The organism is Flagellimonas sp. L-11, assembly GCF_056857735.1.
In genome coordinates this window covers 1-57,671 of record NZ_JBSXNR010000053.1, presented here as the reverse complement: position 1 = coordinate 57,671, position 57,671 = coordinate 1, and the positions used below count along the sequence as shown (strand labels likewise).

Here is a 57,671-nt window from a genome sequence, read left to right as displayed (position 1 = left end):
ATGATATTGTTGTTACCGGAAAACTCCATGGTTCCCGCAAAACGGGTAAAACCATCCATAGGGGTTATGGCCATTCTGGCATCTACCAAAATGGTGGGCAACGTAATATCCGTAGGCCTATGCACATCCGTGCTATATCCCTTTCCACCTTGAATGGGAATATCCAAACCAATGGATGAAACCAGTTTTGAAGTCCAGCTTCCACTGGCCAAAACAAATTCATCGGCCTCAAAAATGGAGTCTTGCGTTTTCAAGGAGACTATTTTTTCCCCCTTAACGGTAAAACCCCCAACCTTTTGGTTGAACTTAAACTCCACACCTTGGGACAGTAGCCAAACCTTTAGCTGTTGCATAAAATGGTTGGGGGTCATGTGGGCATCACATTGGTAATGTACGGCTCCCTTTACCTTATCGGAAAAAACGGGCTGGATTTCTTGCAGCTTTTCCTTGGAAAGTATGGACGCCTCCAGCCCTTCCCTTATGGCCTGTTCGGCTACCTTACGTTCTTCATGTTCGGCTTTGTCAGAGCAATAGGCCATCAGCACACCTTTCCTTTCATAATGAAAATCAAAATCGTGGGAAGCCAATAGCTCTTCGTACAAACCCCTGCTCTTCAGGTTGAGTTCCTTGAGTACCGGAATGGCTTTTTTGACCTTGGAGGTGGTCGCCGATTTTTTAAAAAGCAGGGCCCATTTAAAGAATTCCATATCCCATCTGGGCTTTATATACAAAGGACTGGAACTGTTGAGCATCCATTTAAGGCCTTGGGTAATGATTCCCGGTGCGGCCAATGGAATAAAATGGCTTGGGGTGATGTATCCTGCATTGATAAATGAGGCGCCATTGGTCATATCGGTTTGGTCCAATAGTGTCACTCCATATCCTTCCTTTACCAAATAATAGGCACTACAAAGGCCGGAGATTCCTCCCCCTACAACAATCACTTTCTTCATTTTGGAAAATCGTTTATAAAACCTGGAACCCGTGTGCATAAGGGTCGTCATCATCTATAATGATGTTGTTGTAGCCCGTTATCTGGGCCCACCCTTGAATGCTGGGCACTATGGCTTGTTTGTCCGCCAGTGTGGTTTCCTTTTCCACCCTGCCAATGAATTTGCTGCCAATAAAGCTCTCATGGATGAAAGGTTCACCTATCTTCAGTTTGCCCTTGGCATACAATTGCGCCATTCTTGCAGAGGTTCCCGTACCGCATGGGGAACGGTCTATGGCCTTGTCTCCATAAAAAACGGCGTTCCTCCCTGACGAGTTCGGGTCGATGGGATCTCCTGTCCAGAGCATGTGGCTGACATCCCTGATGGTGCTGTTTTCGGGGTGGATAAACATATCTGGGTATTTTTCATTGATCCTCCTCCTCACCACTTGGGAATAATGGATGATCTGCCCTGCTGAAAAATTATGCACGCCCTTAAAGTTTTCCTGCGGATCTACAATGGCATAATAGTTTCCTCCGTAGGCAACATCAAAAGTGATTTCACCCAGTTCCGGGCATTCCACCGTCAAATTTTCGGCGGCCAAATAGGATTTTACATTGACCAAACGGACCCAATCCACTTTCTTTCCGGTTTGTTTGTATTCAATTTCCACCAACCCTGCTGGAGCTTCCATCCTAATTTTTCCCGGTGTTTTGGGTACAATCAAGCCTTCTTCCATGGCCACGGTAATGGTTCCGATAGTCCCGTGTCCGCACATGGGCAAACAACCAGAGGTCTCGATAAAGAGAATGGCAAAATCATTTTCGGGTTCATGAGGTGGGAGCAAAATGCTCCCACTCATCATATCATGTCCCCGAGGCTCAAACATTAACCCTTTTCTAATCCAGTCAAATTCCTTTAGGAAATGCTGTCTCTTTTCACTCATGTTGGCCCCTATCAAATTGGGGCCGCCCCCTGCCACAACCCTTACCGGATTCCCGCAGGTATGGGCATCAACACAAAAAAAAGTTTTTCTTGCCACTCGTTGTCTTTAAAACTGACTCATTTATTTTAATAGATCATTGCCTGTTCACCTTATCCCTTTAAATGGTCGGGCAACAGATTTTTGGGAAAAGACTGATAGCTTACAGGCCTTACCCATCTTTTAATGGCGTGTGTACCCACGGCAGTAAAACGGGAATCCGTAGATGCCGGATATGGACCGCCGTGCTGCATGGACGGACAAACTTCCACTCCTGTGGGAACTCCATTGTAGATGATTCTACCCACTCGATTCTCAAGGGCGTCCACGATTTCCACTAAATCAAGGGAATCATTTTCTTCCGCAATGAGGGTCCCGGTGAGCTGTCCTTCCAGTCCTTCTATAATCTGCAAAAGCGCTGCTTCGTCCTTGCATTGGACCACCATGGAAAAGGGTCCAAAAACTTCTTGGTGCAATTTGGGGTTGGCCAAAAATTCTGTTCCAGAAACCGTTGCCACTACTGAGGCTGCATAATTGGGCTCCAAGTCTCCTTCAACTTTGCCTACGACCTCAACTCCCAATTGCGAAGTTACATCGCCACCCTTTTTCTCATACCCGCTTTTAATATTGGGGTGCAACATACACTGTGGATCCAAAGCAATGGTCTCTTTTGCCAATTCATTGACAAAATCTTGGGTGTTTTCATCCTTTATCGTCAATAAAAGTCCAGGATTGGTACAGAATTGACCTGTTCCCAAGGTAATGGATCCTGCATAGGTCTTTGCTATTTCACTCCCCCTTTTGGCTATGGCACTTGGAGTTATGATAACCGGGTTGATGCTTCCCATTTCCGCAAATACGGGAATAGGTTCTTCCCTTTTTGCCGCTAGGTCAAACAGTGCTCTTCCTCCTGTGATGCTTCCCGTAAAACCGACCGCTTTTATCTTGGGATGGTTCACCAAATCAACCCCTGCCTGAATACCTCCATTGATACTGGAGAACACTCCTTTTGGCATTCCGGTTTTCCCTGCAGCCCTTACAATGGCAGAGGCCACCAATTCGGATGTACCTGCATGCATGGGGTGCGATTTGACAATTACCGGACAACCTGCGGCCAAAGCACTTGCTGTGTCACCTCCTGCCGTGGAATAGGCCAATGGAAAGTTACTGGCTCCGAATACGGCCACTGGCCCCAAGGGAATCATTGTTTTTCTCAAATCGTCCTTTGGCAATGGTTTTCGGTCCGGCTGGGCTGCATCAAAGGTGTTTTCCCTCCAATGATCGTTGGAGACCAATTCGGCAAAGGACCTCAATTGGCCCATGGTACGTCCCCTTTCTCCCTTTGCCCTTCCTTCGGGAAGGCCTGACTCTGTAACGTACATATCCACCAACTCTTGGTCCAAGGCCAAAATCTCATCGGCTATGGCATTCAAAAATGCGGCCCTTTGTTTGCCGGGCACATTTCGAAAAATTTTAAAGGCACTCCATGCCGAGGAAACGGCTTCCTCGATTTCTTCTTTTGTGGCTTCCACAAAAGCTGTTGGGTTTTCAATGTTCAATTTGGGATTGGTCGTTTTGAAAACAACATTTCCCTTTGCGCTAAAATCTCCTGCTATACAGTTTTTTCCTGTAATCATACTTCACTTTTTAGGTTTTTATATTCCGGGAGTACCGGTCTGTTTTTCATGGCATCGTCGATAACCTTGATCACCCGCTCCCTTTCTTTACCCTGCAAGGGCAATCTTGGTGCCCTGACATGTTCGGTCCCGATTTCTGTGGCCACTTCGGCCAATTTGATGTTCTGCACCAACTGCGGGCTTATGTCCAACTCCAGCAGGGGCATAAACCAACGGTATATATCCAGGGCTTCGTTGATTTTGCCCGCTTTTACCAATTCATAGATGGCGACGGTCTCCGCTGGATAGGCACAGACCAACCCGGCTACCCAGCCATCCGCTCCTATCACCAAACTCTCTAGACCCAGTGTGTCCACGCCCGTAAAGACCTTCAAACGGTCACCGAAGCGGTTCTTTAATCGGATGACATTGGTGATGTCTCTTGTGGATTCCTTAATGGCCTGAATATTGTCACATTCCAACAACTCCTCCATCATGTCCAAAGTTACCTCAATTTTATAATCCACCGGGTTGTTATAGATCATTATGGGAAGCGAAGTGCTGTTTGCTATGGCCTTAAAATACACTACTGTTTCATGATCGGTTGCCTTATACCTCATGGGAGGCAACACCATAAGTCCTTTAGCACCCAATTTTTCTGCATTTTGTGCCACGGCTATGGCTTCTTTGGTACTCTGCTCTGCAATATTGATAATTACTGGAACCTTATGGCCAACAATTTCCAAAGCAGCCTTGATCAAGGTTTCTTTTTCCTCATTGGCCAGCGTACTTGCTTCACCCAGAGTGCCGCCCAAAATAATTCCGTGTACCCCAGCATCCACTTGAGCCCTAATATTTTTTTCAAACATGGCAAGGTCCAATTCGTCCTCACTTGTAAATTTCGTTGTTACAGCAGGCATAACGCCTTCCCAATGTATCATAATGCTTAGTATTTTGATTACAAAAATAAAATACAACAAGCCAAGAATCGGTCTATTTATTAGCTTGTTATGATACTATATTGACCCAAATTATTGACTGAGGACGATTTTTTAATGATATTTGTATAAAAATGAAAGTTCTCCCGTTCAAAATACCCAAACCTAAAGATGAAGCCTTGGTCTACCAGGTAGACCGGGAACGGGTTTTTTATGACCAGCTTCATCAACATGCGGAAATTCAGATAAGCTATATAGCCAAAGGTGCGGGGTCCTTGATTGTGGGCGACTCTATCAGTGATTACAGGGAAGGGGATATCTTGGTTATTGGAGGGTATGTGCCCCATGCCTTTAAAAGTGATGTCTCCGCATCACCAAAATCCCTTATGTACACCTTGTTTTTTGACATCAATTCTTTTGGCAAGGAATTCTTTCGTATTACAGACCTTTCGTCAACCAAAGAGTTTTTTAAAAAATCGGAGCTTGGAATGCGAGTGATTTCCAATACAGAAATCATCATTGAAGAGTTCAACAAATTAAAGACGCAGAACAAAGTGGAGCAGATAGCCACGCTTTTGATCATTATCAGCCATATAATGCAATCGGAAACTGAGCCTTTGTCTTCCTTTGTATACAGAAAGTCGTTCTCTGATGATGAAGGGAAACGGATGAACGATGTGTTCAAATATGCCATGGACAGGTTTCACGAGCCCATTAACCTTGATGAGGTGGCGGATGTAGCGAATATGAGCAAAAATGCTTTTTGCCGGTATTTTAAAAAGCGAACGAACAAGACTTTTTTCCAATTTTTGATCGAGATACGGATAGAGAATGCCTGTAAGCTTATTTTAAGCAACCCAGAACTTGCCATTTCCATGATTTCCGATCAATGTGGCTTCAACAATATTGCAAATTTTAATAGAAAATTTAAAGAATTGAAGGGCTGTTCCCCCACACAATTTAGGGCCCAGTTTTAATTTGACCCTTATCCCATAAGGAAAAGTTCTTTCAACTTGAAATTCACACAACCCATAAAAATATAAAAGCGGATGGAGACCCATCCGCTTTTTCACTAAACAACAAACTCAAATAATCACTAAATAAGAATATGCTTGAATCGTATTTTTAATTTAATACCCGGGATTCTGACTTAGATTGGTATTGGTATTCAATTCTTCCAAACCTATTGGAAACAATGTGGTATGTTCTCCTTGCGGTGTGTGGTTATACCAATTTTTTGTCTGGTACACACCAAATCGGATCATATCGGATCTTCTTCTTGCCTCTGCGGCAAATTCCCATCCCAACTCATCCAAAAAGCGTCCATAAGGCACTGCTGACTGGTCTCCTGGATCATCAATGGTTCCATCTTCGGCCAAAGTACCGTACTCTACTGTGGTGTCACCTTCCAATTCAGCTCCGGTAACTGTTGCTTGGGCAGGGTCCTCAAAGGAACGCATACGCACTTCGGTTACAATGGCTGCCGCTTCATCGCCCTTATTGGTTCTTAGGAGTGCCTCGGCCTTCATCATCAGGACATCGGTATATCGCAAGAAGGGAAAATCAACACTGAGTCCTCCTGTTGCTCCCGGTTCTATCTCATATTTTCCACATCGGAAACCATCGGTAAAATCACAATCATAAATACTTGGCATTTCCTTTCTCAAGGTCATTACCACACTACCGTCCGATGCATTCAATTGGTCTCCCATTAACCAAGTATCCTCCAAACGGTTGTCGTTTGGATCATAACTATCTATAAACTGTGGGTTACAGCTAGATCCACCCCATGGCTGGGCCTGCATATCAAAAACCAATCGGTGGTCGGGCAAAAGCATTTTCATGTGTGCGTTCCATTGTCCTGCAAAAATTTGATCGTAGGGTATGGCAAACACCATTTCTGGATTGGTTTCATTCTCTGTTTTGAAAATGTCCGAATAACTAGGCGACAATTCAAATGCATTGCTGTTGATGATTTCGTTACAAGCTTCTATGACCTTGCTCCATTGTGGGGTTCCGGTGTACACCTCGGCATTGAGATATACTCTGGCCAATACGTGATAAGCCGCCCACTTGGTCATACGTCCATAGGTAGATTGGTCAACGGTTTCTGTTAAGCTAGGTATAACCTCGGTCAATTCAGATACTATAAAGTTGTATACCTCTGTACGACTGCTCTGTACCGGGAGCTCATCGCTATAACTTGCAATAATTGGCACATTTCCGTGGGTGTCCACCAACATGGAATAGTATAGGGCCCTCAACGCTCTCATTTCGGCAACGATAGAGGCTGCTTGCTCTTCACTTACGGGAAGTTCCCCCGATTCTATCTGCAGTATTACCCTGTTGGCACTATTGATTCCGTTGAAACAGCTAATCCATGTGTTTCTTGGCTGCCATTGGGTCTCTGTCCATTCGTGGAAATGCATCCTTTTGTAGGTACCTCCATCATCCCATCCGTTGGGTCTTGTTGGGGTTACAAACATATCGCCGGGCTCTTCCTGTAGATCAAAGTATCCCTGCCATCCCATTACAAAACGCATGGGTGTGTAGGCCGAGGCCATTACCGAAATTATATCCGACTCGGATGGCGTGAAGGAGGACTCGGTCACTTCCGAGTACACTTCCTCTTCCAGGTCGGTACACCCTATCGGTAGCAGTACTAAGCCGACAAGGAATGTCAATAACTTTATTTTAAGTGAAATCACTTTGTTTATTATATTTTTCATAATCTTATTTTTTTAGAATGTGAAGTTGATACCCAATGTAAATGTCCTGATGGAAGGATATTTATCCCTCTCATCATTACCAGGGGACAATCCATTTCTGTTCACTTCAGGGTCTATCCCCTTATACCCTGTTATGGTAGCAAGGTTTAGACCTGATGCGTAAATGCGGAAGCTCTGGGCAAACTTAATGGCATCTTTTGGCAAGGTGTAGCCCAAGGTAACATTGTCTATCTTCAAGAAGTCCCCATCTTCTACATAATAACTCACAAATCGCTGCACATCTTGCAATACGGCTTTGTCGTAAACCATATCGTAAGCAGAATCCAAGGTATTGTAGCTTATTGTTGGGTTTTCATAGAACATACGGGAGAAATTCAATATCTGGTAGTCCAATGCACCTCTTAAATTGACCATTAAATCCCAGTTCTTGTACCTTACCGTATTGTTCCAACTGTAGTATGCCTTTGGCAGTCCGTTACCCAATACCTGTCTGTCATCATTAGTGGCCTCGGTGGCCGGAACCAAAGATCCATCAGGTCTTTCTATGACCCAAATACCGTCATCGGTAATGTCAACACTTTTAAGTCCATAAAAATTACCGATCGGTTGGCCTTCTTGCACACGGTGTGTACTTATTTGGATAGGTTCTCCGGTGTAGCCTTCATCAAAGAAATCATTGGTCAACTGGAATTCATCATTGGAAAGCGACATGATTTCGTTGGTGTTTGTAGAATATGTCAAGTTAGCGGTCCACTGAAAATTATCTGTTTGGAAAGGAGTTACATTCAATAAAAACTCTAGACCGGTATTCTTGATTTGCGCAACGTTGGCGGCAATGGTACCGAAAAAGTATGGAGGTGTTGGCACACTATAATTGAACAATGCATCCTTTGTGGTTCTGTTATAATAATCAACAGATCCATTGATTCGTCCATCAAGAACACCAAAGTCCAATCCTAGGTTAAACTCTTCCTTTTTCTCCCAACGTAAATTTGGATTGGCATTACGTGAAGGTATCAGTTGCCTTACCCATTGTCCGTTATTCAAGAAATAATCCCCGTAGGTAAGTCCGCTCAATGATTGATAATTGGAACCTGCATTGATTCCTGTAACCCCAAAGCCAGTCCTTAACTTTAGGTTGGAAAGCCAATCCCAATTTTCCGCAAAGGATTCTTGGTTTACACGCCATCCCACTGACACACCTGGGAAATTACCCCATTTATAATCCTCACCAAATCGAGAGGAACCTTCACGGCGCAAACTGGCCATTAACAAATAGCGATCATCATAATTATAAGTGACCCTAGAGAAGAACGCAATCAATTTATCGGAATTCTTGTAGCTGCCCATTCCGGCCTCACCCAATTGAAGTCCTTGTCCGCTACCAAGGTTGTTATAAGTAAAGCCATCTGTTGGAAAACGTCGGTTTGTGGCCCAAAAGCCTTCGTTGGTATTATCTTCATAATTGTAACCTACCAAACCTGTTACCTTGTGTTTTCCGAAACTATTGTCGTAATCCACGGTAAACTGGCCATAATTGCCCACATAATCATCCGTCCCCCTAGAGGCAAATCCCTCTTGTCCGTTTTTTGTGGTCGAAACATGATCCTTGGTTTGGTAAAACCCTCTAATATTTGAATTTCCTTTACGGGTATATAATCCCTTAACGGTAACATGATCTCCAAAATCATAACTCAAGGAAAAGTCAAACCTTGTGTTTCTGTACCTGTTCTGACCTATGGTCTCTTCAATATACGCAACTGGGTTATCGTAAAAATATACATCCCTTTCGTACCATCTCCCATCTTCATTGTATACCGGCTCAGTAGGGTTCCTAATAATGGCCTGTCTGTATATGTATGGATTAAAACTTTCACCGTTACCAAGGGCATTATATGTTTGTTCGCTTAAAATCACCCCAACATTGGCCTTTAATCGGTTATCGAACATCGCGTGGTTTACACTTACTCTGGCCGTGTGTTTTTTATTGTCCGATTTCTGAAAAATACCCTCTATATCTCGATAGTTCAATGAAGCTGTCATATTGGAAGTTGAGTTCCCTCCCCTGAAAATAAGGTTGTGTACTTGGCTAAAGGCATCTCGGGTAATCTCATCAACCCAATCTGTATTTGCACCAAAATCTTGAAGATTGGCCCCATTAAAGGTGTATCCCTCTTCAAATTTTTGTCTTAGTTCACCTGCATCCAAAAAGTTCATTCGGTTGGCTATGGTAGAAAGTGAAGCGTACCCATTATACTCAATGGTCGATTTCATGTCATTTGTCCCTTTCTTTGTCGTGATGATGATCACACCATTGGTGCCCCGGGTACCATATATTGCCGTAGCGGAACCATCTTTCAACACATCAATGGATTCGATATCCTCGGGTGCCACGGTATTTAAACTCCCCGGAACCCCATCGACCAAAACCAAGGGGTTGGTTCCACCCAAAATTGAAGATGTACCCCTTAAATTGATCTGTGTGCCTTCGGTCGGGTCGCCAGAGGGAGCCGACACCGACAGACCCGCAACTTTACCTTGAATAAGCTGTGCGGCATCCTTTACGTTACCCTGCACAAAGTCTTCACTCTTTACAGTTGCCACAGAACTGGTTACATCCGCACGTTTTTGCGTACCATAACCGATTACCACCACTTCGGAAAGTTGCTCCAAATCCTCCTTAAGCACCACATTTATGGTAGATTGTCCTTGTGCCGGTATTTCTTGGCTCACAAAACCTAAATAAGAAAACACCAATACCGCATTGGATTGCGAGGTGGTAATTTCATAATTTCCATCAAAATCGCTGGCAGTACCATTGGTGGTATTCTTTTCCAATACCGATACACCTGCAATAGGTATCCCCTGCTCATCTGTGATGCTACCCGTAACCGTCTGTTGGGAAAACCCAGCTTGCGCCATGAAAACGCAGAGCAAGGACAAAACAATCTGTTTTTTTAAACGATTGGTTCCCAGACATTCTTTAAATAAAAAGCTAGCCAATTTCATAATACATTTTAATTTGTTTAGTTAATTCTCCAAGTAAAAAACCATTGCTCAACATCGTTAATGTTTTATTAAAGATTAATAAGCGTTAATTACACACTTGTAAATGTAAACTTATGTATCAGAAGATTTCTGGAAATATTATCCGGTTTTGATATTATATTGACCAATCAAGGCTATTTTCCTTGTCATAATCGACTTAATCCTATCAATACACCTATATTAAGTATAATTTACACACTTGTTTTTAAGGGATTGTTATTATTAAAAATTGGAAAGCCACCCTTTTTACCTTCCATATAATCCTATCCCAAAAAAGAAACACATCATTCCCCCAACCCAAATTAAGTGCAGATAAAACCCTAACTTTAAAAGCCAATTTTTTAGACTTTGTACACCATAATTGACATAGAAACCACAGGTAACGGAATCAAGGGAAATAAGATCACCGAAATCTCTATTTTTAAATATGATGGTAACCAAGTCGTGGATGAATTCACTTCACTGGTAAACCCTCAATGTCCCATTCCCTATTTTATAACCGGACTCACGGGAATTGACGACCAAATGGTGCAAAATGCACCTACCTTCCCAGAAATTGCAGATACCGTGAAATTCATTACGGAGGGTTGTATTTTTGTGGCCCACTCCGTTAATTTTGATTATGGTGTGATCAAAGAGGAGTTTCGACAAATCGGCATTGATTTTACTCGTAAAAAGCTCTGTACGGTACGTTTATCCCGCAAGTTGATTCCCGGTCTACGTTCTTACAGTCTGGGAAAGTTGTGTTCTGCGGTCCAAATTCCCCTGATGGATCGCCACCGTGCCCGGGGAGATGCACATGCCACAGTGCTTTTGTTTGAAAAGCTTTTGAGAAAACCTGAATCGGAAGTGGTTTTTAAAAAGTTTTTGAATGCCCGAAGTCAAGAAGCCACCCTTCCGCCCCATCTGCCCAAATCCGTTTTTGACAAGATTCCCCAAAAACCCGGTATCTATTATTTTATGGACCAAAAAGGGGAGATTATCTATGTGGGGAAGGCAATCAACCTAAAAAAAAGGGTATTGGGACATTTTTACGACAAGAGCCGCAAAGAAATCCAAATGTGCAGCGAAACGGCCAATATTGACTTTAAGTTGGCCGGCAGCGAATTGGTGGCCCTTTTGATGGAATCCGCAGAAATAAAAAGATTGTTCCCGCCATACAACCGTGCCCAAAAAAGAACGGGACGGCAATACGCTATTTTTGCCTACGAAGACCGAAATGGAATTATGCACCTTGCCTACAATACCATTAAAGGGGTTCCCAACCCATTAAAAGTGATTCATAACCAAACAGAGTGCCGAGCATATTTGGAAGAAGTCTGCAAAAGTTTTTCGCTCTGCCCAAGGTATTGCCATTTACAACAGACCAACGCGGCTTGTTCCCATCATGAGATAAATTCCTGCGGAGGTATTTGTACGGGCGATGAAAATCCTGAAGAGTACAACCAAAAGGTTGAAGAAGCGATTGCGAACATGAAACTATTGACTTCGGAGGTTCGAATCATCAAGGAAAAAGGCAGGGATGAAAACGAAAGTGCCGTGGTTTTGATTGCGGACGGCATTTACAAAGGTTTTGGCTTTATTGACACGGACTTGGAAATATCTACCCTAGAAGACGTGGAAGCTTTTATTACCCCGCAGAAACATACGGTGGAAACCGAAAGTATTCTCACCCAATATTTTCTGAAGCACGACAAGAGTCAAATACTTGTCCATTAAAGCAATCTTAGCCTTAAGCTATGCTTCTGGTTTGAGAATCACTTTAAATTCAGCCGTCTCTTCCAATTTTTGAAATCCCTTATGCAATCGCGTTTGATTTACGGCAGAGGGATAAAATGATATGGGTTCAATGCATACCATATTCCGCACCTCTGTCCAGCACATAAAATTTCCAAAACCCTCGGTTTCAATAGTGATTTGTTTCTCATCCTTTAGTGTTATCGAAGTACAATCCTCCACTTGAAACGCCCGACTCCCTGCTTCCAAAACCTCATCCAACGCAATCGCTTTGTCCTCGGTCACAATCATTGGCGATTTTGAATGTAATTTAAAAGCAGGATGATACCCTAACATAAAAGGCATTCCCTTTTCTCCATAAATTTTAAAATGAATTTCCAATCCATCATCGGTCAACAAAAAGGATTTCTCGAACCTAAAATCGTAAGGCCATGATAAAAGCGCTTCGGTGGATTTTTCCGGAAATTTTGAATTGGGAACTTCGGTTCCCGATCGGTATTGCTTTACAAAAACGGCAGAAGTATCGGTTTGGTGCCCCAACTCGTATGCCATTTGGCGCAAAAGTCCATGTTGGTCTTGAATTGCTTCCCCTTTTGGTGTTTTCACACGAAAATCAGACTCGTTTACCGGGCCGATTATAGGGAACATTTCAGTATCGGCGCTGCCCCACCCCGGGCTTCCCTTTTGGTGAATAAATTCGTGTCCCTTTACTTCATAGCCCACAAGTTCCCCCGCATCAATCTTTACTACGGAGGTGTTTGTTTTTAGTGTTACCATTATTTGGCGTTTATCAATCGGTAAATCAAAATGGCAGTACGTTTTGTCAACGCTTCAATGGTATTCAAGTTAACGGTTTCCTGAGGGGTATGTGCGCCGGAGCCCATAGTGCCCAATCCGTCCAAGCCATCCACATAATTGGCAACAAAAGAGATATCGGCAGCACCTCTTTTGCCAGGGTCATAGGCCAATACCTCACCTTGTTTTAAATCCAAACTTACCTCGTTAAGTGTGCTCAACAATGCACGATTTCCTTCTGTAGGCCCCATGGCAGGGTAGCTATCCGTAAAACTAATACTTGCTGAGGTCTGTGGAAGGTTATTGGCTGCGATTTCCCTCATTTTGGCCCTAGCTCGTTCTTTTTGCTCTTCGGATATAAATCGAAGTCCACCTTTAACCACAGCTTTTTGAGCAACCACATTGGTTTTACCAAAGGCATCACCCTTGCTGGTCAGTTCATCATAATTCACAAAAGTTCCACCAAGCAGTACACCTGGATTAAAGGTTAACAGATCCTCCCCCTTTACATCAGTGTAGAATTGATGTAGAATCCGAGACATTTCAAAAATGGCACCTGCTCCTGTATTTTCACTAAAAACACCAGAGGAATGTGCACGTTTGCCCTCGACCTCAACGGCCCATCCCGAGGACCCTCTTCTGGCAACAGTGGCATAGTTGAAGCCAGTGGAGGTTTCAAATCCCAAGGCTACATCGCTTCGCTTTGCGGCATCAATCAAATCTTTTCTACTGATGGACAAAGGCTTACCCGTACTCTCTTCGTCCCCAGTAAAGGCTACAATAATCTGTGCATCATCCAACAGACCATTGTCCGATAATGCTTTTAGGGCATACAGTACAATTACATCGCCGCCCTTCATATCGTTGCCACCCGGGGCATGGGCAATACTGTCGTTAACCATTTCAAAAGTTTGAAACGGACTGTCTTCCTCAAAAACGGTATCCAAATGACCAATAAGCAGCAGCTTTTTTCCTTTTGAGCCAGAGGTTTCGGCAAATAAGTGACCTGAGCGGTTCATTTCGGCCGGCATTTCTATCCACTTGGTCTCAAATCCGATATTGTCAAAGGCATCTTTAAAAACCATACCCACCTTTTTAACGCCTTCGGCATTAAGGGTACCGCTATTTATGTTCACTACCCTTTCCAAAAAACCAATCGCATCGGAATTATTTTTTTCAATGGTCGAAACAATCTTTTTTTCGGTTCTGGAAAGTTTTTGTGCAGTTATGGATGCAGTTAAAAGCAAAGCAAATAATGTGGAATAATATTTAAATGTCATGGTGGGTTATTTTTTTGACAAGTTATCAATTTAGATTGAAAAGCCCACACGGGAAAACGGCTTCTATTCGAATTGAATGGCTTTTACCGGTGTTATTTTAGTGATGATGTACGATGGCACCAAAAGCATCAATAAACAAAGCAACATCACCCCGATGTTCAAAAGCAAGATGGTCGGCATATCCATGTGCACGGGAATGTAGTCGATGTAATATTCCTCGGGGTTCGGAAATTTGAACATACGGTACTTATTCTGAAGAAAAATGAGTCCCAGACCTATGAGGTTGCCCCAAAAAAGCCCGATGGCGATCAAATAGGCAGCGTTGTACAAAAAGACTTTCCGGATGCTCCAATTGGTGGACCCCAGTGCTTTTAAAATTCCTATCATTTGGGTACGTTCTAGAATCAAGACCAGCAAAGCTGTGATCATGTTGATACCGCCAACAATGATCATAATGCCAATGATCAGGGCAATATTAAAATCAAAAAGGCCTATCCATTCAAAAATTCGGTAATATTTACTTTTGATGTTTTGGGTATCCAAAACGGATACCGTTTTACCGTAGATCTCGTTGCTTTTTTCTTCCAATTGGTCAAAATCATCGAGAAAAACCTCAAAATTGCCAATCTGGTCTTCTTTCCATTTGTTCATCCGTTGGATGTGACGGATATCCACAAAAACATAAGTCTCATCAAACTCCTCAAAACCACTATCATAAATACCGACAATCTTAAACCTCCTATTGTTGGGCATTTTGGAGGCATCGCCATCCCGAAGAAAAAAGGAAAAGAAGGTATCGCCAACTTTTAACCGTAATCTATTGGCCATTAAACTGGATATGAGCACCTCCTCGTTCAGTTTACCGCCATAATCGGGCAATCTGCCCTCGACCAGATATTCTTTAAAGGTGCTCCAATCGTAATCGGTACCCACGCCCTTGGCCAACATGCCCTCAAAAGTATCGGCCGTTCGGATAATTCCACCTTTGGTGGCCACCGCCTGTACGTGCTTTACGCCTTCTACATTCTTAAACTCAGGATAAAAATCTTGATTTATGGAAACCGGTATCAGGGAGACTTCGGAATTGTTGTTGTCGAAATTGGAAATTTGGATATGGCCATTGAATGCGGCGACCTTTTCACGAATTTTATTTTTTAGGCCGACACCCGTTGCAATGGCAATAAGCATCATTACCACACCGATTGCGATTGCAGCGATTGCAATTTTTATTATCGGGGCGGAAATACTAATTTTATGTTCCTTCCCTGTAACAAGGCGTTTGGCAATAAATAACTCTAAATTCAACGAATGCCCATTTTATCTAAAATCAAAAGTACAGTTTTATTGTTGTTTTTGGTCTTTTCATCATGCAAGGGACAACAAAAAGAGAACATTTCAACTTCAGAACCAAAAACCGATTCCCCTGTACCCATCAAAGTGGCAGCTAATCGTACCGAAGTTTATCTCCCGCTTTTAAAGGGTAAGGCAGTAGGTATAGTTGCCAACCCAACAAGTGTTGTTTTCAACGAAAAAGGGCATACGCATTTGGTGGATTCCCTACTTTCCTCTGGTGTTGATGTGAAGCAGGTTTTTGCCCCCGAACACGGTTTTAGGGGTACAGCAGATGCTGGGGAACATGTTAAAGATGGTGTGGACACCCGAACCGGCCTGCCCATAATCTCCCTTTACGGCAAAAACCGTAAACCTTCCAAAGAGCAATTGAGCAATTTGGATGTCGTTGTTTTTGATATTCAGGATGTGGGGGTCCGATTCTACACCTATATTGCCTCGTTGCAACTGGTGATGGAAGCCTGTGCCGAAAATGACATACCCATTATTGTTTTGGACAGACCCAATCCCAACGGGCACTATGTAGATGGCCCTACCATGATGAAAGAGCATACCAGCTATTTGGGGATGAACACGATTCCGTTGGTCTACGGGATGACGATGGGCGAATACGCAAAAATGCTCAACGGCGAAGGATGGTTGAAAAATGGCAACAAAGCTGATTTAACCGTTGTGGAATTGGAAAACTATACGCACGAATCCGAATATCATTTGCCTATTAGACCTTCACCTAACTTGCCCAACGACACATCAATTACGCTTTACCCTAGCTTGGGCTTGTTTGAAGGCACCAATGTGAATGCGGGACGTGGCACCGAGTTCCAATTTCAACGTTATGGGGCTTCTTTTATGGACAGCACCGCCTATGATTTCAGTTATGTGCCCGAACCCAATTTTGGCTCTAAATATCCAAAAGAGGAGGGCAAGACCTGTTATGGTCGAGACCTGTCCAAAACCCCAAGAATGAACAATGTGACGATGGAATGGATCATTGATGCCTACAACAACACCTTGGACAAGTCCAAATTCTTTTTAACGAGCGGTTTCACCAAACACGCGGGCACTCCCCTACTTCAAAAACAGATTGAGCAAGGTATGACCAACGAAGAAATCAAGGCCACTTGGCAAGCGGATCTGGAAAACTTCAAAAAAATACGAGCGAAGTACTTGATTTATGATTGATTTAGAGTCTGACAAAACTTGCACGAATTAGCACAAATACGGCATCTGTCACATCGAGCGCCCGCCCGCCGGAAGGGCAGGCAGTCGAGATGTCTTAAAAAGCAAAGTTTTCTCAATCGATGCAAAAGCACCTCATTTCGAAATGACCTTTTGATTTTCCGTGGTCGGTCTACGGTATTTGTGAAATGGTTGTTTTAGCAAACCTTTAATGCTGCTGTTTTCCTTTTCATCGGGAAAGGTATCCACTCCGTAAACAATATCTTTTACGTCCATCGACATGTACGTACCAAATAGTCTGTCCCAAATGGAGAAAATGTTTCCGTAGTTGGAATCGGTATAAGGTAACTGATAATGATGGTGCACTTTGTGCATATCAGGGCTTACGATTATCCAGCTGATCGCATTGTCCACCCTTTTTGGCAAACGAATATTAGCGTGATTGAACTGTGAGAACACCACGGATAAACTTTGATACAACATAATGACACCAATGGGCGCGCCTACAAGTATAACACCCGCCAAAGTAAATGCATACCGGATCAAACTTTCCAATGGATGGTGCCTGTTGGCGGTCGTGGTGTCCACATTATGATCGGAATGGTGCACTAAATGAACCATCCACAAAGCTTTTACTTTGTGTTCCACCCAATGGGCCGCATAAGCACCTATCAAATCCAAAAGCATCACCCCGAGCAAAACATAAAGCCACAAAGGCATCTCTGGAAACCAATTAATAATGCCAAATTGGTTTTCCACCGCCCAATCCGACGATTTTAACAATAAAAAGGCCAATGGAAAATTGACCAAGATTGTAGTAAGCGTAAAGAAAAAATTTGGAACGGAATGTTTCCATTTTTTATAGGGGGCATTGAACAAGGGCAAAATCCCCTCCAAAATCCAGAAAAAAGTAATACCACCCACCAAAATAAGGCTGCGGTGCCACGAGGGAATGGTCTCAAAATAAGAAATCAATTGCTCCACTCCTTCAAATATAGCAAATCATTAAAATTTTATGGATTTTTTCATCTCCTCCACAATATTATATGCAGCAGGACAAATGGCCACATTTTTTAAGGTAAGGTTGGTTATCTGTTGGAACCTTTTCCTATCCGTATGCGGAAATTCGCGGCAGGCTTTGGGTCGAACGTCATATATAGAACAGTAATTATCGGCCCCTAAAAAACTACAGGGCACACTTTGCAGTACATAGTCGTTTTCTTCATCCACCCTTAAATATTCATCTATAAACTGGGAGGGTTTCATTCTAAAATGCTTAGAAATCCTGTTAATATCAGCATTGGTGAAAAGTGGGCCCGTAGTTTTACAGCAATTGGCACATGTTAGGCAATCCGTGCGCTCAAATTCCGCATCGTGCAGTTCTTGCATGGTATAATCCAGGTCTTTGGGAGGACGCTTTTTTAACTTGGCAAAAAACTTCTTGTTCCCTGAATGCTTCTCCTTGGCCCTTTGTGGCAAATCCCTAAGTATTTCATCCATAACACAAACTTATCCATTTTAAGGCTTTCCAAACAATTAAAATCCCACCTTTGCAAACTAAACCACTGTTGACTTGAGGTCCAGAGATTGGAAACGACAATGAAGTTGCCGGAATTATTGGGTTATTCGGTTATTTAGCCAATAACTTAATAAGCTATTGAAAGTCTATAGAAACTAAATTAAATGTAGTAAAATTACCAGCCGGCTAAGGCAGGGTTTTAACCTTCAACTTGTTAATAAATGCGAAATATATCCGATGTTTTTGGAAGGGCCCTATTGGATTACCAAAAAGGGGAATATACGGAGGACATTAAAACGTATTCATCTTTGGATGAAGCCGACGTAATTCCTGTTCCCTATTTGTTCCGAGAGTTTGATGAAATGCCCAAAATTGAGCAAAAGGCACTTCAATTAGCTCGTGGAAAAGTATTGGACATTGGTGCCGGTGCGGGAAGTCATGCCCTTTATCTACAAAACAAAGGATTTGATGTCACCGCCTTGGACAATTCCGAAGGATGTATTGCTGTTTGTAAAGAAAGAGGCATCCATTCGACAGTGGTAAGTGATGTTTTGGATTATGCCAATGAACGTTACGATACCTTGCTTCTACTTATGAACGGCATTGGATTGGCAGGCAAACTGAACAATTTAAGCGATTTTCTACAGCATTTGGCCTCATTATTGCAGCCTAATGGACGGATTTTATTGGATTCCAGCGATATTATTTACATGTTTGAACAGGATGAAGATGGCGGATACTGGATTCCCAATAATGGAACCTATTATGGCGAAATAGTTTTTGAAATGGAATACAAAGGTCAAAAAGGCAAACCGTTTGATTGGGTTTATGTAGATTTCGATACCTTGCAAAACGCTTGCGAATCCAATGGATTGGATTGCGAACTTGTAATTTCTGGTGAGCATTTCGACTATTTGGCTAAGCTCACATTAAAGAAATAATAGATTCCGATGCGGAACGTTTTAGTATATATTAGCTAATTATGAAAAAAATTGCGCTTTACGCTTTATGTAGTTTTGGATTACTGATAAGCTGTTCCAAGGATTCGGATATCTCTTCATCGGATTCTACCGTTAACATTGACAAATCTGGAAATCGTCTCTCCACAGGGGCTTCTGCCAGAAACTTGTTGTCCAATGATACTTTTGACAAACTTTTGATTGAGATTGATTATGCCACCGGTTTTGCCCCCACCGCTGGGGCCATTGCCAATTTTGAGGAGTTTTTAATAACGCACACCCACAAAGAAAATATTGAGCTTAAATATACCGCACTGTCCTCTCCGAATGAAGAAACATTGACCCTTGAAGAAGTTGTTGACCTTGAAAATGAGAACAGGGACGAATACAACAATGGCTCTACATTGGCCATTTATATTTACTTTGCCGATGCCCCTGCCGACAGTGATGATGATAGTGAGGGGCTAGTAACCTTGGGAGCTGTGTATCGCAATACCTCCATGGTCATTTATACACCCTCCGTAAAAAAAATAGCCAACAACAGTACATCCGTAAGTACTGAAGAGGTTGAGACGGCCACGCTATTGCACGAGTTCGGACATTTGTTTGGACTTGTCAACCTATCAACCGAATCGGTGAACGATCACGAAGACACCGAATCCGACAACCATTGCAATGTGGATGGTTGTTTAATGCGTTCGGAACTGGAATTTGGGTCTTCCTTGCTTAAACAAATGGAAAAAAATACCTCAAAGGGCTTGGCAACCGTTCCAGATTTGGGCCCCGAATGTATTTTGGACCTTCAAAAATATGGAGGTCGTTAAGCTTTTCGCTTAAGGAATATTCAAATACTTATGGGTCTGTAGGGAAACCTTCCATTTCGGATGCTTCATCACATAATCCACAATTTGGGGAACCATTTTGTCACGAACACTCCATTCGGGTTGTAGGTAGAGTATGCAATCATCACTTACTTGGGCGGCTTGTTCCTCGGCAAAAATAAAATCGTGCTTGTTGTAAATAATTACCTTAAGCTCGTGGGCTTTTTTATAAATATCGCCCACGGGAAGTTTGTTTTTTTTGGGGGATAGACAAATCCAATCCCAAACACCCGTCAATGGATAAGCTCCAGAGGTTTCGATATGAATCTTCATGTTTTTGGCCTTGAGACCTTGGGTCAATGGCCCCATATCCCAAGTAAGCGGCTCACCACCTGTGATAACAATGGTATCCGAATATTTTTCAGCATTGGCCATAATACTATCAATAGGTGTTGGGGGATGGGTTTCGGCATTCCAACTTTCCTTAACATCGCACCAATGGCAACCCACATCGCAGCCACCAATCCTTATAAAATAAGCGGCTGTTCCTTTGTGGTACCCCTCCCCTTGAATGGTATAAAATTCTTCCATCAAAGGGAGTGTTAAGCCCTTTTCCACCAAATCCATCACGTTTTCTTCCATCATGCTGCAAAGATAATCCACTTCTATGGTTTGGCCCTATTTTACGGCAATAACATCAATTTCTATGCTGCCGTTGGCTGCAATGCCCTTCGCTGCAAAGGTGGTTCGAGCTGGTTTTTTGATGAAATATTGGGTATAAATTTCATTAAAGGCCGAAAAATCATCAATATCGGCCAAAATCACGGTGCATTTTACCACATGGTCCAAGGTCATATCATGCTGTGCCAAAACGGCCTCGATGTTTTTAATGGCCTGTTCAGTTTCAGCTTTGACCCCGCCTTGAACCAGTGTGCGAGTCGTATGGTCCATCCCTATCTGGCCAGCCAAAAAGTACATATTGCCAGCCTGTACCACATCACTAAAAGGAGCGCTTTGTTTTTTGGGTTCATGCGACTTATGGAAAATAATCTCGGTGGTTTCTTGTGCATAGGAAGTGGCCATTGCCCCACTGATCAAAATAGACAATATTGCATAGTGGAAAGGTTTCATAATCTCATTTTTAGTTTTGCTTAAAATTACCCTATTTTTATCGGAAATTGAACAGGATGGGCAGCAAAGAAGAATTCTTTGAACACATTGAACAAGGTTACAGCATGAAGGGCGATTACATCACCTTGGGTGCCGGAATGTTGGATGGCGAAACCATGACCAACGCTTACATAAAGGTTCCCTTAAAAATGATGAATCGCCACGGCCTGATTGCAGGGGCAACGGGAACCGGAAAGACAAAATCGCTGCAAGTTCTGGCCGAAAACCTATCCGATAAAGGGATTCCCGTGTTGCTCATGGATCTTAAAGGCGACCTTAGCGGCATTGCACAACCCAGCCCCGGACATCCAAAAATTGATGAGCGCCAAGAAAAAATAGGCCTTCCATTCGAAGCCAAGGGGTTTCCCGTGGAAATCATGTCGCTTTCCGAACAGCACGGTGTCCGCCTGCGGGCCACGGTATCGGAGTTTGGGCCTGTGCTGCTTTCCAGAATCTTGGACCTGAGCGTTACCCAAGAAGGAATTGTTGCCGTAATATTCAAATATTGTGATGACAACAAGCTGCCACTCCTTGACCTCAAGGATTTTAAAAAAGTACTGCAATATGCCACTGGCGAAGGAAAAGAGGAGTTCCAAAAAGAGTACGGTCGTATTTCAACCAGTTCCACAGGAACCATTTTGAGGAAAATCATTGAACTGGAACAGCAAGGTGCCGACCTCTTTTTTGGGGAAAAATCCTTTGATGTGGAAGATTTGGTCAGAATTGACGAAAACGGTCGTGGCTATGTGAACATTATCCGTTTGACAGATATCCAAGACCGTCCAAAACTCTTCTCGACCTTTATGTTGAGTCTTTTGGCTGAAATCTACTCCACTTTTCCGGAACAAGGGGACAGCGACAGACCTGAATTGGTGCTGTTCATAGATGAGGCCCACCTGATTTTTGACAATGCCAGCAAAGCACTTTTGGACCAGATTGAAAGTATTGTGAAACTAATTCGTTCCAAGGGAATCGGACTTTATTTTGTGACCCAAAACCCTACCGATGTACCGGACGACGTTTTGGCGCAGTTGGGCTTGAAAGTTCAGCATGCGCTCCGCGCCTTTACCGCCAAAGACCGAAAGGCGATAAAGCTTACGGCACAGAATTACCCGATTTCCGAATTTTATGATACCGCCCAAGTGCTTACTTCATTGGGGACAGGGGAGGCCTTGGTATCGGCATTGGACGAAAAGGGACGACCAATGCCATTGGCAGCAACAATGATGCGAGCGCCGATGAGCCGCATGGATATTTTGAACGATGATGAGATAAAAGATGTACTGGGCCAGTCCAAATTAATTAAAAAATACAATGAGGAGATGGACCGCGAGAGCGCCTACGAAATCCTCTCCGAAAAGATTGAAAGAGCCGAAATAGAAGCCGAAAAACAGGAGAAACCAACATCCCAAAGGTCTTCCAGCAGAAGAAGCACCCGAATGAATCCCGTGGTTAAAGTTTTAACCAGTGCTACATTCATCAGAGGTGTTTTAGGAGTATTAAAAAAAGTGATTCGATAATATATGAAAAAGACAAGCCGAGCAATTGCCCTGTTTTTCGGGGTTGCATTAATTCATTCTTGCCAAAAGGATACCACATTCTTGATTACGGAAACCAGTGTTGGTCCATTGACCCAGACCACCCAGGTCGGTGAATTGGAAAGCACCTTTGTAAAAGATTCCGTTGTTGGAGACACAGCCCGAATCAACTTGGGTACATCCGCCAAAAAAATCGAAGTGTTTGAAAAAGGGGGCAAACACCTCCTGACCCTGACCCCAAATTCTGATAGCATCCCTACTGTTCAGAATGTTAGAATATTGGATCCCAGATATGTATCAGAAAAAGGGATTGGGCTTCAAAGCACTTTTAAGGATATCCAGAACAGATACGATATCAAAAAAATTGTGACGACCTTAAACAGTATTGTGGTCTTTCCAAAAGGTAGCAATCTTTATTTTACCATTGACAAGGAAGAGTTGCCCGAGAGTTTACGCTACTCAACTTCGGATATTGAAGCGGTACAAGTACCGGACAATGCCAAAATTAAATATTTGATGTTGGGATGGAAATAGTTTGATCGGGTTAAAGCAAGCCGAATTTTTCGCGATTGGCCAAAACCTTTGGGCTGTTATCGTGCATCCATTCGGCCAACTCCAGAAGTTTTTCCACATAAGACTGGCCAAAATCCGTGAGACTGTACTCTACACGGATAGGTACTTCCGCATACGCTTTACGAGCAATGTAACCGTCTGCTTCAAGAACTTTCAAACGCTGGCTCAATACCTTATTGGATATTCCGTAGACGTATTTCTTGAGTTTGTTGAACCGGAGTAAAGGAAAATATCCCAGCCAAAGAAGAATCAATATACTCCATTGGTCAGAAGCTACGGACATTACATCGCGAACCGGGCATAATTCGGGCGGGTTCTTGTAATCTATATGCCCAAACATTTTTTCTAATTTTTTTACCGTCCTAATTTTCTGATTATCAGCGATAGTTTCCATTTACACACTTAGTTTTCAATCCGTCACTTCTTTTGTTTTCTAAAATGAATATGTACTTTTAGTATCAAATTAAGAGTAAGTTACAAAAAGTAACCTTATGAAAAAACTGCTCAATAAAATACTTCCATTGGCTTACGGGCAATACTATAATGCTTATACACTTATTGCACCCAAAAAAGCAGCCGATAGTGCTTTTCATTTGTTCTGCACAGTCAGAAAAGGTAGGGTTAGACCGGAACAAGCAGCCTATTTGGACGGAGCCAAACTGGCCATTGAAGAGGTTGCCGAGCATAAGATACAATCGTATCATTGGCCTGGGAACAAAGAAACCGTTTTGTTGGTCCATGGTTGGGAGAGCAACACCTTTAGATGGCGCAACCTTATCAAAAAACTTAGGGAGGCCGACTTCAATATAATTGCTTTTGATGCGCCTTCGCATGGCTATTCTTCTGGAAAACACTTGTATGTGCCCTTGTATGAGGAAGCCGTAAACTATATGGTGACAAAGTACAGTCCAAAACACCTGATTGGACATTCGGTGGGCGGAATGACCATTATTTACAACCAATATAAAAACCCAAGCACCAATGTTGAAAAAATGGTCACTATTGGCTCTCCGTCGGAATTCCACGAGATTATGGAGCACTTTCAAGATTTGTTAAAGTTCAATAATAGGGTAATGAAACAGTTGGATAAGTACGTATACAACCGCTTTGGATTCCATATCAATGAGTTTTCCACTTCCAAATTTGCACAATCCATCAGCCAAAAAGGGTTGTTGTTTCATGATAGGCACGACAACATTACACCTTACCATGCATCGGTTGCAGTAAATAAAAATTGGAAAGACAGTACGTTGGTAAGTACCGAGGGCTTGGGACATTCCATGCACCAAGACGATGTGAACGACCAAATCATATCTTTTTTGGAAGCTTGATAAAGTTGTCCTAATTTTCAGAAAAAATAAACCATGCAAAAAATAACCCCTTTTCATGTTGCCGTTCCGGTACACAATTTGGATGAATGTAGAATCTTTTACCGCGATGTGCTCGGGTGTGAAGAAGGTAGAAGTGCCGAACAATGGGTAGACTTTGACTTTTTTGGGCATCAATTCGTGATTCATTATAAGCCAAAGTCCGACGAAGACACGCACACCAACCCCGTTGATGGTAAAAATGTACCCGTGCCCCATTATGGTGTGGTTTTGCCATGGGACACCTTTCAAACATTTTCCAAAACGCTAATAGAAAAGGGTATCGATTTTGTAATTGAACCTTACATTCGGTTTAAAGGGGAGCCCGGGGAACAGGCGACCATGTTCTTTTTAGACCCTGCCGGAAATGCTTTGGAATTCAAGGCTTTTAAGGATATGGGGCAATTGTTTGCCAAGTAGTTTAAACTAGGTTAAGACCTTTTTTGCGTACCCAAAGTCGGGCAAAAACCATATTGGGCACCCAACAAAGCCAGGCAACTATTTTGTAGGCCAGTAAAAACTCCCCGAATATGATGGTTAGGAGCGGTAGCCAAATACGCAGTGTAACCGCTGCAAAACAAGCCGCGTAGCTGTAGATCATCAAACCTTGGTGCAGGGAAAGATCCTTGTTTTTAACCGCTATATAGGCTCTTAAGGTAGTAAAGAGCCAAATCACCCCAAGACTTATAAACCCCAAGGATGAAACAATGCCGCCCGTGGCGAAAAAACCAAGGTAAACACCGCACAGCCCACTGACCATGGCAGATAAAATATAAATCCTACCCAAATTCCTATGTAGGCCCAAATGTTTGGCCCGGAGCTTTTTTATAAACTGGGGCCATCCCGATAAAAGAGCAATCCCCCCAAAACCAATATGTCCGTAAAAAGCAATTCTCCAGATTATGCTGGACAACACTTCCTTGGATTTGCCCAACAACAGGCCAAACTCCTCGGCAGCAAATAGGTAAATCAAAGGATAAAGACCAATGCCTATGGCTAAAAGCACAAAAACCACCCAAGCTACTTTGTTCCTAACTGTTTGAGCCATATCGACTTATTTACCAAGAAGTAAGTTATCGATATTTTGGATATAAAAACAAGAATATTGATGGCAATTCGTTATAAGTGTACTGATCAGCCTCTTGAGGCAAACCCAAATTGTACTATTATGAAGACAATTTTACTCCTGATTACCCTTATTTTTTCTGCCCTGGCCGTATCCAGTTGTACCAATGACGAAGGTGAGACCGAATTTGAATTTTTGACCCCCGAAGAAGAGCAAAAAGCTGAGCAAGAAACAAACTAAGGTTTTTAAACCTTGTGACGCTCACGGGCCAACAAAGTGTTCTTGAGCAACATGGCAATGGTCATGGGACCTACCCCTCCAGGAACTGGTGTAATGTACGATGCTTTCTTACTTACATTTTCAAAATCCACATCGCCAGTGATGTAATATCCTTTTTCACGCGATTCATCGGGAACCCGGGTAATACCTACATCGATTATGGTTACGCCATCCTTGACCATATCGGCCTTCAAAAATTTTGGCACTCCCAAAGCAGATATCACAATATCCGCCTGAAGTGTCAATTCCTTTAGATTTTTTGTTCTACTATGTGCTAGGGTCACCGTAGCATTTCCGGGATACCCCTTTTGGCTCATTAAAATACTGATGGGCCTGCCCACAATATGGCTCCTGCCAATTACCACGGTATGCTTACCTTCGGTTTCCACCTTATAACGCTTCAACAGTTCCATGATCCCAAATGGAGTGGCAGAGATGAAAGTCTCCATATCCAAGGCCATTTTACCAAAATTTGTGGGGTGGAATCCATCCACATCCTTATCGGGGTCAACGGCCATGAGCACTTTTTCCTCATCAATATGTTTTGGCAAGGGCAATTGAACAATATAGCCGTCGATATCGGGATCGTTGTTCAATTGGTGCACTTGCTTTAGCAGATCTTCCTCGGTGGTTTCTTCTGGAAGATGGATAAGGGTGGACTCGAAGCCTATTTTTTTACAGGAACGCACTTTGCTGCCCACATAGGTTAGACTGGCCCCATCGTTACCAACCAAAACGGCTGCCAAATGAGGGACTTTTTCGCCCCGCTCTTTCATTTGGGCCACCTCAACGGTTATTTCTTCTTTGATTTGGTTCGATACTTTCTTTCCGTCAAGGATTTCCATAGTGATTCTTTAGGTTTTGGCAATTATTCAAGGGGTTTCCGGCTTCCGGCTTCTGGCTTCTGACTTCTGACTTCTGGCTAAATTTATTTCATATTCTGCATCATCTGCATCATCTTTTTGCCTCCGCCGCCTTGCATCATCTTCATCATCTTGCTCATTTGATTGAACTGCTTTAGCAATTGGTTTACTTCTTGAATGGATGTTCCACTACCGGCAGCTATGCGCTTTTTGCGGCTTGCATTCAATTTGGCAGGTGTAGACCTTTCCTCGGGGGTCATGGAGTGGATAATGGCCTCAATGTGTTTAAAGGCATCATCATCAATATCCAATCCTTTCAAGGCCTTTCCCGCACCAGGGATCATTCCCATGAGGTCCTTCATACTCCCCATTTTCTTGATTTGCTGAATTTGGCTCAAGAAATCATCAAACCCAAACTTATTTTTGGCAATTTTCTTCTGAATCTTACGTGCTTGCTCTTCATCAAACTGCTCTTGGGCACGCTCCACCAAGGATACCACGTCTCCCATACCAAGGATACGGTCGGCCATTCGGGATGGGTGGAACACATCAATGGCCTCCATTTTTTCGCCCGTACCAATGAATTTGATAGGCTTATCGACCACGGATTTAATGGAAATGGCGGCACCACCTCGGGTATCACCATCGAGTTTGGTCAGGATTACCCCGTCAAAGTTCAAGACATCGTTAAACGCTTTTGCGGTATTAACGGCATCCTGACCTGTCATGGAATCCACCACAAATAAGGTTTCCTGCGGCTTTATGGCCTTATGGATGTCGGAAATCTCATTCATCATCTGTTCATCCACGGCCAAACGACCTGCGGTATCGATGATCACTACATTGCACCCAACACTTTTGGCATGGGCAATACCTGCCTTGGCAATGGCAACGGGATCGTTGTTCCCGCGGTCCGAATATACCTCTACCCCTATTTGGTCACCTACTATATGTAACTGGTCTATCGCTGCTGGACGGTAGACATCGCAGGCTACCAAAAGTGGCTTTTTGGTTCTTTTGTTTTTGAGGAAATTGGCAAGTTTACCGGAAAAGGTGGTTTTACCAGAACCTTGCAGACCGGACATCAAGATTACGGAAGGGTTACCTGAGAGATCTATTCCTTCTGCTTCGCCCCCCATAAGTTCGGTAAGCTCATCTTTAACCAATTTTACCATGAGCTGGCCAGGTTGAAGGGAGGACAGTACATTTTGGCCTAGTGCCTTCTCTTTGACCGTATTGGTAAATTCCTTGGCAATCTTAAAGTTGACGTCGGCATCCAACAAGGCCCTTCGAACTTCCTTAAGGGTCTCTGCTACATTGATTTCCGTAATTTGTCCATGCCCTTTGAGGACGTGAAGTGCCTTATCTAATTTTTCACTTAAATTATCGAACATGTGTTCTTTGTTTTAAAGGAGGGACAAATTTAAGAATAATATAAAAGAAAAAGGACGGCTTTGGGGCGAGCCGTCCTTCTTTTGGAAAAAAAAGATTGGGGAAAAATTCTATGGTTTCTCGAACACCAAGGTATCCAAGGAATCATCATCGCTTTCATCAGTAAGTTCAATTCGTGTGGAAGTGATAGAAACCACCTTCCAATCATTGGTCAACCCTGCAAGATCATCTCCTGTATCAAAATTGATATAGAGCTTCAACCCTTCTTCCGAATCTCTCAGTACCCTCCAAAGACCATTGGCAACAGGGTCTGCATTGATCAATACTTCCATCTGGTGCATCGTCGAGAAGTTAAACTCCATTCCTGTGTAGGAAGTTGTCAGTTGTGCTGCTCCTTCTTGGTACAGGGCGATATTCCAAGATCCGTCCATGATCATACTCCTAATTTCGGCAACATCGCCATCATCCGCACTATCATCACATACTTGCAGAAGTACCATTTCATTGTCTGACTCATCAATATTAAACTTAAATCGACTATCCGTAAGCTCACTGATGGGCCACTCATAACTCACCTCTGGCTCACCTTCCATAGTAATCATAAGGGATAATTCCAATTGACTATTGAGTCCGATGTCCCAACTACCTTGCGAGACATTTACACCATTGCCAAGGGTAACCGTTCCTCCTGCCTTAAACTGGAATTCATATCCAAGAAGCCTTTTGACCTCATTCCCTTGGTTTATTATCTTTTTTACGATCCATTCACATTCTTGCAACATTGAAATCAAGGTTTCCCTATCTACTTCGGACGGCTCCGCATCACAACGTTCTTTGAGTATTATTTTGTTGCCATTATCCTTATGGAGTTTTATAAAACCATCCTCCAATTCATATACATACCAATCCAAAGTAAAGTCGGCAACAGCTTGAAAATCAACACTCAAGAGCACCCCATTTTCCGCCATGGCAGTAGTCCATGTACCAGTCATACTGGTAGTTGCACTGGCAAGTACCACTGTCCCATCTTGGGAAAAGGTCATCAATTGTTCAAAATATTGTTCTGTGTTATCGACTTCATCACGGATTACTTGTCTAACTTCCAAAGGACAGGCCAGCAAAAGGTCATCAAGCTCCTCTAAAGTGAAATCATCATCGTTATAATTATCATCATCGTCTTCGTCACACTCGTTTTTGGACGTTTCCAAGGCAGCGGCAAGTTCCGTATTGCTCCCGACCGTAATTTGGGTGCCATCATGTTTTTTTAGGGTAACGGGAAACTGTATGCTTATAAGTTCATTGTCGTCATCAAGTTCATCAAAAAACCTTCTCATGCCCAGGTCACTCTTTATCTCTACCTGACCGGATTGTTGGTTATCCACACCAAAGGTGAACAAGGTAACTGGGTAAACAAAGTCGATACACTCTATATCGTCATCGTCGCCCCCTTCAATGCACTCACGAGCCATTGTTTCAAGCTCACCATGGTTTTTAATGCTTATCTCGGTAAAATCGGAAAGGGTAACTGTAATGGGGAAAGCAATGTCCAAAACGTCATTGTCGTCATCCAGCTCATCAAAAATTTCTTCAACAATTTCAAGGTCGTTTTTAGAATCGATTGTCACATCGACCCCATTTACATTCACTGTATATGGAAATTGGATGGCAAAACAACTGGCACCATCGACAATATTGTCAAAAGAACCATCATACGAAGACGTATTTTTAATTAATATAGCCGTTGTGGAATTGGCTGCAATGGCCTGTCCTTCGCCACCTTGGTCAATCTCTTGGTATTCTTCCTGACAAGAGGACAAACTTAAAACAAGTACAACCAGTACTGTGCGCAACAAGTTGTCAATCAACTTTTTCATAACTTTTGAATTTTGGGGTTATAATTCAATCTTAAAACAACCCTTCTTAAAAAAACCCTACTTTTTCTTAAAAATTTTCAAATATATTTGAACCGATAAACAAACCCCCATCCATGAGCAACGTATGCGAAGACCATGTTTTCAGCAAAGTTTTCAAGACCCACTCCAAAACGGTCTTTAATTATATCTTTTACAAATTCGGGAATGAGGAAAAGGCTCATGACGCCGTTCAGGAAGCATTTGTAAAACTTTGGCAAAACTGTGCAAAGGTAAGTCCGGAAAAAGCAAAATCCTACGTTTACACAATTGCCAATAATCTATATTTGAATGTGATCAAGGCAGAAAAGATTAGATTAAAACATGCCGATAGCCTTATCAAGGATAGAACAAACGAGTCCCCGGAATTTTTGATGGAGGAAAAAGAATACAAGGAAAAATTGGACAATGCCCTAAATGCTTTGCCCGAAAACCAGAGAACTACTTTTTTGCTCAACCGGATCGATGGAAAAAAATATGCGGAAATAGCAGAAATGGAGGGTGTGGGCATAAAAGCCATTGAAAAAAGGATGCATTTGGCACTGAAGAGTTTACGGGAACAAATTGATGGCATTTAAAGTAGAAAAGAGATAGGGGATAGGTGAAGACAGGAGATATTGATCCTGATCTTGGAAGCACGAAGTCAGATGTCAGTTCGCGGTAAGCAGTTGGCAGTAGCCCCAGCCTTTGCCGTTTGGTCTTGATCCATGCATCTATGCTCTTGAACTTGGAATTTGGAAAAGTAGGGTATTTTAAAAGGTAGTTGTTATTATAACGTAAAGCATAAAACCCATGCAAGAAAATTATTTGGCAAAATGGCTCAGTGGAGAGCTTTCGGAAGAGGAACTTAGGGAGTTCGAAAATTCCCGAGAGTTTGCCTCGTATCAAAAGCTCAAGGATGCTTCAAGCAACTTAAAGGCACCCGATTTCGACACGGAAAAAGCCCTACAGCGCTTGAAAGAAGAGTATCTTGACAATGCACCAAAGGTTATTTCCCTCAACCCTTTCAAGAAATTCCTGAGAGTCGCCGCCCTTATTGCCATACTCCTTGCCGGTTCTTATTTTTATATGAACACCTTGACCGAAAAAGTTACCACGGATTACGCTGAGCGTTCCGAGCTTATGCTGCCCGATAATTCCGAAATCTTTTTGAACGCAGATTCACAGGTGTCCTTCAATAAAAAGAATTGGGACAACAAAAGAAATGTTGATTTAAAGGGAGAGGCTTTCTTTAAGGTCGCAAAAGGAAAAAAATTCACGGTTTCCACCAAACACGGAACGGTTGCCGTTTTGGGCACACAATTTAATGTGGAAAATAGAAAAGGTTTTTTTGAGGTGACTTGCTACGAAGGTTTGGTAAGGGTCAACTACAACAACAAAGAAACCAAGTTGCCCGCTGGAACTTCTTTCTTGATGATCAACGGCAAAATTGTCAACATTGGGACGCCCAATGGCACACTCCCATCATGGATGAACAACGAAAGTAGTTTTGAGAGCATTCCCTTAAAATATGTTTTTTCCGAGCTTGAAAGACAGTTCAATGTAACGGTATCCTCAAAAAATATTGATACAAATCTATTATTTACAGGTTCTTTCAACAACACAGACCTAAATATGGCGTTAAAAAGTATAAGTACCCCCTCCAAAACACGTTACAAAATAGACGGAGACAACGTACTTTTTTATGCTGGGAACACACAACAATAAGCATTTAGGCCTTGTCCTTGTTTTATTGCTTTTCATACTCTGCGCCGCCAATGCGCAGGAAAGGCAACAATCCCCCATTGGCCTTATTTCCTATATAAAAACGTTGGAAAACCGTTTTAACATCAAGTTTTCCTATCTCAATGAAGATTTGGAAGGACTCACCATTTCTATTCCCGAAAACCTCGACTCATTGGAGGGAATTCTACAATACATTGAAGGTAAGTTTCGTGTAGAGACGAAAAAGCTCAATGAACGCTACTATACCCTTACCAAAGAAAACCGTGTAAACCTCTGTGGTGTGGTACTGGATAATTTTGAAGAAAACACGGTTGTAGGTGCAACGGTGGAGGTATTGGGAACCGACATTGCCAAAATCACCGACAGCAATGGCTACTTTACCATGGAAAACATCCCCCGTGATGCCTCACTCAAAATTCGCTACTTGGGCTACATTACCAAATATGTAAAGGTCGAAACCCTATTGCAGCAAGGTGGATGCCCTAAAATACTATTGGCACAGCATTACGAACAATTGGATGAAGTGTTCGTCTACAAATACCTTACCTCTGGAATCATAAAGGAAAAAGATGCCAGTATTACTCTGAAAACTGACGAATTTGGCATCCTTCCAGGATTGATAGAACCGGACATCCTGCAAACCGTACAAGCCCTTCCCGGCATTAAAAGCATTGATGAAACGGTATCGGATATTAATGTACGGGGAGGAACCAACGACCAAAACCTAGTGCTTTGGAACGGCATCAAAATGTATCAATCCGGACATTTTTTTGGTTTGATATCCGCTTTTAATCCCTACCAAACAGATAAGGTAACCATATACAAAAATGGAACCCCGGCAAATTTCGGGGATGGCGTAAGCAGCGTCATTCAAATGGAAACCGGGAATACCATCTCCGAGAGGTGGAAGGGAGGCGGAGGATTCAACTTGATAAGCGGAGACGTTTATGGAGAAATTCCAGTGACCAACAAACTCGGCATTCAATTTTCGGCCAGGCGTTCAACAACCGATTTCCTGAGCACGCCCACCTATAAACAGTTTTTCAATAGGGCCTTTCAAGATAGTGAGATAACGGTTCAAAACAACAATACCATAGACGACGAATTTATCAGGGATGAAGACTTTTTCTTTTACGACTTTTCCGGAAAAATCCTGTACAACCTCAACCCGGACCATAACATCAGGCTGAGTGCCATACGTATCAAAAACAATCTAAATTATGAAGAAACCAATGTCTCCGCAGATGAGACCAACAGCAGTTTATTAAGACAGGATAATATTTCCGTAGGCGGTCAATTACAGAGTACTTGGACCGACCGCTTTTCTTCCCATCTCAACATGTATTACTCCAGATATAATCTGGACGCACAGAATATTTTCGCCAATGAGGTACAGCAATTGTTCCAAAACAACCAAGTGACGGAAAATGCCATAAAACTGGACACAGATTATATCTTGAACGATGCATTCAGTTGGAGCAATGGGTATCAATACATTGAAACGGGGATCATCAATGCCACATTTATCAACGAGCCCGATTTCAACAGTAAAATCAAAGGGGTAATTCGCACACATGCCCCGTACTCACAGGTCAACTACAATTCCCCTGAAAACAAATTCATTGGAAAAATCGGTGCCCGCTTTAACTTTATTGAGAACCTGGACACCTTCAAAAAGCTTTTGATCGAACCAAGAATCAACCTAAATTTTAAATTGGCCAACTATTTAAGAGCGGAGCTTTTGGGTGAGTTTAAAAGCCAGACCACCAACCAGATCATAGATCTGGAACAAAACTTTTTAGGTATTGAAAAGCGACGGTGGATTCTGTCCAACGATAGCACACTTCCTGTTACCAAAAGCAAACAAGGTTCCGTTGGCATCAATTACGAAAAAAACAATTTATACATTGGGGTTGAAGGCTTTTACAAAAATGTGGACGGGATAAGCACCAGTACACAAGGATTCCAGAACCCGCATCAATTCTCGGGTGAAATAGGGAGCTACGATGTTAAAGGGGCTGAACTGCTCATCAATAAAAAAGGAGATAACTACAGTACATGGTTGAGCTATGCTTACAATAAAAATGATTACACTTTTGATTCGATTGTACCACAGTCGTTTCCCAACAATTTGGACATAAGGCACACGGTTACCTTTGCAAGTACCTACACCTACAAAGACTTGAAATTAAGCATTGGACTAAACTATAGAACGGGAAAACCATTTACAGAGCCTGTTGAAGGCGAAGAAGGTTTGGACCAAGGTTTTTTTCCGCCCAGAATCAATTACCAAGCCCCGAACAATAGCCGGTTGCCAGAATATTTTAGGGCGGATGCCTCGGCCATCTATAATTTTCAGTTAAGTAGAAGCATTCGTGCCAATGCGGGACTCTCCATCCTAAATTTTACGAATAGAAAAAATACGCTCAACAAATATTACCGCGTAAACGAGGATGATGAAATTGAGACCGTGGAAAGCGTTTCGTTGGGCATTACGCCCAATGTAAGTTTTAGGGTGAGTTTTTAAAGATTTTCCCGACTGTGCCCGAAATTGCACAGCAGTAACATTTGTGAAAATTCCAGTAATCCGTGTCAAAGTACAAAAGATTTCCCGCTTACTCCTTCGACTCCACCCAGGACACCAACTAGAAATGACAAAACCCGTCATTCCTGCACAAGCAGGAATCCAAGAAATTAATGCTTTTTTGGCAACAAAAGAACTGAAGAAAATACTTGTCAAGACACAGAGGGATTAATTTACATCCGCTCTGGAACATCTATACCCAACAAGCGGAAAGCGGATTTGATCACCTCTCCCACTTTTTTCGACAACTGCACCCTAAAGTTTCTCTTCTGCTCATCTGTTTCGCCCAAAATGGAGACCTGTTGGTAGAACGAGTTGAACTCCTTAACCAAGTCATAAGTATAATTGGCAATCAAGGCCGGACTAAAGTTTTCCGCCGCCAACTGCACCGTTTCGGGAAACAACTGGATTTGCTTCAACAATTCTTTCTCCTTTTCGTGCAATTCCATGGTCATGTCGAGCGTAGTCGAGACATTGAAATCCGCCTTTCGCAAAATAGATTGAATCCTTGCGTAGGTATACTGGATAAACGGTCCTGTGTTTCCTTGAAAATCTACCGACTCCTCTGGATTAAAAAGGATACGCTTCTTGGGGTCTACCTTTAAAATATAGTATTTAAGAGCGCCCAAACCTATGGTTCGGTACAATTGCGTTTTCTCTTTTTCGGAATAGCCGTCCAATTTGCCCAATTCTTGCGAAATGGACGCTGCGGTATCTTCCATATTTTTAATCAGGTCGTCCGCATCCACTACGGTACCTTCCCTACTCTTCATTTTTCCGCTGGGCAGGTCTACCATACCATAGCTTAAATGGTACAATTGCCCTGCCCAAGAATAACCTAATTTTTTCAGGATAAGAAACAACACCTTAAAATGGTAATCCTGCTCGTTCCCTACGGTATACACCATTCCGTTGATATCCGGAAAATCGGTTACCCGCTGTATGGCCGTACCAATATCTTGCGTCATATACACCGCAGTTCCATCGGAACGCAGTACGATTTTCTCATCCAGTCCTTCCTCGGTAAGGTCGATCCAAACACTTCCATCTTCTTTTTTGAAGAAAACGCCTCGTTCCAGGCCATCTTTTACCACATCACGACCCAACAAATAGGTATCGCTCTCGTAGTACAACGTATCAAAATCAACGCCTAGATTTTTGTAGGTGGTATCAAAACCATCGTACACCCAACCGTTCATCTTTTTCCATAGCGCCACTACTTCTTCATCACCAGCTTCCCACCTTCGGAGCATTTCTTGGGCCTCCAACAAAATCGGGGCTTCTTTTTCCGCCTTATCCTTTGGAGTTCCAGACGCTATCAACCCGGAAATCTGCTCTTTGTACGCTTTATCAAATGCGACATAGTATTTCCCTACCAAGTGGTCGCCCTTCAAACCAGAAGATCCGGGGGTTTCCCCATTACCAAACCTCTGCCAGGCCAACATGCTCTTGCAGATATGGATGCCTCGATCATTTATAATCTGCGTTTTGTACACTTTTTTGCCCGAAGCCTTCAAAATTTCGGCCACGGAATAGCCCAAAAGGTTGTTTCGGATATGCCCCAAGTGCAAAGGCTTGTTGGTATTGGGTGAGGAATACTCCACCATGATCGCATCCTCGGACCGTGATTTCACATAACCAAAATCGGTCTCATCCTTAATGCTGTTGAAGAAATCGAGGTAATGGCTATCCTCAATAACAATATTCAAAAAGCCTTGTACCACATTGCATTTGGATACCTCATCAACATGCTCCTCTAAATATTCCCCAATCTGCCCTCCAATCGCGGCAGGATTTCCCTTTACATAGCGTAACATGGGAAACACCACAACGGTAATGTCACCTTCAAAATCCTTTCGGGTAGGTTGAAATTCCACCGTGGGCAGGTCAACTTGGTACAGTTGTTTTACCGCCTCGATCACTTTTTGGGTCAAATCGTTCTGCAAACTCATCTAAAAGGCTTTTCAGGGCGCAAAACTACGTATTTTTTGGGCTTTTCCCACACCTTTACCCGAACGGTCCGCTTTAATTTGATTAATTTTAAGTATGCTATTGAACGTCTCCTACTCCAACAAAGACATAACCAAAAAAATTGACGAAGCCGTAGGCAAACCCATGCCCATAAAAGAACGTTTTGCCATGGGTGGCATCGGTTCACCCAAATTGCACATTACCGAAGCCAGTATCGACATTTATAACCTGCTCGTTTTGGACAGCAGCACCAATACCTGCAATATTGAAATTCGCCCCAATGGCATCATTGTTCGGTTCCGTTCCCGCTTGGAAACCTATGGTCTTGTTATACCCTATTACAAATTGAATGTTTACAAAGGAGACATTGGCATTTACTCCATTTATATGGATCACTATTTTATTAAAGTACGTTCGGATACCAAGGCCATCCAGCGGTTTTTTCAGAAATTATTGGACCATCGAGCGGACAATCTGCCCACCAATCTTGAAGATTTATGAAAATATTGTTGACAGGGGCCAATGGCTACATTGGGATGCGCTTATTACCCAAACTTTTGGATATGGGCCACCAGATCGTCTGTGCTGTTCGTGATGAAAAAAGATTATCGGTCGATACCAAGACACGTTCCAAAATCGACATTGTGGAAATTGACTTTTTGGACGAGCCCGAAAAACAAAAAGTACCCGCAGATATTGATGCTGCCTACTACTTGATCCATTCCATGACCTCTTCGGTCACAGATTTTGACGAAAAGGAGGCGCAAGCAGCCAAAAACTTCAATGCCATTTTGGAGAACACCCAATGTAAACAGGTAATTTATCTCAGCGGTATTGTCAACGATAAAAAACTATCCAAGCACCTGAGTTCACGAAAAAATGTGGAAGAAATCCTCTATAAAGGTCCTTTTGACCTTACCGTGCTGCGCGCCGGCATTATTGTAGGTTCTGGCAGTTCCTCTTTTGAAATCATCCGTGATCTCTGCGAAAAACTGCCCGTAATGATCACGCCAAAATGGGTGCTTACCAAAACACAGCCCATCGCCATTCGTGATGTGATCCAGTTCTTAACCGAAGTTTTGGGCAACAAAGATACTTACGACCAATCTTTTGATATTGGCGGACCGGACATTCTTACCTACAAGGATATGTTGCACGGCTACGCCAAGGTACGCGGTTTTAAAAACTGGATTTTCACCGTTCCTGTTATGACACCCAAACTATCCTCCTATTGGCTCTATTTTGTCACTTCCACTTCTTATAAGTTGGCCATGAACCTCGTGGACAGCATGAAAATGGAGGTCGTGGCCCAAGACAATCGCCTACAAGAAATGTTGGGGATTGAAACCCATACTTATGAAGAGGCCATTGATTTGGCTTTCAAAAAAATTGAGCAAAACCTCGTAATAAGCAGTTGGAAGGACAGTATTGCCAGCGGACAGATAAAAGAAGACCTTGAAAATTACATTCAAGTACCAAAATACGGCGTGCTTCAGGACAAAAAATCCATCCGTATTAAAGATGAAGATGTTGTTTTGGAAAACATTTGGCGCATTGGTGGCGATAATGGTTGGTACTATGGCAATTGGTTATGGAAAATCCGTGGGTTTATGGATAAATTGGTCGGTGGTCCAGGACTGCGCCGTGGACGTACCCATCCCGATAAAATTTTTCCAGGCGACGCATTGGACTTTTGGCGGGTATTGTTGGCCGACAAAAAATCCAAACGCCTGCTTCTTTTTGCCGAAATGCGGACCCCAGGTGAAGCTTGGTTGGAGTTTAAGATAGAGGACGGAGTGCTATACCAAACCGCAACCTTCCGACCTAAAGGCTTATTGGGGCGATTGTACTGGTATTCCGTCCTGCCCTTCCATCTTTTTATTTTTGGGAACATGATCCGGAATATTGCTAAAGGCTAAGGTTTCCTGTTATTTTTAAACAAATGACACCTGTCACATCGAGCGCAGTCGAGATGTCTTGATTTGTTGGTCATCGTTTCCTGACAAAAGATTTCTCGCTTACCCCTTCAGCTCCACTCAGGACACCAGCTCGAAATGACAATCATACTGACCACAAGGCTGTTAAAATACTATTAAGCCTCGTGTGCGATTCCATTTTTCTTCGCACTTTGTCACAAATTCCCTTGTGGTTCGTCTAAACAACAGGCAAACTTACCTCCCCAAAAGGAGTCTTACTAATGTAACCATACATAAAACCATGTCCGTTAAAAAAACTCTTCTCCTTACCGTATTCACCGCTTTGGTGGGTTTTCCCCTAGTTGCGCAGACCGTGAGTTCCCGCTTGGTCGATGCCAAGACCCAAAAAGGGATTCCATACGCCACCATCCAGTATGGGGAACGCCAAGGTGTAATCACTAACGAGGAAGGTCGCTTTAGTTTTGTGCTGAAAGAGGGCACTACCCTGCCCGACTCCATCTACGTAACCTCTATGGGATACGAGAAAAAAGGCTTCACTCTGGGGCAAATGCAAGACAGCTTGGTGGCTTTAAATGCAAAAGCTATTGAACTGAGCGGAGTTTATGTTTTTGACAAGGAACTGGAAGTGGACGACATCATTGAAAAAATGATAGAAAACATTCCCCAGAATGTAAACAAAAGCCCTGTAAAACAACGGTTTTTCCTTCGGAAATCAGAACTGGCCAATATGCACAAGGTGGATTTTGGCTTTGAAAAATCATCTATAAAAGAACTGAACAAGGAATTGATGGACAGCATTGCTAGCTCCGTTCCAAAAAATGCATCCCATTATACCGAGAGTTTCGGCGACCTCTACAAAACAAACACGGATTACAAAATCAACATCATTAAAGCGGCCGACCTATACGACAAAAGGGAGGTAGGTTCTTTTGAGGACTTGGCCGAGCACATGGAGGAAATCTTCAAACAGAATGTAAAACCTGGCTCCTACCTAAAAATCAAATCCGGTATTTTTAGCGAAAAAATACAAGTAGACTCTATTTTGGACACTATGGATGATGAACGGATAGATCAAGTAAAAAAAGTAAAGGCACAAGTGAAAAAAGATAGCGTTTCGGGCTTGGTGGACAGCCAGCGTTGGCAGTTCAAGGAACTATTGAGCCAACTGTACTATAAAGAAGACACCAAACTGGACTTCGTGGACAAAACCCGTAGATACGAGTTTAAATTAGCGGGTTATGCCGATATTGGCAACGATGGGGTTTACGTAGTGGACTTTTGGCCCAAACGAAGTAGTGCTGATTTTAAAGGGCGCCTTTATATAAATATAGAGGACTTTGCCGTAATGCGACTGGATTTTGCGAACACTCAGCGTTTGCGAAACTTTAGACTATTGGGCATTACCTACCGCGAAACGGTATACAAAGGCATCATGCGTTTTGCCAAATTGCCCAATGGCAAGTACGACCTTCAGTTTATGGATTTGTCCGATGGCAAATATTTTGGGGTGGACCGCCCCCTAAAAGTGGTGGAAAAAAATAAATATGTAAAGGGTCGCCGCAAGCAAAACGAACTGAAGCTGAACATTGATTTTCGTATGAACATGACCAACAAATGGGAACTGGTGGTGTTTAACCAAGACGACATTTCCGAAAACGAGTTTAAAACCTTTACCGAAGACAAAACGGTTCGGGCCACTTATATGCCCCGATACAACCCCGAATTTTGGAAAGGATATACCATTATGGAACCCAACCAAGCCATCCGCGGGTTTACGGTTGAGGAGGAGGACTAGTTATAAGTTTCTGGTTTCTAGTTCACATCACAAATTTGTGATAAAGGGACTTCCAAGGCTTGACTGATTCGATTTTCTTTTCTACTTGTCATTTATGACATGTACCAGACGCAGCAAAACGCTTTTCTTGTTCTTGATATGGAAAAAGACAAGTTATTTAGCGAATGGATCATAGACCATTACGGCTCTCCTGAAAAACTGGCCCAAATTTTAGAGTCAGGGATTTTTATGTTGTTCTTTTTAGAACAAGACACCTTCTCCCACAGGGAGGTGCAGGATATGGCAGAAGCAATCAGGGGGATTATGGCTGGGTTGAGGGAGTGAGATGCAAAGCATCGATGGAGAAATCTCAGCTAACCACAGATTTCTCACATCCGTTCGAAATGACAAAAGAAAATTAGTGCAATTCCTGCCCCGGCAGGCGGGCGTGTCAAACTACTACTAAAAAAAATGTCTCAACTGCGCTCGACATGACAACCAATAAAGAGAGAGAGGTTTTTCGCTATGCTGAAAATGACAAATTAGGGTGCTTTATTGTCTGTTAAGAGTTCCAAGATTTTGTCTTCCACTTCCTTGGAATCCCATTTCTCTTCAACATTGGGAAGTTGCATTACTTGCCGCATAATTTTCTCTTGCATATCGCCTATGGCGAGCGCTTCGGCATAGGGCCTATCAGAAAAAGTGACCCGGCTATATACCGGCACCCACTTCTCCGGATGCTTGGCAGCAAAATGTTTTTCAATCTTTTTTTGCAGCAAGAACTTTGCATCGGCTGTTTTGCTGCTCATTTCCACAAAGTTTCTGTAACTCAGTTCGGCAATTGCATCGGCATTGGGCTTACGCTCTTGTTCATATTCGGAAAAGATGGCCTCCCAATCATCCCCATGTTTCTCCATTAAGTGATTGAGCACGTAGATATCCTCAAAACCGGCATTCATGCCCTGTCCGTAAAATGGCACAATGGCATGGGCGGAATCGCCTACCAAGGCCACTTTGTTCCAATACGTCCAAGGGTAGCATTTCATGGTGACCATGGCACTGGTCGGGTTATTGAAAAAATCCTTGGTCAAATCCTCAATTTCTTTGCGAACATTGGGAAAGTATTTCTTGAAAAATTCACGGGCCTGATCTTCGGTCTCGATACTTTTAAAAGAGACTTCTCCCTCAAAAGGTAAAAACAGGGTACAGGTAAAACTACCGTCAATATTGGGCATGGCGATGAGCATAAACTCACCTCTTGGCCAAATATGGAACGAGCTATTGTCCAACTTATGGGTGCCATCCTCATTGGCAGGTATGGTAAGCTCTTTGTAGCCTACATCAATAAAGTTCTGGGAATAATTGAACCTACTTTGGCGCTGCATTTTGTGGCGTACCCTTGAAAAGGCTCCATCACAACCAAAAATCAAGTCAAAATCATACGCTTTCCATTCACTTTTCTCGGTTTCCCCTGTGTAGATTCTAGCTTCGGGCAGATCAACATCCCAAACTTTTTCATTAAATCGGAACGAGGCACCCTCACCTTCGGCCAAATCAATCATCCGTTTGTTGAGAATCCCCCGTGAAATAGACCAAATGGCCTCCCCATCTTTCCCATATTTCTGAAAATAGACAGGTTTATCGTTCACATGCATCGCACGTTTATCGAGTGGAATTGCTATTTCCTTGATTTTTTTCCCAATGCCCACTTCATCCAGAGAGCGCCACCCCCTATTGCTCATGGCAAGGTTGATGGAACGTCCGGAGAACTTGATGGTCCTTATATCGGGTCTTCTATCGAATACGGTAACCGTATGTCCGATTCTACGTAAATAAATTGCTAAAAGGGAACCCACCAATCCGGAACCGATGATGGCTATATTTTTTGGAGTCTGTGCCATAGATGCCCAATGGGCGAATTCTGATTAAACGGCTAAAATACGGAATTTTAATTTTTTATGTTCGCGCATTTCCCTTCCAAATCTCCTTACTGTGCAGGTTTTGCACTTTTCTGTAAAGATATGGTTTGGACTGTTAAGAATTTTTAACATAAGCGTGTAAACCTTGGCTCCAAATGTTACCGTATATATATAAAATATTCCGCTTCGGCGCCTATATATAAAAAGTCCTTCACAAACCATTGCGAAGGACTTTTCACTTTTATGGAATTGATTACCTTATTTTAGGATTTCATCCACAATACCGTATTCCACAGATTCTTCTGCACCCATCCAATAATCGCGATCAAAATCCTTCATGACCTTTTCAAAAGGTTGCCCGCAGTTTTCCGATAAAATTTGGGCGCCAAGTTCTTTCGTTTTAATGATTTCCTTGGCCTGAATTTCAATATTGGAGGCTTGCCCTCTTGCTCCACCGCTAGGTTGGTGGATCATGACACGGGCATGCGGCTGAATAAATCTTCTGCCTTTTTTCCCTACCGATAAAAGTATGGACCCCATAGAGGCAGCCAAACCGGAACAAACCGTGGATACCGGGCTTTTTATCTGTTTAATGGTATCATAAATGGCAAAACCAGAGGTTACATACCCTCCCGGGCTATTGATAATCAATTGAATTTCTTTATTGTTCAGCATATCCAAATAGAGTAACCTATCTATTACGTGCTTCGCAGAATCATCATCTACTTGGCCCCATAAGAACACTTTGCGGTCCTCTAACAGTTTTTCTTGGATCAACTCTTGAACTTTTCCTTTTTTTGAACTCATTTTTTAGGTGTTGTAAGACTTCAAAAATAATCAAATTCCAAGGAAGTTTCCGCACTTGTCCATCACAATACTCGGATTATGGTTTTATCTCCACTTTTTGTGAAACCACATCTTTGATCGGAATCACAAATTTGCTCTTGTGGGTTTCCAAAGTAAGACTGTTATTATCTATGGCCTTGATGGTTCCCTCATCATCACCAATAACTATTTTATCGCCTACCATATAGGTTTTTCGTGTGTAAAAAGACCTAAGCAGGTCTGCAACAATTTCCCTGGAACCCAATCCAACGCCCAAGGCAAATGCCAAAAGAAAAGACCCCAAGATCAATGTTATGTTGTTGGTGATTATGGTTGTATCCACCCCAGCTTGGTTCAATGCCGTGATCGACATAAATATTACAATCACATAAAAAAACAGGTTGCTCACCAGGTTGGAACCACCGAATTCGAGGGAGTCAAAAAGTCGCTTAATGGTTTTCTTTACACAGTTGCCAATGTAGAATCCTACCATTAGAAGTGCAAGTGCACTAAAGAATCGGGGTAGGTAATGTAAAAGGTTGCCTATTTCCTGGGATATGATCTTCCAATCCAAAATATCTGCCGCCACAATAAGAAAGACCAGGATCAAAAACCACCGAACAAACCCCAATATTATTTTGGTGAGGTCTATTTTAAGGCCGCCTTTTCCCGTTACGTCCATTCCGTTTATTTTATCGTTCAGTACTTGTATTTTGGCTAGTTTGAGGATTTTCCTGAATAGGAACATTACAATCTTAATAACGATCCAACCTAAAAATAAAATAACAATTGCCCCCAGAATTTTTGGAAAAGCCAATGCTATCTCTTTGCCCATGCCCGACAACGAGTCGAGGGTCACATTTTTCCAATCATTGATAGTCTCCATAGTTGATGTTTATTTATAGTGTTCTGTTAGTTGTTTTCGCCCAAGGTTTTGAATAGTTTTCGCAAAGCACCCCCCAAATTGATAGAGAACAATGAAGCCATGTCCATGATCAGCTTTGCCGCAGCAATGTCGTTCATCACTTTTTGCTTCATTTCGGGCGGAGCCTCGTGCAGGGAGGCCTCCAGCTCTTTAAATGGGTTTTTGTGTTTCTTTGCCATCTATTCCAGGGTATTATAGATTTCCAATAGTCGCTCCTTAGCTCTTTTAAGCCTCATCTTCACCGCGCTCTCCCCTATCTCCATTAAACTGACCAGTTCCTTTATGCTGGCGCCATCTTGATATTTCAATAACAAAATGGATTTATCTTCGACCGAGACAAGCTCCAAGCACTTTTTGAGTTTATCCGCTTTCATTTCGTATAAACTCCCATCGGGCACTTCTTCGGTAAGTTTATGTTCGGAAACTTCAACCTGTACGGATTGGTCCTGTATTTTCAGTTGCTTGTTCCGATTTACATAGTTCACACAAAAATTATAGGTAAAAGAATACAGCCATGTAGAGAACTTCGATTTCCCTTTAAAGGTTCGAAGTTTGATAAAAAGTTGGAGGAACACATCCTGTGTCAAATCCTCCGCCTGGTCAGCAGATTTTGCAAATCCGTAACATTTGTTATAGACCATTTTCGCATAGCGGTCGTACAATTTCCCGAATAGCATAGGGTCATTGTCCGCCACAATCTGTTTCACTAATTCCTCATCAGAAAGATGCACGTATAAGTCTTCCTTTTCCAAAAACGCTTTGTCGGGTTTACTTACAAGTATTAGAAACAGCTTTTTAAAAAAGGTCACTCCAAAAACAGGTTTATTTGGCCAGGCTTTTTAAAATGGGGCGCAAATTAAAAGATTTTCCTAGTATATTTGATTAAAAACCAGATATGAAGACCCATTACATCGTTGGACTGTTCGCCTTTTTATTGATTTCCGCTTGCAAAACAGATTCCAAAAAACCCGAAGCAACTTCCAAACCCTCCGAAACTGAAAAAACCGTTCCCGAACTAATCGCAGAGGCGCACGGTTTTGACAACTGGAAGGATGTTGATAAAATCACTTTTACCTTCAACGTAGATAGGGATTCCATGCATTTTGAGCGTAGCTGGCATTGGGAAACCAAAACCAACACGATTACCTCCATCTCTGGAGCAGATACCTTGACTTATAACCGTGCAAACATGGATAGCATTGCCCTAAAAACCAATGGAGGTTTTATTAACGACAGGTACTGGTTGATGGCTCCCTTTAATTTGATGTGGGATGCCAACAACTATACTTTTGAACACTTCCCGGAAGTAACCGCCCCCATTAGTGAGGAGCCCATGCAAAAATTGACCATTGTATATGCCAACGAAGGTGGCTATACTCCTGGTGATGCATACGATTTTTATTTTAAGGACGACTACATTGTTCGGGAATGGGCCTATCGCAAATCCAACCAAGAAGAGCCGAACTTGGTATCCACTTGGGAAGATTATGTGGATATGGAAGGCATTAAACTTGCCCAACAACACAACCGCCCCGAAGGTGGCACAAGTCTTTATTTTACAGGGCTTTCGGTGAGGAAGGAATAGAATTCTGGTTGTATTGGGTTAACAAGGCTCAAAAAATATTTTTAAGGTTTGCCCACACATAACTGAACGATGGTGTGATGCATCTTTTATATCCGTAATTGAGGGTATAGTGATTAAAATATCGCTGTAAACAAGTTGTGTTTTATTTGCAAAATTAACTTCATTTTCTATTTTTTTATGCTTAAAAAATATTTTTTTGTATAAATAGACAGATTTAATTCTGTTTATTTTACATATTTTTGTTGAATTAAACAGAATTTCTAAAATGGCAAACCTTATTCCAACAGAGAAGATTATTGAGAGGCTTCGCTATGAAAACCCATGGTGGGTAACCAAGGATATTCCTAAGACATATAGTTCAATGTCAAAGAGACTATATTTTGATCTCTTTTACCCCTTTGTTCTTGAAAGGAGTGTAAAAAGAGCTTTGGTTCTGATGGGGCCAAGGAGAGTGGGTAAAACAGTGATGCTATTCCACTGTATTGGAAATCTAATTGAAGAAAGTATAAACCCGCAAAAAATCTTCTTTATAGGAATTGACAATCCCATCTATGTGAATTTAAGTTTAGAGGATATTTTAACGCTCTGTAAGGAGTCTTTGGCTCTTGAAAATCTAAATGGTTGTTTTGTGTTTTTTGATGAAATACAATATCTGAAAGATTGGGAAAGACATTTAAAAGTTTTAGTGGACTCATATCCTGAAACAAAGTTTATTGTATCGGGATCAGCCGCGGCTGCCTTAAAATGGCATAGCACGGAAAGTGGGGCGGGAAGGTTTACTGATTTCCTTTTGCCCCCATTAACATTTCAAGAATATATTCATCTAAAAAAGTTGGATCATTTAATTTATGAAGGTGAGATTCAATACGGAGATAAGGACATACAATATTGCTTAACTCATGACACTAAAGAGCTGAACAAAGAGTTTGTACATTACTTAAATTTTGGAGGATACCCTGAAGTTGTGTTATCAGAAAAAATTCAAAGTGATGTGGGCAGATATGTCAAGAACGATATAGTAGACAAAGTTTTACTACGAGATTTACCGAGTTTATATGGAATTAAAGATGTCCAAGAATTAAATAGATTTTTTACATACATAGCCTATAATACAGGTAATGAGTTTTCGTATGAGACAATGTCAAAGGAAAGTGGTATTCAAAAAGATACTTTAAAAAAGTACCTTGAATATTTGGAAGCAGCTTTTTTAATTAAAGTTTTGAACAAAGTTGGAATAAACGCAAAAAGATTAAAAAGAATCACAAGATTCAAAGTTTACCTAACAAACCCATCCCTTAGAACTGCTTTATTTTCCCCAATAACTGAAACTGACCAAGAAATGGGGAACATGGTAGAAACCGCTATCCTTTCCCAATGGATGCATAGAGAGCAATTGGACTTAACATATGCAAGATGGAAAGAAGGTCGAAAAGAAGGAGAAGTAGATCTTGTTTTAGTAGATGACAAAAGCTACAGACCAATTTGGGGTGTTGAAATTAAATGGAGCAACAGATTTTATCACAAACCTCAAGAGTTAAAAAGCCTTATAAGCTTTTGTAAGGAAAATAACTTTGAATCAGCAGTAACAACCTCTATTGATCAATTGGGATCAAAAGAAATTCAAGAATTAAAATTCACATTTATACCTGCATCAATTTATGCCTACAACATTGGTGAGATTACATTAAAATTGAAAACAAAAAATTAAAAAAAGTAAGGACAACAAGGTATCTAGTCCATACCCTCGGGATACCCTCCATACACAAAACCATTATCAAACCCAATAAAAAACAACTCACCTCCCCCTCCTACCCAGAAAAAAAGTAATCCCCAAAACCATAAGGGCCATGCACAACAGCAATACAAAACTATAGTTTAAGGAAGCACTTTCTGCGATAAATCCAAGAATTACTGGCCCTAACAAAAAACCGATATACCCCGAACCTGCGATAAAAGCCACCCCTTGGGAGGAATCCACCCCCTTTACATTACCACCTATTCGGAACAATTCGGGAACAATTACCGAGAATCCCAATCCATTAAAAGCAAAGCCAATAATGGACCAAGTGGTGTTTTGCGTCAGCACCAGAACAAAACCAATGGCAGCGATAAAAGCACCCAGCCCCACTATTTTAATGGGACCTATTTTGGCACTGATGCCATCACCAAGAAATCGCCCTAACGTCATGGTGGTGGAAAATGCCAAAAATCCTGCTCCGATGAGCAACTCTGGGGCCGTGGTCATTTCTTTGAGATAGAGCGCACTCCAGTCGATTATTGCACCTTCACTTCCAAAGGAAACAAACCCGATAATGCCCAAAAGCAATAAAGGTTTAAATAGTTTTAGGCTAAAAGGTTCCTTTTCCACGGGTGCGGCCACTATGTGGACATAATGTTTTTTTAGAAAAAAATTGATGGCAAACACCAAAACCACGGTGACACCCATGTGCAGCACAGGGTTTCCAATCACGGGAATCAAGAAGCTGCCCAGTCCCACCAAAATACCGCCCAGACTAAAAAAGCCGTGGGCTGCGGACATAAAGTTCTGTTTATCCTCCTTTTCAATTTCGGTGACCAAGGTGTTTATGGCGATATCGATAAAACCGTTGCTGGCCCCAAAAAGGTAGAGGCCTGCCATCAACAAATAATAATTGGGTGCCATAAGCGGCAGCATGGCCGTTACAGAAGCAAATAGCACCCCATACCAAGATGCCCTGCCAACCCCGAGTTTGTTGATGATTTTGGAAGCTACCGGAAAAATGGTGAAAACCCCAAGGGACAAACAAAATAGGGCTATACCCAAATCGGCCTTATCTATATCCAATTTTTCCTTTACCGTGGGGATATAAATGGCCCAGGTACCAAACCAAATATTGATGCTGGTAAACACCCATGCCACCCCAAAATATCTCGGTTTGGATAAAATAAGCCATAGGGATTTCATATGCTGGTAGAGTTTGGTTGGTAAATTAATTGGTTATTTGTCCTGTATGCCCGCTTTCAAAATCTGTCCAAAACGGTACATATCCCCATACGAACAATACAGGGGAGCAGGGGCCAACCGGATAACGTTGGGTTCCCTCCAATCGGTAATGACGCCTTTTTTCATTAAATAATCAAAGATGGATTTTCCCTCCCCGTGCAAAAACACGGAAAGTTGACAACCTCTTGCCTCAGGGGTAATGATTTCGAAGGTGCTGTCCACCTCCTTGTCAATCTCATAAAGCACAAACTCCAAAAAGGCCACAATGGTCTTTTGTTTTTTGATCAGGGCATCCATTCCAACCTCGTCAAATATTTCCAAGGATGCCAAATAGGGGGCAATGGAAAGTATGGGCGGATTGCTCAACTGCCATGCATCTGCAGTTTCTATCGGGTCGAACTCGGGCTTCATTAAAAAGCGGGTCTCTTTTTTGGCACCCCACCATCCTTCAAAACGGGGGATATCTTCCTTTCCCAAATGTCTTTCATGGATAAAGATGCCCGATGCGTTCCCAGGGCCACTGTTCATGTATTTGTAACTGCACCACGCAGCGAAATCAGCGTCCCAATCGTGCAGCTTCAGTTTAATGTTTCCTACCCCGTGGGCCAAATCCCAGCCTACAAAAGCACCTACGTCTTTTCCTGCTTTGGTGATGGCCTTCATATCCAATACCTGGCCATTGTAGTAGTTTACGCCACCCATCAACACCAAGGCAAGCTCATCCCCAACCTCATTGATTTTTTGTATAATGTCCTCTGTACGCCACGCATGTTCCCCATCCCGCTTTTTTACTTCAACAATGGCATCTTTCGGATCCAATCCATGAAAGCGCACCTGACTTTGCAACATATATTGATCGGATGGAAATGCTTTTTCCTCACAAATAATTTTGAAGCGTTTTTCGGTAGGTCTGTAAAAAGATACCATCAACAAATGGAGGTTTACCGTTAGGGTATTCATTACCGAAATTTCTTCAGGTTTGCCACCCACCACTTTGCCTAAGCCTTCAGCAAGTCTTTCGTGATAATCCCACCAAGGTTTATCTGCATAAAAATGCCCTTCTACGGCCAATTCCCGCCAATCTTTCATTACCTCGTCCACAAACTTTTGGGTGCGTTTGGGTTGAAGGCCAAGGGAATTTCCCGTGAAATAGATCACATCCTTTCCATTTACCTGTGGATAGTGAAACTCGTTTCTGTAATGAGCCAATGCATCGGAAGCATCGAGCTCTTTGGCAAATTCAAGCGTATTTTGGAACGTCATTCTTATTTTGGTTTGCTTCAAAAATACGATTTGTGAAAGTAATCCTAGGAAAAGAAAATTACTCCAATCGCATTTCGATGATGTGCTTTTTAAATCCTACTTTTTCATACGCTTTAATGGCCGGTTGGTTTTCATTGTAGACCGTCAATCTAATTTCTTTAAAACCTTGATTGTGCGACCATTTTTTGAGTTCTTCCACAATCATGGCATTGATTCCTTGCCCCCTGAAATCTCCATCGGTGTACATAAAGCCCAGATAGGCGTAAAATTCATGGTCTAAATAATGCCTGGCCTTTTTGGGAATGGCATAGCCCGAGGCCACAATTTTACCACCGACCTCAGCCACCACAACATGGGATTTGGGGTCTTGAACCATCTCCCCAATATCGTAATAACTAATGGGCCCTTCTTTTATGGTATCGTCAAAAGGTCGTTCGGTCTTTATGATCTCCTGTTCAAAATCCAGCAGCACGGGAAGGTCGTCCAATGTTGCTGTACGTATGTTTACCTTTGGTAACGTCATGGAATGCTTTTGCTTTTAGAAATATTCCAATGTAGTTCTTTTCTATATTTTTGCGAAAAATATCTCATGCATTTCCTTTCACCAATTTTGGAGAGTTACATTGCCAATAGTTCGGAGAACGAACCCGAATTGTTGCAGGAACTTACCCGTGAAACCCATTTAAAAGTGGTTCAACCCAGAATGATCACGGGGCATTTTCAGGGTCGGGTTTTGAGTATGCTGTCCAAAATCATCAATCCCAAATATATCTTGGAGATAGGCACTTATACGGGATATTCTGCTCTTTGTTTGGCCGAAGGGCTTCAAAAAAAGGGCGAACTGCATACCATTGAGGTAAACGAAGAGCTCCATCAAATACAGCGAAAGTATTTTGATAAAAGTGGGGTCGGGCCTCAAATCAAACAACATATTGGAGATGCTTTGGAAATTGTTCCCAAACTGAACCAGACCTTCGACCTTGTTTTTATTGATGCGCAAAAGGTGAACTACGATGCTTATTTTGAGGCGGCGATTCAAAAAACAAATCCGGGCAGTGTGATTCTATCGGACAATGTACTGTGGTCCGGAAAAGTGGTCGAACCCATACAGAAATCGGACAAGGCCACTGCCGCACTATTGGAATACAATCAAAAATTAAAAAATGACCCGAGAGTGGAAACGGTTTTACTTCCAATTAGGGATGGACTGACATTGAGTAGGGTGCTATAAAACGTTGGTACAGCCAATAAAAGAGCCAACCGGACAACAAGCCCACTACCATGCCCACCAAAATATCGATTGGGAAATGTACCCCCACATAAATTCGGCTCAGGGCAAAGAGTATGGGCCAAATAAAAAAAAGTATGGTCCATTTCACTTTTTTTCTCAAAAACAGAAACACCAACATGGTTATGGAAAACGAGCTGGAGGCATGGCCCGAAAAAAAGCTATAATCCGTTGGGGTCTTTAGAATACGTATTAGGGTGTTGATTTCCTCGGTATTGTTGGGACGCAATCTAGCTACGGATATTTTGGTGACATGTGTGACAAGGGTAATAAAAACAGCTAAGCCCAACACGGTCAAAAATTTATGTAAGGCTTCCTTTTTGGGAAATTTTATAAAAAACAATATTAAGAAAAGGATAAAAAGGGGGATCCAAGTAGTGATATTGGTCACGGTGGACCAAAACAGATCGTATTTCTCTATGCCCAGACCATTGAGATAAACAAAAGTGTCCCTATCCCATTTGAGCAATTTTTCCAACATAGGAACCTATTTCTTGTTGAGGTCTCGTTTGATGGAGCCGGAAACTTCGTTCACGTTGTTTTTCACATCATCGATTTCCTTACGGATATTTTTGGTGAAGTCCGTGTCCACATCAGTGGTCTTTTGGATTTCACGCTTAATATCGTCCGTGGCGTCCTTGAGTTGACGCATTCCTTTACCGAGCCCCTTGGCTATGCCAGGAATCTTATCTGCTCCAAATACCATCACCACGATGAATAGGATGAAAAAAATCTCAGCTCCGCTAATGAATAGAAATTGCATGGCACAAATATAATCAGAACTTGGTTTCAAAATAAAAAAAGCCTCGTTATTTAACGAGGCTCTTAACATAGTTTATTTTACTTATCTCCTTTGATATTTTCCTTGAATTTATCAAAGTCTGATTTTTCCTCTTTCTTGGGCCAAGCATTGTTGGTAGTATCAATATCCGCGGTTTCCAATTTTGGATCTACTACAATTCCCACCAATTCTTTCTCGGTAGCCATCACTCTTTTTACCTCGGCATCGTTCTTTCTCCAAATTTCTGGAGGGTACGTAACATTCTCCGTGGTACCATCCGCGTAGGTGTACTCTACGATCAATGGCATAGGAATACCTCCTGGCTTATCAAAAGTGATCTCATAAAAATACTTTGGCTCTTTAACCTGGGCTCTTTCGGCCTCGGTCATGTTGTCCATCATAAATTCCTTAAGGTTCTGGGAAGTCTCGGTCGGGGATTTTCCTTTTAGCTCTGGGGAAAAATCCTCGCTGTCCTCTTCGGCCAAGTATACCAATGGTGGAAGGTCGGCCTCGGTAAGGTTCCTGTCGGCCATGTATTTTTCCATTTCCTTGGTGGGCTTGTTGGACACGTAGTATTTTTTAACGCCCTTTACGCCTATGTCAACATAGTCAGTGGTGTAGAACCATCCTCTCCAATACCAATCCAAATCCACAGCTGAAGCGTCTTCCATGGTACGGAAGAAATCCTCTGGGGTCGGGTGCTTGAACATCCAACGTTGTGCGTAGGTTTTGAAGGCATGATCGAACAATTCCTCGCCCATAACAGTTTCCCTAAGAATGTTTAGGGCTGTTGCTGGTTTACCATAGGCATTTGGACCTAGTTGATACACGTTTTCCGGGTTTGACATGATGGGCGAAATATAACTTTGATCACCGGCCATGTAAGGAACTATTTTAGCTGCTTCCCCTCTTCTTGAAGGGTATTTTTCGTTGGGAGCGATAACATCTGGGTTGTTTTTCCCAAATTCCTGCTCTGCCAAATACTGCATAAAGGTATCCAAACCTTCATCCATCCATCCCCACTGACGCTCATCGGAGTTTACGATCATTGGGAAGAAGTTGTGACCAACTTCATGGATGATCACACTGATCATTCCGTATTTTACCCTATCGGAATACGTACCATCCTCGTTTGGACGTCCGTAGTTCCAGCAGATCATTGGGTATTCCATACCTTGGTTTTTGGCATGTACGGAGATGGCCTTGTGGTAAGGGTAATCAAATGTGTGTTTTGAGTATGTTTTCAAGGTTTGTGCAACAGCTTTGGTTGACTGTTCCTCCCAAAGTGGGTTACCTTCTTTAGGGTAAAGCGATACGGCCATTACATCTTTGCTTCCGATTTTAACGGCTTGCATGTCCCAGATAAACTTTCTGGATGTTGCAAAAGCGTAATCCCTAACATTGGTTGCCTTGAACTTCCAAGTTTTGGTATCGGTAGCGAAACCTTTTTCGGCAGCTTCCGCTTCTTCTTGGGTTACAATTAGTACTGGCTTGTCGTACGATTTTTTGGCCTGCTTGTAGCGCTTCATCATTTCTTTGGAGAAAACCTCGTCACGGTTTTGAAGCTCACCTGTAGCATCCAAAATGTGGTCTGCAGGAACGGTAATGCTCACATCATAATTACCAAATGGCAGTGCGAATTCTCCACTTCCCCAGAACTGATGGTTTTGCCATCCTTCCACATCGCTGTACACCGCCATTCTTGGAAAGAATTGCGCAATTACGTAGGCACGGTTTCCATCTTTTAGAAAGTACTCGTATCCCGAGCGTGCCCTGTTTACGGTATGGTCGGGAATATTGTACCACCACTTTATGGAGAAAGAGATTTTTTCTCCGCTTTTGAGCGGTTGGGGTATATTGATACGCATCATGGTCTGGTTGATGGTATAGGACAACGGTTTTCCGCTATCATCGGTAACCGATTCAATATTAAAACCGCCATCGAATGGCTCGCTGATGTAGGTTTGCGCGAAGTTGTCCGCCGTGTAGGCAATGTTCACGCCGTTACCATCGCGTAAGGGTGATTTAGAATCTTTGGCACGTACATTTTGATCTAATTGCACCCAAAGATATTCCAAATCGTCCGGGGAATTGTTATGGTACGTAATGGTCTCCTCACCGCTGATCTTTGCATTTTTATCATCCAGGTGAATGTCCATTACATAATCCGCCTGCTGCTGATAATAATCGGGGCCGGGCGCACCTGAAGCGGACCGGTATGTGTTTGGAGTTGAAAACTCCTCGTACAATTGTTTAAATTTACTTTGGTTGTAATGTCCGGGCTCCCGTTCTTCTTTAACGTCTGCCTCTTCTTGTGCCATGACCACGGCTCCAAAAAGGAACAACACGGAAGCTAAGCAATACTTGAATCTGTTCATTTTCTATCTGATTTTATAGCTGCGAAAAATAACATATTTTAACCAATTGTTAAGAATACGTCATAAGTTTAACATTCCTTTATTCTTCTCCCTGATGAGTACAAAGCTTTTTTTGTTGTTTTTCCACTTCACATGGACCACGTTTTTCTGTTCGTCGAACAAATCCGTAAGCAGTTCGTTCTGAACGGACATGGTTTTTACGTCGGATAAATCAACATTGGTAATTTCCAAATAACAGATGACCACATCGGTATCATACCTTTTTCCCAAAAAATTATAGGGAACGGGCTCTCCATCGAACTCCACTACAAACTTTGATCGGAAATATTTTTCGATATATTCATCGGCGATCTTGGATTCTTTCGGGGTAGCCAGCTTGGCCTCGATGCCATAGCGTTCCTTAAGGAGTTTGTCCAGGTCATCTATAAATATCCGACTGGTGATCTGGAAAGCGCTATCCTCCTCTGCGTATGCTATATTGGTAACGCTTACGTAGAATTTATGGGCGGATGAGAAAGACAAGAACAATAACATTACCAAAGGTAATACCATCATTCTTGCTTTTTTCAGTTTCATCATGTGTTATTAGACTTTAATTGTGCGACAATGTTACAGTTTTATGAAACCTTCTGCAATTTACCTGCCAAACTAATTTTAAAACATTTCGACTGCGCTCAATGTGACAAGTTCAAGCTCAAACATCAGATTCAAGAACCAAGAGCCAAGACCACAAAACAAAGGATAAGGTTACTGCCCACTACAAACTGACATCACACTTCCGACTCCCAAAAAATCAATCCAAATCGTTGTTTTCGCGGTAAGCGCGGCTTTTTTCTATCATTACATCCCATATCCTTAATTTATCCTGAGATTCCACCGCCGCCTGAAAAGCTTCGTCCACCTCGCAGAAATACATGAAATCATCAATTTTATCCATGGGGATTTTAAGCGTTGTCAAAAAAAGGGAATCCGCATAAAAACCTTGTACCCGTTGCGTTTGGGCGTAGGTCTTATCCACTTTCACCCTGTTCTTCAACATTTTGGTACGTCCCGTTATGGCATTGATAATGGGATCTAAAGGGGGGCTCAATAGCATCCCCACATTAAACTTTCCTGCCGTGGCCTGTTGCAGTTTCCGTTCGCTCTGCGTTGGCACTCGCCTATGGGCATTGGGCAAGTTCAAGGCCTCTGCGCTCACATCCTTTTCCAAGGTGACCCGATCTACATCGCGGGTAAGATCTCCTGTTAAATTATACGGGGTGACCACTACTTCCTTTAACTGGTTTACGAATTCCTGCATGGGAACCTCCACAAAGTTCGATTGATACAGCGTTTCGGTAACGGGCAGGGATTTCTTCAAAAAATGAACGGCGGAAAACACCAGCGTATCGTTTAAGCGCACCCTTATGGCAAAATTCCCATCAACATCGGTGATAACGGCGTCTTTTGTGGTACTGTTCTGGACCACCACGCCAACCACGTCCTCATCCGAACTGGTCACCCTTCCTTGCAGCACTTTGACTTTGCTATCTACTTCTTGGGAAAAACCCCAATGAGCGGCAAAACAAACCAATACAAGAAAGCATCGTTTCATTCCTCTTCCAAAGTTGCCAAAAAGTCCTTGCTTTGGGTCACCAGAAAATCGATCAACTGAAATTCGTTTTCCTTTCGGAGCAGCGTCTGGGAAGGTATTTTGTCATCACAATACAAGAGAAAAGCATCTATTTTGTCCTGTGGCAACTTTAGGTCCACTACAAAAAATTCGTCGTCGTACACATGTCGGAGCACTTCGCTCACCTTAAGCGGTGCCCTTTGTTGTCCGTTGACCTCCTGTGGCTTAAACAGCGCCTTAAAGATGTTTACGAAATTGAGTCCATCCTTCATACCCCGTGTTATTTGGGAATTGGCAATGTTTTCCACCTCGGTCCCCCTATCAATCCCATAATTGAACTCTTTAAAGTCCTCATTTTTTACCTGAAGGAACCTTTCTTGGTTTTCGGGGGTCACCACAACCTCGTCCAGTTCTTGTACTTTTTCGTCCACTTCGACCACCAAACGGTTGTTCGCCAAAATTTCGGGGGTAACGGTGACTACCTCCAATTGATAGTTTACCGCCGTAAACACCAACTGGTCACCCTCCTTAACCGCTATCATAAACTCTCCGTTATCGTCGGTAATGGTAGCTATACCGCTGGTGGAATTGATAACGTTCTCGTTAGGGACATTGGAACTCCTGTACAGCACCTTGCCCCTGAGCATTTGGCGCGAATCCTGTGCCATGGACCAGCCGGACACAAGCAAAGAGAACAATATCAAAAAAGCATTTTTCATTTCTACGTGTTTATTACAAGTTAAAGAAAACTTATGAAGATGATATAAAAAATTAAGCGGTTCTAAACTTTTGTTAATTCTGCATCATCGCGCATAGTTTAAATATACCAAAGTGGATTCCATTCACCCGTGAATTCCGTGTTTTGACGGTATTTATCAAAAAAATTAAAACATAAGTTTAGATTTGCTTTTTACGTTTGTAAAATCCTCAAATAACAAACACTGTGAAAACTTCAATTATCTACTTGATCACGGGCCTATTGGTGATCAACTCACTAAGCGCACAGGTAAAAATTGGCGACAGACCACAAAACCTGGATCCCGCCTCTGTACTGGAACTGGAAAGCACCTCCCGTGTTTTGGTCATTACCCGGGTAACCGATGTTCAAATGAACAACATTAGCCCGCTGCAAGGTGCCGTGGTGTACAATACCGACCAGGAGTGCCTGCATTATTACAACGGAACGGAGTGGATCAATATCTGCGAAGCACTGGACAACTCTTTTACAACCAGTACCCGAGCTGATTACTTTAGCACGGTCAATCCGGCACAATCCAAAGATAGCACGGTTGTCATCTCCCAAACCGAGAATGCCGATGGCAGTATCAATTATAATTATGAGGTAGGATTAATTAGGGGAGCCAATATTGTGAACACCACTATAAATGGTGACTCCAAACTCCAAAATGGCTCAGTCACAAGGACGAAATTTCAACCAGGAGAAAACCAAGGCGACTTAATGATTTGGAGAGGACAGGAATGGGCCTTGGTAAACGAATCTGAGTTAAATATTACTGAAAAGGACAGTATTGTAGGAAACGAATTCAACACCGTAAGTGCAATTGATGCTGGTATTTTCACTATCACTGATGGTGGAGGGGATTTGCAAACAAACTTTATTAGTGATGATGCCGATAATGATATCACCTCTGGTGGGGACGGAGCACTTTATTTTAACGAAACCCTCACAACGATCACCGACAACGGGGACGGAACATTGACCTATAACGACGAGGACGGAAACCCAACTAACATCGACCTTATCAGCAACGATGACGGCAACGATATAACCTTCGGAACCGACGGGGCACTGTTCCTCCAACAAGTGGCTGACAGCGTGGCCTTCGACACCTCTGTTTCAGGCTTCTCACAGACTACCGTACAAGGGGCCATCGACTCCCTGGCCACAAGCAATGCCGCCGACCTGGACATAGATTCCGAAAACGAACTTATCTCCACAAGCGATATAACGGAGGGAACCATAACCATTACCGAAGCAGGGACAGATTGGGACATCGACCTTATCAGCGACGATGACGGCAACGATATAACCTTCGGAACCGACGGGGCACTGTTCC

Annotated in this window: 53 protein-coding genes and 1 pseudogene (1 of these 54 running past the window's edge); 21 read left to right on the top strand and 33 right to left on the bottom strand. The window is 42.5% G+C overall.

Going from position 1 to position 57,671, the window contains the following annotated elements; all coding sequences use genetic code 11:
- The 4 genes in view from AC13CC_RS08315 to AC13CC_RS08300 are tightly spaced (at most 53 nt apart) and all read right to left on the bottom strand, a layout consistent with a single transcriptional unit that may run on beyond the window.
- Positions 1-953, bottom strand: partial view of an NAD(P)/FAD-dependent oxidoreductase gene (locus AC13CC_RS08315; protein ID WP_482876123.1) — the 5' portion only. Its footprint begins 292 nt before the window's first position; only the first 953 of its 1,245 coding nucleotides appear in the window; its start codon is at positions 951-953; its stop codon lies off the left edge, out of view.
- Positions 954-966: 13 nt separating this feature from the next.
- Positions 967-1,974 (bottom strand): 4-hydroxyproline epimerase, encoded by a 1,008-nt coding sequence (locus tag AC13CC_RS08310; RefSeq protein WP_482876125.1) that lies wholly within the window; start codon positions 1,972-1,974, stop codon positions 967-969.
- A 53-nt stretch (positions 1,975-2,027) separates the two neighbouring features.
- Positions 2,028-3,551 (bottom strand): aldehyde dehydrogenase (NADP(+)), encoded by a 1,524-nt coding sequence (locus AC13CC_RS08305; RefSeq protein ID WP_482876126.1) that lies wholly within the window; start codon positions 3,549-3,551, stop codon positions 2,028-2,030.
- Positions 3,548-4,471, bottom strand: a complete 924-nt coding sequence (locus AC13CC_RS08300; RefSeq protein WP_326278184.1) for a dihydrodipicolinate synthase family protein — start codon at positions 4,469-4,471, stop codon at positions 3,548-3,550. The genes AC13CC_RS08305 and AC13CC_RS08300 overlap by 4 nt, the downstream gene beginning before the upstream one ends.
- Positions 4,472-4,602: 131 nt before the next feature.
- Here AC13CC_RS08300 and AC13CC_RS08295 point away from each other — a divergent pair, with 131 nt between their 5' ends.
- Complete coding sequence (locus tag AC13CC_RS08295; RefSeq protein ID WP_326278185.1) at positions 4,603-5,445, top strand: AraC family transcriptional regulator; 843 nt, start codon at positions 4,603-4,605, stop codon at positions 5,443-5,445.
- A 153-nt stretch (positions 5,446-5,598) separates the two neighbouring features.
- Here AC13CC_RS08295 and AC13CC_RS08290 read toward each other — a convergent pair whose 3' ends face one another.
- Both AC13CC_RS08290 and AC13CC_RS08285 read right to left on the bottom strand, forming a co-directional pair.
- Positions 5,599-7,197: a RagB/SusD family nutrient uptake outer membrane protein gene (locus AC13CC_RS08290; RefSeq protein ID WP_326278186.1), complete on the bottom strand. Its 1,599-nt coding sequence runs from the start codon at positions 7,195-7,197 to the stop codon at positions 5,599-5,601.
- Positions 7,198-7,209: 12 nt separating this feature from the next.
- A complete protein-coding gene (locus AC13CC_RS08285; protein ID WP_482876127.1) occupies positions 7,210-10,206 on the bottom strand; it encodes a SusC/RagA family TonB-linked outer membrane protein in 2,997 nt (998 codons plus the stop codon).
- Positions 10,207-10,593: 387 nt separating this feature from the next.
- Between AC13CC_RS08285 and AC13CC_RS08280 the strand changes: the two genes are divergently transcribed.
- Positions 10,594-11,964 (top strand): exonuclease domain-containing protein, encoded by a 1,371-nt coding sequence (locus tag AC13CC_RS08280; protein ID WP_326278188.1) that lies wholly within the window; start codon positions 10,594-10,596, stop codon positions 11,962-11,964.
- Positions 11,965-11,982: 18 nt separating this feature from the next.
- Here AC13CC_RS08280 and AC13CC_RS08275 read toward each other — a convergent pair whose 3' ends face one another.
- The 3 genes from AC13CC_RS08275 to AC13CC_RS08265 all read right to left on the bottom strand — a co-directional run bounded on the left by AC13CC_RS08275 (position 11,983) and on the right by AC13CC_RS08265 (position 15,362).
- Positions 11,983-12,759, bottom strand: a complete 777-nt coding sequence (locus tag AC13CC_RS08275) for an aldose epimerase family protein (RefSeq protein ID WP_326278189.1) — start codon at positions 12,757-12,759, stop codon at positions 11,983-11,985.
- Positions 12,759-14,057: a M20/M25/M40 family metallo-hydrolase gene (locus AC13CC_RS08270; RefSeq protein WP_482876128.1), complete on the bottom strand. Its 1,299-nt coding sequence runs from the start codon at positions 14,055-14,057 to the stop codon at positions 12,759-12,761. The genes AC13CC_RS08275 and AC13CC_RS08270 overlap by 1 nt, the downstream gene beginning before the upstream one ends.
- 63 nt (positions 14,058-14,120) lie before the next feature.
- Positions 14,121-15,362, bottom strand: coding sequence for an ABC transporter permease (locus AC13CC_RS08265; RefSeq protein ID WP_482876129.1), 1,242 nt, complete (start codon positions 15,360-15,362; stop codon positions 14,121-14,123).
- A gap of 3 nt (positions 15,363-15,365) precedes the next feature.
- Between AC13CC_RS08265 and AC13CC_RS08260 the strand changes: the two genes are divergently transcribed.
- Positions 15,366-16,589 (top strand): exo-beta-N-acetylmuramidase NamZ family protein, encoded by a 1,224-nt coding sequence (locus AC13CC_RS08260; RefSeq protein ID WP_482876130.1) that lies wholly within the window; start codon positions 15,366-15,368, stop codon positions 16,587-16,589.
- Between the two features lie 132 nt (positions 16,590-16,721).
- On the opposite strand, the gene AC13CC_RS08255 is transcribed toward AC13CC_RS08260, so the two are convergent.
- Together AC13CC_RS08255 and AC13CC_RS08250 are read right to left on the bottom strand one after the other, a co-directional pair.
- Positions 16,722-17,570, bottom strand: coding sequence for a sterol desaturase family protein (locus AC13CC_RS08255; protein ID WP_482876131.1), 849 nt, complete (start codon positions 17,568-17,570; stop codon positions 16,722-16,724).
- Between the two features lie 21 nt (positions 17,571-17,591).
- On the bottom strand, positions 17,592-18,086 hold the full coding sequence (locus AC13CC_RS08250; RefSeq protein ID WP_482876132.1) for a YkgJ family cysteine cluster protein: 495 nt from the start codon (positions 18,084-18,086) through the stop codon (positions 17,592-17,594).
- A gap of 249 nt (positions 18,087-18,335) precedes the next feature.
- Here AC13CC_RS08250 and AC13CC_RS08245 point away from each other — a divergent pair, with 249 nt between their 5' ends.
- Positions 18,336-19,046 carry a class I SAM-dependent methyltransferase gene (locus tag AC13CC_RS08245; RefSeq protein WP_482876161.1) on the top strand — a complete coding sequence of 237 codons (711 nt, stop codon included), beginning with the start codon at positions 18,336-18,338 and terminating at the stop codon, positions 19,044-19,046.
- 41 nt (positions 19,047-19,087) lie between these two features.
- On the top strand, positions 19,088-19,888 hold the full coding sequence (locus AC13CC_RS08240) for a hypothetical protein (protein ID WP_326278196.1): 801 nt from the start codon (positions 19,088-19,090) through the stop codon (positions 19,886-19,888).
- A gap of 9 nt (positions 19,889-19,897) precedes the next feature.
- Here the strand turns inward: AC13CC_RS08240 and AC13CC_RS08235 are convergent, their stop codons facing one another.
- Positions 19,898-20,530, bottom strand: coding sequence for a 7-carboxy-7-deazaguanine synthase QueE (locus AC13CC_RS08235; RefSeq protein WP_326278376.1), 633 nt, complete (start codon positions 20,528-20,530; stop codon positions 19,898-19,900).
- A 33-nt stretch (positions 20,531-20,563) separates the two neighbouring features.
- Complete coding sequence (locus AC13CC_RS08230; protein ID WP_326278197.1) at positions 20,564-21,016, bottom strand: RidA family protein; 453 nt, start codon at positions 21,014-21,016, stop codon at positions 20,564-20,566.
- 56 nt (positions 21,017-21,072) lie between these two features.
- Here AC13CC_RS08230 and AC13CC_RS08225 point away from each other — a divergent pair, with 56 nt between their 5' ends.
- Together AC13CC_RS08225 and AC13CC_RS08220 are read left to right on the top strand one after the other, a co-directional pair.
- The gene (locus AC13CC_RS08225; RefSeq protein WP_326278198.1) at positions 21,073-22,575 is read left to right on the top strand and encodes a helicase HerA-like domain-containing protein; all 1,503 of its coding nucleotides are present in this window, start codon (positions 21,073-21,075) and stop codon (positions 22,573-22,575) included.
- A gap of 3 nt (positions 22,576-22,578) precedes the next feature.
- Positions 22,579-23,127, top strand: a complete 549-nt coding sequence (locus tag AC13CC_RS08220) for a hypothetical protein (protein WP_482876134.1) — start codon at positions 22,579-22,581, stop codon at positions 23,125-23,127.
- Positions 23,128-23,137: 10 nt separating this feature from the next.
- On the opposite strand, the gene AC13CC_RS08215 is transcribed toward AC13CC_RS08220, so the two are convergent.
- Positions 23,138-23,506, bottom strand: a complete 369-nt coding sequence (locus AC13CC_RS08215) for a winged helix-turn-helix transcriptional regulator (protein ID WP_326278200.1) — start codon at positions 23,504-23,506, stop codon at positions 23,138-23,140.
- 151 nt (positions 23,507-23,657) lie between these two features.
- On the opposite strand from AC13CC_RS08215, the gene AC13CC_RS08210 reads away from it, so the two are divergent.
- Positions 23,658-24,497 (top strand): alpha/beta hydrolase, encoded by an 840-nt coding sequence (locus AC13CC_RS08210; RefSeq protein ID WP_482876136.1) that lies wholly within the window; start codon positions 23,658-23,660, stop codon positions 24,495-24,497.
- Between the two features lie 33 nt (positions 24,498-24,530).
- Positions 24,531-24,953, top strand: a complete 423-nt coding sequence (locus AC13CC_RS08205; RefSeq protein WP_482876137.1) for a VOC family protein — start codon at positions 24,531-24,533, stop codon at positions 24,951-24,953.
- A gap of 1 nt (position 24,954) precedes the next feature.
- Here the strand turns inward: AC13CC_RS08205 and AC13CC_RS08200 are convergent, their stop codons facing one another.
- Entirely contained in the window at positions 24,955-25,581 is a 627-nt protein-coding gene (locus tag AC13CC_RS08200) for a DUF2306 domain-containing protein (RefSeq protein WP_326278204.1), read from the bottom strand.
- 120 nt (positions 25,582-25,701) lie between these two features.
- On the opposite strand from AC13CC_RS08200, the gene AC13CC_RS08195 reads away from it, so the two are divergent.
- Entirely contained in the window at positions 25,702-25,839 is a 138-nt protein-coding gene (locus AC13CC_RS08195) for a hypothetical protein (RefSeq protein WP_326278205.1), read from the top strand.
- A 5-nt stretch (positions 25,840-25,844) separates the two neighbouring features.
- On the opposite strand, the gene folD is transcribed toward AC13CC_RS08195, so the two are convergent.
- The 3 genes from folD to AC13CC_RS08180 all read right to left on the bottom strand — a co-directional run bounded on the left by folD (position 25,845) and on the right by AC13CC_RS08180 (position 30,007).
- Positions 25,845-26,723, bottom strand: a complete 879-nt coding sequence (gene folD / locus AC13CC_RS08190) for a bifunctional methylenetetrahydrofolate dehydrogenase/methenyltetrahydrofolate cyclohydrolase FolD (RefSeq protein ID WP_326278206.1) — start codon at positions 26,721-26,723, stop codon at positions 25,845-25,847.
- Positions 26,724-26,806: 83 nt separating this feature from the next.
- A complete protein-coding gene (ffh, locus tag AC13CC_RS08185) occupies positions 26,807-28,135 on the bottom strand; it encodes a signal recognition particle protein (RefSeq protein ID WP_326278207.1) in 1,329 nt (442 codons plus the stop codon).
- 108 nt (positions 28,136-28,243) lie between these two features.
- Positions 28,244-30,007, bottom strand: a complete 1,764-nt coding sequence (locus AC13CC_RS08180) for a hypothetical protein (protein WP_482876138.1) — start codon at positions 30,005-30,007, stop codon at positions 28,244-28,246.
- Positions 30,008-30,120: 113 nt separating this feature from the next.
- Here AC13CC_RS08180 and AC13CC_RS08175 point away from each other — a divergent pair, with 113 nt between their 5' ends.
- The 3 genes from AC13CC_RS08175 to AC13CC_RS08165 all read left to right on the top strand — a co-directional run bounded on the left by AC13CC_RS08175 (position 30,121) and on the right by AC13CC_RS08165 (position 34,295).
- Positions 30,121-30,621, top strand: coding sequence for an RNA polymerase sigma factor (locus AC13CC_RS08175; protein ID WP_326278210.1), 501 nt, complete (start codon positions 30,121-30,123; stop codon positions 30,619-30,621).
- Between the two features lie 214 nt (positions 30,622-30,835).
- Positions 30,836-31,750, top strand: a complete 915-nt coding sequence (locus AC13CC_RS08170) for a FecR family protein (RefSeq protein ID WP_326278212.1) — start codon at positions 30,836-30,838, stop codon at positions 31,748-31,750.
- Positions 31,728-34,295: a TonB-dependent receptor gene (locus AC13CC_RS08165; protein ID WP_482876139.1), complete on the top strand. Its 2,568-nt coding sequence runs from the start codon at positions 31,728-31,730 to the stop codon at positions 34,293-34,295. The genes AC13CC_RS08170 and AC13CC_RS08165 overlap by 23 nt, the downstream gene beginning before the upstream one ends.
- A 230-nt stretch (positions 34,296-34,525) precedes the next feature.
- Here the strand turns inward: AC13CC_RS08165 and argS are convergent, their stop codons facing one another.
- A complete protein-coding gene (argS, locus tag AC13CC_RS08160; RefSeq protein WP_482876140.1) occupies positions 34,526-36,304 on the bottom strand; it encodes an arginine--tRNA ligase in 1,779 nt (592 codons plus the stop codon).
- Between the two features lie 94 nt (positions 36,305-36,398).
- Between argS and AC13CC_RS08155 the strand changes: the two genes are divergently transcribed.
- The 4 genes from AC13CC_RS08155 to AC13CC_RS08140 all read left to right on the top strand — a co-directional run bounded on the left by AC13CC_RS08155 (position 36,399) and on the right by AC13CC_RS08140 (position 40,379).
- A complete protein-coding gene (locus AC13CC_RS08155) occupies positions 36,399-36,824 on the top strand; it encodes a hypothetical protein (RefSeq protein ID WP_482876141.1) in 426 nt (141 codons plus the stop codon).
- Positions 36,821-38,242, top strand: coding sequence for an SDR family oxidoreductase (locus AC13CC_RS08150; RefSeq protein ID WP_326278218.1), 1,422 nt, complete (start codon positions 36,821-36,823; stop codon positions 38,240-38,242). The genes AC13CC_RS08155 and AC13CC_RS08150 overlap by 4 nt, the downstream gene beginning before the upstream one ends.
- 298 nt (positions 38,243-38,540) lie before the next feature.
- The gene (locus AC13CC_RS08145; protein ID WP_482876143.1) at positions 38,541-40,055 is read left to right on the top strand and encodes a peptidase associated/transthyretin-like domain-containing protein; all 1,515 of its coding nucleotides are present in this window, start codon (positions 38,541-38,543) and stop codon (positions 40,053-40,055) included.
- A 138-nt stretch (positions 40,056-40,193) separates the two neighbouring features.
- Positions 40,194-40,379 (top strand): hypothetical protein, encoded by a 186-nt coding sequence (locus tag AC13CC_RS08140; RefSeq protein WP_326278220.1) that lies wholly within the window; start codon positions 40,194-40,196, stop codon positions 40,377-40,379.
- A gap of 197 nt (positions 40,380-40,576) precedes the next feature.
- Here the strand turns inward: AC13CC_RS08140 and AC13CC_RS08135 are convergent, their stop codons facing one another.
- From AC13CC_RS08135 to AC13CC_RS08115, 5 genes are all read right to left on the bottom strand, one after another.
- Positions 40,577-41,935 (bottom strand): FAD-dependent oxidoreductase, encoded by a 1,359-nt coding sequence (locus AC13CC_RS08135; protein WP_482876145.1) that lies wholly within the window; start codon positions 41,933-41,935, stop codon positions 40,577-40,579.
- Between the two features lie 276 nt (positions 41,936-42,211).
- A complete protein-coding gene (locus AC13CC_RS08130) occupies positions 42,212-42,760 on the bottom strand; it encodes a ClpP family protease (protein WP_014033409.1) in 549 nt (182 codons plus the stop codon).
- A 76-nt stretch (positions 42,761-42,836) separates the two neighbouring features.
- Positions 42,837-43,664, bottom strand: a complete 828-nt coding sequence (locus AC13CC_RS08125; protein WP_482876147.1) for a mechanosensitive ion channel family protein — start codon at positions 43,662-43,664, stop codon at positions 42,837-42,839.
- 26 nt (positions 43,665-43,690) lie between these two features.
- Positions 43,691-43,882, bottom strand: coding sequence for a hypothetical protein (locus AC13CC_RS08120; RefSeq protein ID WP_293167584.1), 192 nt, complete (start codon positions 43,880-43,882; stop codon positions 43,691-43,693).
- Complete coding sequence (locus AC13CC_RS08115) at positions 43,883-44,512, bottom strand: RNA polymerase sigma factor (protein WP_482876149.1); 630 nt, start codon at positions 44,510-44,512, stop codon at positions 43,883-43,885.
- An 86-nt stretch (positions 44,513-44,598) separates the two neighbouring features.
- On the opposite strand from AC13CC_RS08115, the gene AC13CC_RS08110 reads away from it, so the two are divergent.
- Both AC13CC_RS08110 and AC13CC_RS08105 read left to right on the top strand, forming a co-directional pair.
- The gene (locus tag AC13CC_RS08110; RefSeq protein WP_326278224.1) at positions 44,599-45,288 is read left to right on the top strand and encodes a hypothetical protein; all 690 of its coding nucleotides are present in this window, start codon (positions 44,599-44,601) and stop codon (positions 45,286-45,288) included.
- Positions 45,289-45,553: 265 nt separating this feature from the next.
- On the top strand, positions 45,554-46,996 hold the full coding sequence (locus tag AC13CC_RS08105) for an ATP-binding protein (RefSeq protein ID WP_482876151.1): 1,443 nt from the start codon (positions 45,554-45,556) through the stop codon (positions 46,994-46,996).
- Between the two features lie 87 nt (positions 46,997-47,083).
- Here the strand turns inward: AC13CC_RS08105 and AC13CC_RS08100 are convergent, their stop codons facing one another.
- From AC13CC_RS08100 to AC13CC_RS08090, 3 genes are read right to left on the bottom strand one after another with little or no spacing between them, the layout of a single operon-like run.
- A complete protein-coding gene (locus AC13CC_RS08100; RefSeq protein ID WP_482876152.1) occupies positions 47,084-48,232 on the bottom strand; it encodes an MFS transporter in 1,149 nt (382 codons plus the stop codon).
- A gap of 33 nt (positions 48,233-48,265) precedes the next feature.
- Entirely contained in the window at positions 48,266-49,534 is a 1,269-nt protein-coding gene (gene kynU, locus AC13CC_RS08095; RefSeq protein ID WP_482876153.1) for a kynureninase, read from the bottom strand.
- A gap of 58 nt (positions 49,535-49,592) precedes the next feature.
- Positions 49,593-50,057, bottom strand: coding sequence for a GNAT family N-acetyltransferase (locus tag AC13CC_RS08090; RefSeq protein ID WP_326278228.1), 465 nt, complete (start codon positions 50,055-50,057; stop codon positions 49,593-49,595).
- Positions 50,058-50,123: 66 nt separating this feature from the next.
- Between AC13CC_RS08090 and AC13CC_RS08085 the strand changes: the two genes are divergently transcribed.
- The gene (locus tag AC13CC_RS08085) at positions 50,124-50,765 is read left to right on the top strand and encodes an O-methyltransferase (protein WP_326278229.1); all 642 of its coding nucleotides are present in this window, start codon (positions 50,124-50,126) and stop codon (positions 50,763-50,765) included.
- On the opposite strand, the gene AC13CC_RS08080 is transcribed toward AC13CC_RS08085, so the two are convergent.
- From AC13CC_RS08080 to AC13CC_RS08055, 6 genes are all read right to left on the bottom strand, one after another.
- Positions 50,731-51,303 carry a phosphatase PAP2 family protein gene (locus tag AC13CC_RS08080; RefSeq protein ID WP_482876155.1) on the bottom strand — a complete coding sequence of 191 codons (573 nt, stop codon included), beginning with the start codon at positions 51,301-51,303 and terminating at the stop codon, positions 50,731-50,733. The genes AC13CC_RS08085 and AC13CC_RS08080 overlap by 35 nt on opposite strands.
- A 6-nt stretch (positions 51,304-51,309) precedes the next feature.
- On the bottom strand, positions 51,310-51,585 hold the full coding sequence (locus AC13CC_RS08075) for a Sec-independent protein translocase subunit TatA/TatB (protein WP_482876157.1): 276 nt from the start codon (positions 51,583-51,585) through the stop codon (positions 51,310-51,312).
- Positions 51,586-51,662: 77 nt separating this feature from the next.
- Positions 51,663-53,981, bottom strand: a complete 2,319-nt coding sequence (locus tag AC13CC_RS08070; protein WP_482876158.1) for a M1 family metallopeptidase — start codon at positions 53,979-53,981, stop codon at positions 51,663-51,665.
- Positions 53,982-54,041: 60 nt separating this feature from the next.
- On the bottom strand, positions 54,042-54,560 hold the full coding sequence (locus AC13CC_RS08065) for a DUF6702 family protein (RefSeq protein ID WP_482876159.1): 519 nt from the start codon (positions 54,558-54,560) through the stop codon (positions 54,042-54,044).
- 214 nt (positions 54,561-54,774) lie between these two features.
- On the bottom strand, positions 54,775-55,575 hold the full coding sequence (locus tag AC13CC_RS08060) for a carboxypeptidase-like regulatory domain-containing protein (RefSeq protein WP_326278236.1): 801 nt from the start codon (positions 55,573-55,575) through the stop codon (positions 54,775-54,777).
- A complete protein-coding gene (locus AC13CC_RS08055; protein ID WP_482876160.1) occupies positions 55,572-56,312 on the bottom strand; it encodes a carboxypeptidase-like regulatory domain-containing protein in 741 nt (246 codons plus the stop codon). The genes AC13CC_RS08060 and AC13CC_RS08055 overlap by 4 nt, the downstream gene beginning before the upstream one ends.
- Positions 56,313-56,536: 224 nt before the next feature.
- On the opposite strand from AC13CC_RS08055, the pseudogene AC13CC_RS08050 reads away from it, so the two are divergent.
- A pseudogene (locus tag AC13CC_RS08050) lies at positions 56,537-57,671 on the top strand (hypothetical protein); the annotation flags it as partial.

What these genes read in the sequence shown, in the direction of transcription:
- AC13CC_RS08220 (WP_482876134.1), top strand. Translation starts at nt 22,579, where the DNA reads ATGAAAAAGACAAGCCGAGCAATTGCCCTGTTTTTCGGGGTTGCATTA.
- AC13CC_RS08205 (WP_482876137.1), top strand. Translation starts at nt 24,531, where the DNA reads ATGCAAAAAATAACCCCTTTTCATGTTGCCGTTCCGGTACACAATTTG.
- AC13CC_RS08120 (WP_293167584.1), bottom strand. Translation starts at nt 43,882, where the DNA reads ATGGCAAAGAAACACAAAAACCCATTTAAAGAGCTGGAGGCCTCCCTG.
- AC13CC_RS08305 (WP_482876126.1), bottom strand. Translation starts at nt 3,551, where the DNA reads ATGATTACAGGAAAAAACTGTATAGCAGGAGATTTTAGCGCAAAGGGA.
- AC13CC_RS08085 (WP_326278229.1), top strand. Translation starts at nt 50,124, where the DNA reads ATGCATTTCCTTTCACCAATTTTGGAGAGTTACATTGCCAATAGTTCG.
- AC13CC_RS08165 (WP_482876139.1), top strand. Translation starts at nt 31,728, where the DNA reads ATGCTGGGAACACACAACAATAAGCATTTAGGCCTTGTCCTTGTTTTA.
- AC13CC_RS08055 (WP_482876160.1), bottom strand. Translation starts at nt 56,312, where the DNA reads ATGAAAAATGCTTTTTTGATATTGTTCTCTTTGCTTGTGTCCGGCTGG.
- AC13CC_RS08180 (WP_482876138.1), bottom strand. Translation starts at nt 30,007, where the DNA reads ATGAAAAAGTTGATTGACAACTTGTTGCGCACAGTACTGGTTGTACTT.
- AC13CC_RS08290 (WP_326278186.1), bottom strand. Translation starts at nt 7,197, where the DNA reads ATGAAAAATATAATAAACAAAGTGATTTCACTTAAAATAAAGTTATTG.
- AC13CC_RS08195 (WP_326278205.1), top strand. Translation starts at nt 25,702, where the DNA reads ATGAAGACAATTTTACTCCTGATTACCCTTATTTTTTCTGCCCTGGCC.
- AC13CC_RS08065 (WP_482876159.1), bottom strand. Translation starts at nt 54,560, where the DNA reads ATGATGAAACTGAAAAAAGCAAGAATGATGGTATTACCTTTGGTAATG.
- AC13CC_RS08275 (WP_326278189.1), bottom strand. Translation starts at nt 12,759, where the DNA reads ATGGTAACACTAAAAACAAACACCTCCGTAGTAAAGATTGATGCGGGG.
- AC13CC_RS08145 (WP_482876143.1), top strand. Translation starts at nt 38,541, where the DNA reads ATGTCCGTTAAAAAAACTCTTCTCCTTACCGTATTCACCGCTTTGGTG.
- AC13CC_RS08225 (WP_326278198.1), top strand. Translation starts at nt 21,073, where the DNA reads ATGGGCAGCAAAGAAGAATTCTTTGAACACATTGAACAAGGTTACAGC.
- argS (WP_482876140.1), bottom strand. Translation starts at nt 36,304, where the DNA reads ATGAGTTTGCAGAACGATTTGACCCAAAAAGTGATCGAGGCGGTAAAA.
- AC13CC_RS08210 (WP_482876136.1), top strand. Translation starts at nt 23,658, where the DNA reads ATGAAAAAACTGCTCAATAAAATACTTCCATTGGCTTACGGGCAATAC.
- AC13CC_RS08140 (WP_326278220.1), top strand. Translation starts at nt 40,194, where the DNA reads ATGGAAAAAGACAAGTTATTTAGCGAATGGATCATAGACCATTACGGC.
- AC13CC_RS08110 (WP_326278224.1), top strand. Translation starts at nt 44,599, where the DNA reads ATGAAGACCCATTACATCGTTGGACTGTTCGCCTTTTTATTGATTTCC.
- AC13CC_RS08175 (WP_326278210.1), top strand. Translation starts at nt 30,121, where the DNA reads ATGAGCAACGTATGCGAAGACCATGTTTTCAGCAAAGTTTTCAAGACC.
- ffh (WP_326278207.1), bottom strand. Translation starts at nt 28,135, where the DNA reads ATGTTCGATAATTTAAGTGAAAAATTAGATAAGGCACTTCACGTCCTC.
- AC13CC_RS08260 (WP_482876130.1), top strand. Translation starts at nt 15,366, where the DNA reads ATGCCCATTTTATCTAAAATCAAAAGTACAGTTTTATTGTTGTTTTTG.
- AC13CC_RS08080 (WP_482876155.1), bottom strand. Translation starts at nt 51,303, where the DNA reads ATGTTGGAAAAATTGCTCAAATGGGATAGGGACACTTTTGTTTATCTC.
- AC13CC_RS08270 (WP_482876128.1), bottom strand. Translation starts at nt 14,057, where the DNA reads ATGACATTTAAATATTATTCCACATTATTTGCTTTGCTTTTAACTGCA.
- AC13CC_RS08170 (WP_326278212.1), top strand. Translation starts at nt 30,836, where the DNA reads ATGCAAGAAAATTATTTGGCAAAATGGCTCAGTGGAGAGCTTTCGGAA.
- AC13CC_RS08250 (WP_482876132.1), bottom strand. Translation starts at nt 18,086, where the DNA reads ATGGATGAAATACTTAGGGATTTGCCACAAAGGGCCAAGGAGAAGCAT.
- AC13CC_RS08130 (WP_014033409.1), bottom strand. Translation starts at nt 42,760, where the DNA reads ATGAGTTCAAAAAAAGGAAAAGTTCAAGAGTTGATCCAAGAAAAACTG.
- AC13CC_RS08075 (WP_482876157.1), bottom strand. Translation starts at nt 51,585, where the DNA reads ATGCAATTTCTATTCATTAGCGGAGCTGAGATTTTTTTCATCCTATTC.
- AC13CC_RS08240 (WP_326278196.1), top strand. Translation starts at nt 19,088, where the DNA reads ATGAAAAAAATTGCGCTTTACGCTTTATGTAGTTTTGGATTACTGATA.
- AC13CC_RS08060 (WP_326278236.1), bottom strand. Translation starts at nt 55,575, where the DNA reads ATGAAACGATGCTTTCTTGTATTGGTTTGTTTTGCCGCTCATTGGGGT.
- AC13CC_RS08285 (WP_482876127.1), bottom strand. Translation starts at nt 10,206, where the DNA reads ATGAAATTGGCTAGCTTTTTATTTAAAGAATGTCTGGGAACCAATCGT.
- AC13CC_RS08070 (WP_482876158.1), bottom strand. Translation starts at nt 53,981, where the DNA reads ATGAACAGATTCAAGTATTGCTTAGCTTCCGTGTTGTTCCTTTTTGGA.
- AC13CC_RS08200 (WP_326278204.1), bottom strand. Translation starts at nt 25,581, where the DNA reads ATGGCTCAAACAGTTAGGAACAAAGTAGCTTGGGTGGTTTTTGTGCTT.
- kynU (WP_482876153.1), bottom strand. Translation starts at nt 49,534, where the DNA reads ATGACGTTCCAAAATACGCTTGAATTTGCCAAAGAGCTCGATGCTTCC.
- AC13CC_RS08295 (WP_326278185.1), top strand. Translation starts at nt 4,603, where the DNA reads ATGAAAGTTCTCCCGTTCAAAATACCCAAACCTAAAGATGAAGCCTTG.
- AC13CC_RS08235 (WP_326278376.1), bottom strand. Translation starts at nt 20,530, where the DNA reads ATGATGGAAGAAAACGTGATGGATTTGGTGGAAAAGGGCTTAACACTC.
- AC13CC_RS08155 (WP_482876141.1), top strand. Translation starts at nt 36,399, where the DNA reads ATGCTATTGAACGTCTCCTACTCCAACAAAGACATAACCAAAAAAATT.
- folD (WP_326278206.1), bottom strand. Translation starts at nt 26,723, where the DNA reads ATGGAAATCCTTGACGGAAAGAAAGTATCGAACCAAATCAAAGAAGAA.
- AC13CC_RS08125 (WP_482876147.1), bottom strand. Translation starts at nt 43,664, where the DNA reads ATGGAGACTATCAATGATTGGAAAAATGTGACCCTCGACTCGTTGTCG.
- AC13CC_RS08135 (WP_482876145.1), bottom strand. Translation starts at nt 41,935, where the DNA reads ATGGCACAGACTCCAAAAAATATAGCCATCATCGGTTCCGGATTGGTG.
- AC13CC_RS08215 (WP_326278200.1), bottom strand. Translation starts at nt 23,506, where the DNA reads ATGTTTGGGCATATAGATTACAAGAACCCGCCCGAATTATGCCCGGTT.
- AC13CC_RS08090 (WP_326278228.1), bottom strand. Translation starts at nt 50,057, where the DNA reads ATGACGTTACCAAAGGTAAACATACGTACAGCAACATTGGACGACCTT.
- AC13CC_RS08230 (WP_326278197.1), bottom strand. Translation starts at nt 21,016, where the DNA reads ATGAAACCTTTCCACTATGCAATATTGTCTATTTTGATCAGTGGGGCA.
- AC13CC_RS08105 (WP_482876151.1), top strand. Translation starts at nt 45,554, where the DNA reads ATGGCAAACCTTATTCCAACAGAGAAGATTATTGAGAGGCTTCGCTAT.
- AC13CC_RS08150 (WP_326278218.1), top strand. Translation starts at nt 36,821, where the DNA reads ATGAAAATATTGTTGACAGGGGCCAATGGCTACATTGGGATGCGCTTA.
- AC13CC_RS08100 (WP_482876152.1), bottom strand. Translation starts at nt 48,232, where the DNA reads ATGAAATCCCTATGGCTTATTTTATCCAAACCGAGATATTTTGGGGTG.
- AC13CC_RS08300 (WP_326278184.1), bottom strand. Translation starts at nt 4,471, where the DNA reads ATGATACATTGGGAAGGCGTTATGCCTGCTGTAACAACGAAATTTACA.